General features: G+C 69.8%; 52 protein-coding genes and 1 pseudogene. 32 read left to right on the plus strand and 21 right to left on the minus strand.

Annotated elements, in window-relative coordinates; translation table 11 throughout:
- Nucleotides 1–3 precede the first annotated feature (3 nt).
- Nucleotides 4–1,257, minus strand: a complete 1,254-nt coding sequence (locus H5411_RS29205; RefSeq protein WP_101434859.1) for an MFS transporter — start codon at nt 1,255–1,257, stop codon at nt 4–6.
- 58 nt (nt 1,258–1,315) lie between these two features.
- Here H5411_RS29205 and H5411_RS29210 point away from each other — a divergent pair, with 58 nt between their 5' ends.
- The 3 genes from H5411_RS29210 to H5411_RS29220 are packed head-to-tail and all read left to right on the plus strand — an operon-like array spanning nt 1,316 to nt 4,384.
- Nucleotides 1,316–1,822: an ArsR/SmtB family transcription factor gene (locus H5411_RS29210; protein WP_101434858.1), complete on the plus strand. Its 507-nt coding sequence runs from the start codon at nt 1,316–1,318 to the stop codon at nt 1,820–1,822.
- Nucleotides 1,823–1,865: 43 nt separating this feature from the next.
- Complete coding sequence (hflX, locus tag H5411_RS29215) at nt 1,866–3,323, plus strand: GTPase HflX (protein ID WP_101434857.1); 1,458 nt, start codon at nt 1,866–1,868, stop codon at nt 3,321–3,323.
- Nucleotides 3,324–3,376: 53 nt separating this feature from the next.
- Nucleotides 3,377–4,384 (plus strand): hypothetical protein, encoded by a 1,008-nt coding sequence (locus H5411_RS29220; RefSeq protein WP_312878645.1) that lies wholly within the window; start codon nt 3,377–3,379, stop codon nt 4,382–4,384.
- A gap of 370 nt (nt 4,385–4,754) precedes the next feature.
- Here the strand turns inward: H5411_RS29220 and lexA are convergent, their stop codons facing one another.
- On the minus strand, nt 4,755–5,414 hold the full coding sequence (gene lexA, locus H5411_RS29225) for a transcriptional repressor LexA (protein ID WP_067593639.1): 660 nt from the start codon (nt 5,412–5,414) through the stop codon (nt 4,755–4,757).
- 444 nt (nt 5,415–5,858) lie between these two features.
- Complete coding sequence (locus H5411_RS29230; RefSeq protein ID WP_143271355.1) at nt 5,859–6,287, minus strand: hypothetical protein; 429 nt, start codon at nt 6,285–6,287, stop codon at nt 5,859–5,861.
- 123 nt (nt 6,288–6,410) lie between these two features.
- Here H5411_RS29230 and H5411_RS29235 point away from each other — a divergent pair, with 123 nt between their 5' ends.
- The 3 genes from H5411_RS29235 to H5411_RS29245 all read left to right on the plus strand — a co-directional run bounded on the left by H5411_RS29235 (nt 6,411) and on the right by H5411_RS29245 (nt 10,831).
- A complete protein-coding gene (locus tag H5411_RS29235) occupies nt 6,411–7,178 on the plus strand; it encodes a LysM peptidoglycan-binding domain-containing protein (RefSeq protein WP_244194543.1) in 768 nt (255 codons plus the stop codon).
- Between the two features lie 307 nt (nt 7,179–7,485).
- Nucleotides 7,486–7,977, plus strand: a complete 492-nt coding sequence (gene nrdR, locus H5411_RS29240; RefSeq protein ID WP_101434855.1) for a transcriptional regulator NrdR — start codon at nt 7,486–7,488, stop codon at nt 7,975–7,977.
- 37 nt (nt 7,978–8,014) lie between these two features.
- Nucleotides 8,015–10,831, plus strand: a complete 2,817-nt coding sequence (locus H5411_RS29245; RefSeq protein ID WP_101434854.1) for a vitamin B12-dependent ribonucleotide reductase — start codon at nt 8,015–8,017, stop codon at nt 10,829–10,831.
- A gap of 293 nt (nt 10,832–11,124) precedes the next feature.
- On the opposite strand, the gene H5411_RS29250 is transcribed toward H5411_RS29245, so the two are convergent.
- The 3 genes from H5411_RS29250 to H5411_RS29260 are packed head-to-tail and all read right to left on the minus strand — an operon-like array spanning nt 11,125 to nt 12,604.
- The gene (locus H5411_RS29250; RefSeq protein WP_183125683.1) at nt 11,125–11,508 is read right to left on the minus strand and encodes a tautomerase family protein; all 384 of its coding nucleotides are present in this window, start codon (nt 11,506–11,508) and stop codon (nt 11,125–11,127) included.
- 11 nt (nt 11,509–11,519) lie between these two features.
- Nucleotides 11,520–12,041, minus strand: coding sequence for a DUF4865 family protein (locus tag H5411_RS29255; RefSeq protein WP_183125684.1), 522 nt, complete (start codon nt 12,039–12,041; stop codon nt 11,520–11,522).
- Nucleotides 12,042–12,046: 5 nt separating this feature from the next.
- A complete protein-coding gene (locus H5411_RS29260; RefSeq protein WP_220817639.1) occupies nt 12,047–12,604 on the minus strand; it encodes a TetR/AcrR family transcriptional regulator in 558 nt (185 codons plus the stop codon).
- 97 nt (nt 12,605–12,701) lie between these two features.
- On the opposite strand from H5411_RS29260, the gene H5411_RS29265 reads away from it, so the two are divergent.
- Nucleotides 12,702–13,289: a hypothetical protein gene (locus H5411_RS29265; protein WP_183125686.1), complete on the plus strand. Its 588-nt coding sequence runs from the start codon at nt 12,702–12,704 to the stop codon at nt 13,287–13,289.
- Here H5411_RS29265 and H5411_RS29270 read toward each other — a convergent pair.
- On the minus strand, nt 13,286–15,295 hold the full coding sequence (locus H5411_RS29270; protein ID WP_183125687.1) for a prolyl oligopeptidase family serine peptidase: 2,010 nt from the start codon (nt 15,293–15,295) through the stop codon (nt 13,286–13,288). The genes H5411_RS29265 and H5411_RS29270 overlap by 4 nt on opposite strands.
- Nucleotides 15,296–15,402: 107 nt before the next feature.
- On the opposite strand from H5411_RS29270, the gene H5411_RS29275 reads away from it, so the two are divergent.
- On the plus strand, nt 15,403–16,296 hold the full coding sequence (locus H5411_RS29275; protein ID WP_183125688.1) for a neutral zinc metallopeptidase: 894 nt from the start codon (nt 15,403–15,405) through the stop codon (nt 16,294–16,296).
- Here H5411_RS29275 and H5411_RS29280 read toward each other — a convergent pair.
- On the minus strand, nt 16,289–16,867 hold the full coding sequence (locus H5411_RS29280) for a TIGR03086 family metal-binding protein (RefSeq protein WP_183125689.1): 579 nt from the start codon (nt 16,865–16,867) through the stop codon (nt 16,289–16,291). The genes H5411_RS29275 and H5411_RS29280 overlap by 8 nt on opposite strands.
- Nucleotides 16,868–16,949: 82 nt before the next feature.
- On the opposite strand from H5411_RS29280, the gene pdxR reads away from it, so the two are divergent.
- Nucleotides 16,950–18,368, plus strand: coding sequence for a MocR-like pyridoxine biosynthesis transcription factor PdxR (gene pdxR / locus H5411_RS29285; protein WP_183125690.1), 1,419 nt, complete (start codon nt 16,950–16,952; stop codon nt 18,366–18,368).
- Nucleotides 18,369–18,466: 98 nt separating this feature from the next.
- Complete coding sequence (locus H5411_RS29290; RefSeq protein WP_183125691.1) at nt 18,467–18,898, plus strand: CBS domain-containing protein; 432 nt, start codon at nt 18,467–18,469, stop codon at nt 18,896–18,898.
- A 4-nt stretch (nt 18,899–18,902) separates the two neighbouring features.
- On the opposite strand, the gene H5411_RS29295 is transcribed toward H5411_RS29290, so the two are convergent.
- Complete coding sequence (locus H5411_RS29295; protein WP_183125692.1) at nt 18,903–20,423, minus strand: DUF4139 domain-containing protein; 1,521 nt, start codon at nt 20,421–20,423, stop codon at nt 18,903–18,905.
- Between the two features lie 125 nt (nt 20,424–20,548).
- Here H5411_RS29295 and H5411_RS29300 point away from each other — a divergent pair, with 125 nt between their 5' ends.
- Entirely contained in the window at nt 20,549–22,279 is a 1,731-nt protein-coding gene (locus H5411_RS29300) for a Xaa-Pro dipeptidyl-peptidase (RefSeq protein WP_312878646.1), read from the plus strand.
- On the opposite strand, the gene H5411_RS29305 is transcribed toward H5411_RS29300, so the two are convergent.
- Together H5411_RS29305 and H5411_RS29310 are read right to left on the minus strand one after the other, a co-directional pair.
- Nucleotides 22,255–22,896, minus strand: a complete 642-nt coding sequence (locus H5411_RS29305; RefSeq protein WP_183125707.1) for a response regulator — start codon at nt 22,894–22,896, stop codon at nt 22,255–22,257. The genes H5411_RS29300 and H5411_RS29305 overlap by 25 nt on opposite strands.
- Entirely contained in the window at nt 22,893–24,029 is a 1,137-nt protein-coding gene (locus H5411_RS29310; RefSeq protein WP_183125694.1) for a histidine kinase, read from the minus strand. Before H5411_RS29310 ends, H5411_RS29305 begins: the two co-directional genes overlap by 4 nt.
- A 91-nt stretch (nt 24,030–24,120) precedes the next feature.
- On the opposite strand from H5411_RS29310, the gene H5411_RS29315 reads away from it, so the two are divergent.
- Together H5411_RS29315 and H5411_RS29320 are read left to right on the plus strand one after the other, a co-directional pair.
- The gene (locus H5411_RS29315) at nt 24,121–24,972 is read left to right on the plus strand and encodes a M23 family metallopeptidase (protein WP_183125695.1); all 852 of its coding nucleotides are present in this window, start codon (nt 24,121–24,123) and stop codon (nt 24,970–24,972) included.
- A gap of 202 nt (nt 24,973–25,174) precedes the next feature.
- Nucleotides 25,175–26,281, plus strand: a complete 1,107-nt coding sequence (locus tag H5411_RS29320) for a DUF4192 domain-containing protein (RefSeq protein WP_183125696.1) — start codon at nt 25,175–25,177, stop codon at nt 26,279–26,281.
- 408 nt (nt 26,282–26,689) lie between these two features.
- Here H5411_RS29320 and galE read toward each other — a convergent pair whose 3' ends face one another.
- From galE to H5411_RS29335, 3 genes are all read right to left on the minus strand, one after another.
- Entirely contained in the window at nt 26,690–27,670 is a 981-nt protein-coding gene (gene galE, locus H5411_RS29325) for a UDP-glucose 4-epimerase GalE (RefSeq protein ID WP_183125697.1), read from the minus strand.
- Nucleotides 27,671–27,760: 90 nt separating this feature from the next.
- Nucleotides 27,761–28,945, minus strand: a complete 1,185-nt coding sequence (galK, locus tag H5411_RS29330; RefSeq protein WP_101434840.1) for a galactokinase — start codon at nt 28,943–28,945, stop codon at nt 27,761–27,763.
- A complete protein-coding gene (locus tag H5411_RS29335; protein ID WP_101434839.1) occupies nt 28,942–29,664 on the minus strand; it encodes a metal-dependent transcriptional regulator in 723 nt (240 codons plus the stop codon). The genes galK and H5411_RS29335 overlap by 4 nt, the downstream gene beginning before the upstream one ends.
- A gap of 109 nt (nt 29,665–29,773) precedes the next feature.
- Between H5411_RS29335 and H5411_RS29340 the strand changes: the two genes are divergently transcribed.
- From H5411_RS29340 to H5411_RS29350, 3 genes are all read left to right on the plus strand, one after another.
- On the plus strand, nt 29,774–30,613 hold the full coding sequence (locus tag H5411_RS29340) for a sulfurtransferase (RefSeq protein WP_183125698.1): 840 nt from the start codon (nt 29,774–29,776) through the stop codon (nt 30,611–30,613).
- Between the two features lie 131 nt (nt 30,614–30,744).
- Nucleotides 30,745–31,917, plus strand: a complete 1,173-nt coding sequence (locus tag H5411_RS29345) for an acetoin utilization protein AcuC (protein WP_183125699.1) — start codon at nt 30,745–30,747, stop codon at nt 31,915–31,917.
- Nucleotides 31,918–32,273: 356 nt separating this feature from the next.
- Nucleotides 32,274–35,039, plus strand: coding sequence for a bifunctional acetate--CoA ligase family protein/GNAT family N-acetyltransferase (locus tag H5411_RS29350; RefSeq protein WP_312878647.1), 2,766 nt, complete (start codon nt 32,274–32,276; stop codon nt 35,037–35,039).
- On the opposite strand, the gene H5411_RS29355 is transcribed toward H5411_RS29350, so the two are convergent.
- A complete protein-coding gene (locus tag H5411_RS29355) occupies nt 35,023–36,051 on the minus strand; it encodes an acyl-CoA dehydrogenase family protein (protein WP_183125700.1) in 1,029 nt (342 codons plus the stop codon). The genes H5411_RS29350 and H5411_RS29355 overlap by 17 nt on opposite strands.
- An 11-nt stretch (nt 36,052–36,062) precedes the next feature.
- Nucleotides 36,063–37,226, minus strand: a complete 1,164-nt coding sequence (locus H5411_RS29360; RefSeq protein WP_101434834.1) for an acyl-CoA dehydrogenase family protein — start codon at nt 37,224–37,226, stop codon at nt 36,063–36,065.
- A gap of 103 nt (nt 37,227–37,329) precedes the next feature.
- Here H5411_RS29360 and H5411_RS29365 point away from each other — a divergent pair, with 103 nt between their 5' ends.
- The 13 genes and pseudogenes from H5411_RS29365 (at nt 37,330) to H5411_RS29425 (ending at nt 49,172) form a co-directional block, all read left to right on the plus strand.
- Nucleotides 37,330–37,515 (plus strand): ferredoxin, encoded by a 186-nt coding sequence (locus tag H5411_RS29365; RefSeq protein WP_101434833.1) that lies wholly within the window; start codon nt 37,330–37,332, stop codon nt 37,513–37,515.
- Between the two features lie 124 nt (nt 37,516–37,639).
- Nucleotides 37,640–38,521: a 3-oxoacyl-ACP reductase gene (locus tag H5411_RS29370; protein WP_101434832.1), complete on the plus strand. Its 882-nt coding sequence runs from the start codon at nt 37,640–37,642 to the stop codon at nt 38,519–38,521.
- 13 nt (nt 38,522–38,534) lie between these two features.
- Nucleotides 38,535–39,299: a glucose 1-dehydrogenase gene (locus tag H5411_RS29375; protein WP_101434831.1), complete on the plus strand. Its 765-nt coding sequence runs from the start codon at nt 38,535–38,537 to the stop codon at nt 39,297–39,299.
- A gap of 117 nt (nt 39,300–39,416) precedes the next feature.
- Nucleotides 39,417–40,208 (plus strand): MlaE family ABC transporter permease, encoded by a 792-nt coding sequence (locus H5411_RS29380; RefSeq protein ID WP_101434830.1) that lies wholly within the window; start codon nt 39,417–39,419, stop codon nt 40,206–40,208.
- 1 nt (nt 40,209) lies between these two features.
- Entirely contained in the window at nt 40,210–41,070 is an 861-nt protein-coding gene (locus H5411_RS29385) for an MlaE family ABC transporter permease (RefSeq protein WP_101434829.1), read from the plus strand.
- The gene (locus H5411_RS29390) at nt 41,067–42,422 is read left to right on the plus strand and encodes an MCE family protein (RefSeq protein WP_101434828.1); all 1,356 of its coding nucleotides are present in this window, start codon (nt 41,067–41,069) and stop codon (nt 42,420–42,422) included. The genes H5411_RS29385 and H5411_RS29390 overlap by 4 nt, the downstream gene beginning before the upstream one ends.
- Nucleotides 42,419–43,456, plus strand: a complete 1,038-nt coding sequence (locus H5411_RS29395) for an MCE family protein (RefSeq protein WP_101434827.1) — start codon at nt 42,419–42,421, stop codon at nt 43,454–43,456. Before H5411_RS29390 ends, H5411_RS29395 begins: the two co-directional genes overlap by 4 nt.
- A complete protein-coding gene (locus H5411_RS29400) occupies nt 43,453–44,484 on the plus strand; it encodes an MlaD family protein (protein ID WP_167441850.1) in 1,032 nt (343 codons plus the stop codon). The genes H5411_RS29395 and H5411_RS29400 overlap by 4 nt, the downstream gene beginning before the upstream one ends.
- Before the next feature lie 34 nt (nt 44,485–44,518).
- Complete coding sequence (locus tag H5411_RS29405; protein ID WP_101434825.1) at nt 44,519–45,715, plus strand: MCE family protein; 1,197 nt, start codon at nt 44,519–44,521, stop codon at nt 45,713–45,715.
- A complete protein-coding gene (locus tag H5411_RS29410; RefSeq protein ID WP_101434824.1) occupies nt 45,712–46,908 on the plus strand; it encodes an MCE family protein in 1,197 nt (398 codons plus the stop codon). Before H5411_RS29405 ends, H5411_RS29410 begins: the two co-directional genes overlap by 4 nt.
- On the plus strand, nt 46,908–48,149 hold the full coding sequence (locus H5411_RS29415; protein WP_101434823.1) for an MCE family protein: 1,242 nt from the start codon (nt 46,908–46,910) through the stop codon (nt 48,147–48,149). Before H5411_RS29410 ends, H5411_RS29415 begins: the two co-directional genes overlap by 1 nt.
- Nucleotides 48,149–48,687 (plus strand): annotated as a pseudogene (locus H5411_RS29420) (hypothetical protein). Before H5411_RS29415 ends, H5411_RS29420 begins: the two are co-directional and overlap by 1 nt.
- Entirely contained in the window at nt 48,684–49,172 is a 489-nt protein-coding gene (locus tag H5411_RS29425) for a hypothetical protein (protein WP_244194541.1), read from the plus strand. Before H5411_RS29420 ends, H5411_RS29425 begins: the two are co-directional and overlap by 4 nt.
- Here H5411_RS29425 and H5411_RS29430 read toward each other — a convergent pair.
- The 4 genes from H5411_RS29430 to H5411_RS29445 all read right to left on the minus strand — a co-directional run bounded on the left by H5411_RS29430 (nt 49,150) and on the right by H5411_RS29445 (nt 52,610).
- On the minus strand, nt 49,150–50,091 hold the full coding sequence (locus H5411_RS29430; RefSeq protein ID WP_101434822.1) for a methylenetetrahydrofolate reductase: 942 nt from the start codon (nt 50,089–50,091) through the stop codon (nt 49,150–49,152). The genes H5411_RS29425 and H5411_RS29430 overlap by 23 nt on opposite strands.
- A gap of 25 nt (nt 50,092–50,116) precedes the next feature.
- A complete protein-coding gene (locus H5411_RS49835; RefSeq protein WP_244194540.1) occupies nt 50,117–50,665 on the minus strand; it encodes a MerR family transcriptional regulator in 549 nt (182 codons plus the stop codon).
- 272 nt (nt 50,666–50,937) lie between these two features.
- On the minus strand, nt 50,938–52,083 hold the full coding sequence (locus tag H5411_RS29440; protein ID WP_101434821.1) for a GDSL-type esterase/lipase family protein: 1,146 nt from the start codon (nt 52,081–52,083) through the stop codon (nt 50,938–50,940).
- Between the two features lie 44 nt (nt 52,084–52,127).
- Nucleotides 52,128–52,610 (minus strand): hypothetical protein, encoded by a 483-nt coding sequence (locus H5411_RS29445; protein WP_101434820.1) that lies wholly within the window; start codon nt 52,608–52,610, stop codon nt 52,128–52,130.
- 71 nt (nt 52,611–52,681) lie between these two features.
- Here H5411_RS29445 and H5411_RS29450 point away from each other — a divergent pair, with 71 nt between their 5' ends.
- The 3 genes from H5411_RS29450 (at nt 52,682) to H5411_RS29460 (ending at nt 55,582) form a co-directional block, all read left to right on the plus strand.
- Nucleotides 52,682–53,920, plus strand: a complete 1,239-nt coding sequence (locus H5411_RS29450; RefSeq protein WP_101434819.1) for an aspartate aminotransferase type Ic — start codon at nt 52,682–52,684, stop codon at nt 53,918–53,920.
- 66 nt (nt 53,921–53,986) lie between these two features.
- Nucleotides 53,987–55,081 (plus strand): FAD-dependent monooxygenase, encoded by a 1,095-nt coding sequence (locus H5411_RS29455; RefSeq protein WP_101434818.1) that lies wholly within the window; start codon nt 53,987–53,989, stop codon nt 55,079–55,081.
- A gap of 27 nt (nt 55,082–55,108) precedes the next feature.
- Entirely contained in the window at nt 55,109–55,582 is a 474-nt protein-coding gene (locus H5411_RS29460; RefSeq protein WP_101434817.1) for a YbjQ family protein, read from the plus strand.
- Between the two features lie 201 nt (nt 55,583–55,783).
- Here H5411_RS29460 and H5411_RS29465 read toward each other — a convergent pair whose 3' ends face one another.
- On the minus strand, nt 55,784–57,580 hold the full coding sequence (locus tag H5411_RS29465) for an AMP-dependent synthetase/ligase (protein WP_101434816.1): 1,797 nt from the start codon (nt 57,578–57,580) through the stop codon (nt 55,784–55,786).
- Between the last annotated feature and the right edge of the window lie 91 nt (nt 57,581–57,671).

The following is a 57,671-nucleotide window of genomic DNA, read 5'->3' on the forward strand; positions in this document are numbered from 1 at the left end:
ACTTTACGGGGCGGGTACAGCGATTTCCGCGCCCGTCGGCAGATCCCGCATGCGCCGCAGCGGCGAGCAGATCACCCACAGCGCGCCCGCGACCGGCCCGGCGGTCCCGATGCACAGCGCGGCGGTGAGCCCGAGCCATTCGCCGAGCCCGCCGCCCAGCAGCCCGCCGAGCGGCAGGGCGCCCCAGACGATGAACCGGACACTCGCGTTCATCCGGCCCAGCAGCCGGTCCGGAGTGATCGCCTGCCGGTAGGAGACCTGCGCGATGTTGTAGAGGATCACGCCGAACCCGAACGCGGCCATCCCCAGCCCGGCGAGCGCGATCCGCCAGTCCGGACCGGCGAACAGGACCAGGATCCCGCCCGGCCACAACAGCACCGGGACCAGCCAGATCGACCGGGCCTGCCCGATCTTCCGGATGATCGGCCCGGCGCACAGCGCGGCCGCGATGCCGCCGACACCGCTCGCCGCGAGCAGCCCGCCGACCTCGGCCGGTTTCAGCCCGGCGGTGCGGGTCAGGTACAGCACCTCGACGGCTTGCACCACGCCGCTGAACAGGTTCGACGTGGCCGTGCAGGCGACGATCGCGCGCAGCGGCCGGTCGGCGACGATGAACCGCAGGCCTTCGAGCATCTGCGGCACCAGCCGGTCGCGCTTTGAGCGTTCCGGGAGGGTTTCGACGGTACGGATGCGCCACAGGCACAGCGCGGAGGTGAGGTAGCCAAGGCCGGTGACCAGGACGGTGCTGGCCGCGCCGAGGAACTGCACGAGCACGCCGGCGAGGCTCGGCCCGGCGATCTGCGCCGACGACTGCACGCCCTGCAGCTTCGCGTTGCCCTCCAGCAGCTTCTCGCGGCCGACCAGCGCGGGCAGATACGCCTGGTAGGAGACGTCGAAGAAGACCGTCGCGAAGCCGACGAACAGCACGACCGCGAGCACCTGCGCCATGGTGAGCACGCCGGCCCACCAGGCGAGCGGGATGCTCAGCAGCAGCACCCCGCGGACCACGTCGGCGGCGAGCATGAGCGGCCGTTTGCGCATCCGATCCACCCAGACGCCCGCGGGAAGGCCGAGGACCAGGAAACCGAGCGTCTCGGCCATGGTCAGCAGGCCCATCTCGAACGGAGTGGCGGCCAGCGTGACCGCGGCGAGCAGCGGAATGGCCGTGACCCCCACGAACATCCCCAGCTGGCTCGCCGTGTCCCCGGCCCACAGCCTGCGGAAATCGGCGTGGAAGAACAGTGAGTCGCGACGCACCCGATCGAGTGTTGTCGAGTGATTGGAAAGTGTCAATCACTTTGTCTAGGCTGCGCGGATGCCGTTGCACCGACGTCCCTCCACCGAAGCCGAGGCGGCCGCGCTCGCGTCCGGAATACGGCTGCGCATCATCCGGTTGACGTCTTTCGAGGCGATGACGAACAAGGAGCTGGCGGCGCGGCTCGGCCGCGACCCGGCGACCACGCTGCACCACGTGCGGCGGCTGGTCGACACCGGTTTTCTCGTTCCCCAGGAACCGCGGCGCGGCGCGCGCGGGGCGAAGGAGATCCCGTACCTGTCCACCGGGCTTTCCTGGCAGCTGGAGAACGCGGACGGCAGCGCCGTCGCGATCAACGAGGCCATGCTCGAGGCGTATCTGGCCGAAATGGCCGAGGCGGACCTGGAGACCACGGACACGACGCGACTCGTGGTCCAGGTGGGTCCGGAGGAAGTCGCGGAGTTCAAACGGCGGCTCGAAGGACTGCTCGAAGAGTTCAAGGCCCGGCCCCGCGATCCGGCCGCGGAACGCACGGCCGTGTACGTCTCGGTTTATCCCAGCAGGTAATCCACTCGGCTCCCGCGCGGAAACGTGGGACCATGGAGGCACGATGACAGAACAGACACACACCGACCTGAACAGCACAGAGTTCTACGACGACGACCCCTACGACCCCTCGGTCGGGGAGATGGAGCTCGAGGACCGCGCGTCATTGCGCCGGGTCGCGGGCCTGTCGACCGAGCTCGAGGACATCACCGAGGTCGAGTACCGGCAGCTTCGGCTGGAGCGCGTCGTGCTGGTCGGCGTGTGGACCGAAGGCACCGCCCAGCAGTCCGAGGCGTCGCTGGCCGAACTGGCGCGACTGGCCGAGACGGCGGGCTCGGAGGTGCTCGAAGGCCTCGTCCAGCGGCGGCAGAAGCCCGATCCGGCGACGTACGTCGGGTCCGGCAAGGTACGCGAGCTGCGCGACGTGGTCGTGGCGACCGGCGCTGACACGGTGATCTGCGACGGCGAGCTTTCGCCCGGCCAGCTGCGCCAGCTGGAGGAGAAGGTCAAGGTCAAGGTGATCGACCGGACCGCCCTGATCCTCGACATCTTCGCCCAGCACGCCCGTTCCAAGGAGGGCAAGGCGCAGGTCGAGCTGGCCCAGCTGCAGTACCTCGTCCCGCGGCTGCGCGGATGGGGTTCGGCGCTGTCCCGGCAGGCAGGCGGCCGCGCTGGCGGCGCGAACGGCGGCGTGGGCCTGCGCGGGCCCGGTGAAACGAAGCTGGAGACGGACCGGCGGCGGATCAGCAAGCGCGTGGCGAAGCTGCGCCGGGAGATCGCCGCGATGGACACCATCCGCGAGACCAAGCGCGGCAAGCGCGTGGCCAACGAGGTGCCGAGCGTGGCGATCGTCGGCTACACCAACGCCGGCAAGTCGAGCCTGCTCAACGCCCTGACCGGGGCCGGGGTGCTGGTGGAGGACGCGCTGTTCGCCACCCTCGACCCGACCACGCGACGGGCGCAGACGGCCGACGGGCGCACGTTCACGCTGACCGACACGGTCGGGTTCGTGCGGCACCTGCCGCACCAGCTGGTGGACGCGTTCCGCTCGACGCTGGAGGAGGCGGCCGACGCCGACCTGCTCGTGCACGTCGTGGACGGTTCCGACCCGGCCCCGGAGGACCAGGTCAGCGCGGTGCGCGAGGTGCTCGCCGAGATCACCCGCAGCCGCAAGGAGCCGCTCCCGCCGGAGCTTCTGGTGATCAACAAGGCCGACGCGGCCGACGACGTCACCCTGGCCCGGCTGCGGCACGCGCTGCCCGGTTCGGTGCAGATTTCGGCGCGCACCGGTTCCGGCGTGGCTGACCTGGCCGAGGTGCTGGCCGAACGGCTGCCGCGGGCGGACACGGTGATCGACGTGCTGGTCCCGTACGCGCGGGGCGAGCTCGTGTCGCGAGCGCACGCGGAGGGCGAGGTGCTGGAAGAGGAGCACGTCGCCGACGGCACGCGCCTGCGGGTGCGGGTCCGGCCGGACCTCGCCGCGGCTCTGCGGGCGTTCGAAACCAACGCCTCGGCGCTCTGAACGTCTTCCGTAGTGCACGGCCCGGGCGGGTCGTGCACTACGGAGGTGAACTGGTGCGGGTCGTCCTGGCACTGACGGCTGTTCTGATGCTCGCGGGCGCGGTCCCGGCTGCGGCAGCTCCGCCGCCTGCTCCGGAAGCGCTGTGCCAGGTCACGGACAAGCGCCTCAACGAGCTGTCCGGACTCGTTTCCGACGGCGAGCATTGGTACGCGATCAACGACGGCGGCACCAAGGTGCAAGTCTTCGTCCTGGACCCGAAATGCCAGGTGAAGGACGTCCTGACCGATCCGACGGATCCATACGACGTCGAAGACCTCGCCCGCGGCAAAGACGGCACCCTGTGGCTTTCCGACACTGGTGACAACCGCGCCACACGCGAAACGGTCGCGCTGCTGGAGCTGAAACCGGCCGGCGGCGCGGCAGTCGTGCATCGCTTGACCTATCCGGACGGTCCGCACGACACCGAAGCCCTGGTTCTGGACCAGTCCGGCACGCCGTTCCTCGTGACCAAAGACCTGCTGGGCGTTTCCAAGGTGTACAAACCGTCGGGCCCGCTGGCGGCTCCCGGCCCGACGAAACTGGAGCAGGTCGGCACGCTGCGCGTCCGCAGCACCGACACGCCGGGCGGTCCGGTCGGCTCGTTCGGTTCGGCTTTGATCACCGGAGGCGCGACCAGCGCGGACGGCACGGTCGTCGCGCTGCGGACTTACACGGACGCGTATCTGTACGCGGCCCCGGACGGCGACGTGGCGGCAGCTTTGCAACGCGAGCCGGTGCGGATTCCGCTGGCGAACGAGAAACAGGGCGAAGCTATTGCTTTCGAACCGGACGGCACGCTGTTGTCCGCGAGCGAAGGCGTCGGCGAACCGGTGCGGGCGATCAAAAACGCGACGGCCTTGGTCACGCCGCGCGCGCCCGCGCCGAAGCCTGGTGGCGCCGCTACTCCGCAGCCCGCTGAGCAGGACTCCGGTGGTTTCCCGGTCGCTCCCGCTGCCGCCGTTGCGGCGGTGGTCGTTCTCGGTGCTGGGTTCCTGGTGGCCAGGAAACGCCGCCGCTCCTGACGCGGCACTGTTCGCTGATCGTGCGCTGTTTTCTGACGCGCCGCCCTTTCTGAGTTGTCGCCGCGCCAGATGGGCCGTCGTGCGGGATGCGCCGCCGCACTTGACGCGGCACGGTTCCTGGTCGTGCGCTGCTTTCTGACGCGCCGTCGCGTCTGAGTCATCGCCGCGCCGGATCCGCCGCCGCGCGGATGCGCCGCAATGCCGGACGCGTGCCGGATGGGCTGCCGCGCCGGACGTGGCGCCGCACCTGACGTGGCACCGCGTCGGAGCTGCCGCTGCTGCTGATGTGGCGAACCTCTACGGCCTTCGACCGGAATCCTGAGTGCTCGCTCCCCTCGCCCGGAGCCCTGGGAGGGGAGCGCGCCCATGCTCAGAGTCGGCGCAGCACCGCCACGACCTTGCCCAGAATCGACGCGTCGTCGCCGGGAATCGGCTCGTACGCGTCATTGTGCGGCATCAGCCACACGTGTCCGTCCTTGCGCTTGAAGGTCTTCACCGTGGCCTCGCCGTCGATCATCGCGGCGACGATGTCCCCGTTCTCCGCGGCGGGCTGCTGCCGGACGACGACCCAGTCGCCGTCGGTGATGGCGGCGTCGACCATCGAATCGCCGGTGACGCTCAGCAGGAACAGCTCGCCCTCGCCGACGATTTCGCGCGGCAGCGGGAAAACGTCCTCGACGGCCTGCTCGGCGAGCACCGGACCGCCCGCCGCGATCCGCCCGACCAGCGGCACGTACGCCGCCTTCGGCACGGACGGCTGCTGGTCCATCTCGATGCCCATCGGGTTGTCGTCCGTGGACGCGAGCACGCCCACCGCGCGCGGCCGGTTGGCGTCGCGGCGCAGATAGCCCTTGCGCTGCAGCGCGCGCAACTGGTGCGACACCGACGACGTGGACGTGAGCCCCACCGCCTCGCCGATCTCGCGCACGCTCGGCGGGTAGCCGAAGCGGCTCACCCACGTGCGGATGACGTCGAGCACCTGCTGCTGGCGGACGGTCAGCGTCTCGTCCACGTCGTACACCTCGGGCATGGCGCTTACCTTCCCCGTGCTCTCGTGACCGGATTCGCGCGCGGATTGTGCGGATTGTGCGGACGCCTTGCCTCGCGAGGCCCCCTTGGCCCCTTTCGCCGCGGTGCCCTTCACCGTGTCCTTCTCCAACGCTGCGTCGCCTCCAGCTGTCCCGCGGCCGCCGTGTCGGCGGCCGCGCGTTTCCGCGTGCGCCGGTCCGGAATCCGCGTTTTCCGCGAACGCCCGTCCGGCGGCACCCGCCGGAGCCGGTCCGGCAGATGTCCTGGTCACCGACGTTAGCCACCGCGCGCGACGATTTCAAACATCTGTTCGATCGACACGCCGTGTCCTCTCGATTTTGTCGGTGCGGGGTGGTAGACCTTCGCACGGACGTTCGATAGAACGCCTGTTCGATCTGGACCGCTGCGGCGCAGGTGTACGGCCCGGACCGGACGGATGCGCAGGTCACGAGGAGGTTCCGGCATGTCGATCCTGGCAGATCGCGGGCTCGTCCGCCCGCTTCGGCCCGTCCCCGCCGTCCGCCCCGCCGAGGGCGGCGCCGCGTCGGACGGACCGGTCCCGGCCCGGAGGGAACCCGGGTCCGGCGGTCCGGCACGTCGGTCGCGGCGGCGCGCGGAGCGCGGCGAAGCCACCCGAAAGGATGGTGTTGCGGAGGGCGCTGACGCCGAATCCGCCGCTGACTCGGCAGCGGCGGCCGGTTCCGGCGAGGTGGTGGAGCTTCGCGGCCGGACCAACGCCCGACGCGGCCTCGGCGCGGATCTGCCCGGCGAGGATTCCCTCGGCGCGGCAGGCCGAGGCGACTCGCGGCGGCGTCGCGGTGCGGGCGAGCCCCGGGGTTCGCGCGGCGAGGCCGGGCGTGGGCGCTCCTGGCACGCGGCAGCCGAGGCTGGCCTCCCCGACGGCGAGCGAGCTGAGTCCGCGCGGTCGGTGCCGGGCGATGCAGCCGGGCGGGTCGGCCCCCGGTCGGCGGAGGGCTACACGGCTTCGATCGAACCGATGCCGCTCAACCGAGGCGCGCGGTCGGCGGGGGAATCTGCCGGGTTCGCGGCCGCGCTCGAACGAGGCGCGCGGTCGGCGCGCGAGGTTGCCGACCTGCGCTCCGCCGCTGCTGTTCGGTCCGCTGAGCGCGCAGGGTTCCAGACCTCGGCTCCTTCGGCCGCCGAGCCCGGGGAAGCTGCGGTCCGGAAGTCCCGCGAGATGCGCGGCCGCACCGCCGTCCAGTCCGCGGAGCGTGCCGGGTTCCAGACATCGGCCCCGTCCGCCGTCGAGACCGAAGTAGCTCCTGCGCGCGGCCGCACCGCGGTCCGGTACATCCCCGTCGCCGTTCCGGGCAACCCCGGCCGCACCGCGCGCGAGCGGCGTGGCGAGCCGTTGCGACCGCCGTCGCGGGCGCGGGTCGTCGCCGGGCAGCGCGGCGGCGTGGCCTGCAAGAGCGAGGCCCGCCCGTCGGTGCGGTGGCCGTGGCTGTTCGCGATCGCCTTCGTGGCTTGCCTGATCGTCACCGGGCTCGGCGTTTTCGGCGCGGGAGTGTCCAGCGGCCCGGTGCCGTCGCGGACCGCGTCCGTTTCCGTGCAGCCCGGCGATTCGCTCGGCGCGCTCGCCGCCCGGTTCGCGCCGGACGCGGACCAGAGCGCGGTCGTCGAACGCATCAAGGAGCTCAACAACCTCGACGACACCGCTCTGCTGCCCGGCATGCCGCTCACCGTGCCGGTCGCGTGGCCCGGCAGCGGACAGGGCGGGGAAGCGGGCACCGCGGGGCCATGACTGTCGGAAACCACCCGGTCGCATCTTGCGCAACCGCTCTTTCACCCTCTCGGGTTCCTTGCGCCCGCCCCGGAGGCGATCTAAGGTCTACCCCTATATCTAGTAGTTACACCGCTGTAGTTGGTCCACAGGTAGGGGTAGACTGGCGGCAGTTGTCCACAGCCGGCCGGCAGTTGCCCACCGGATGTCCACAAGTCGATCACCAGGCGCGGGGTCGCGCGCGGTGACCGCGGTCCAGGCCGTAGCGTGGCGGCAGGGGCCGGTGGGGACAGGAATCGACCGGCGCGGAGGGGAAGGTGATCGGCGGATGAGGTGCCCGTTCTGCCGGCATGCGGACTCTCGGGTCGTCGACTCCCGAGAGGTGGACGAGGGACAGGCGATCCGGCGGCGGCGTTCGTGCGCCGAGTGCGGACGGCGTTTCACCACGTCGGAGACGATGGTGCTGGCCGTGGTCAAACGGTCCGGCGCCACCGAGCAGTTCAGCCGGGACAAGGTGGTCAACGGAGTGCGGCGGGCCTGCCAGGGCCGTCCGGTCGACGACGACGCGCTGCAGAAGCTCGCGCAGCGCGTGGAGGAGTCGATCCGGTCCGCCGGGCTGGCCGAGATCCCCAGCCACGAGGTCGGCCTCGCCATCCTCGGCCCGCTGCGCGAACTGGACGGCGTCGCGTATCTCCGGTTCGCCAGCGTCTACCGCTCCTTCTCCTCGGTCGAGGACTTCGAGAAGGAGATCGCCGACCTGCGGAAAGCCATGGCGGGAACTGCGGAGGACCAGGAAAGCGAGCGCGCCGGCGACGACTGAGCCGTCACCGGTCGCGGGGAGCGAGGGACAGGACCGCATGACCGAAACCGTGGGAACCGGCGCGGCGGCCGGACAGAACAAGAAGCCGAACAAGGGCCTCACCGTCCGGCGGGTCTTCACCACCGAGGGGATCCACCCCTACGACGAGGTCGCGTGGGAGACCCGCGACGTCGTCATGACGAACTGGCGCGACGGCAGCGTCAACTTCGAGCAGCGCGGGGTCGAATTCCCCGAGTTCTGGTCGGTCAACGCGACCAACATCGTCACCAGCAAGTACTTCCGCGGCGCGGTCGGCAGCCCGCAGCGCGAGAGCAGCCTCAAGCAGCTCATCGACCGCGTGGTGCGCACCTACGTGAAAGCCGCCGCCGACCACGACTACTTCGCCGGTCCGTCCGACCTCGAGATCTTCGAGCACGAGCTCACCTGGATGCTGCTGCACCAGGTCTTCAGCTTCAACTCCCCGGTGTGGTTCAACGTCGGCACGTCGTCGAAGCAGCAGGTGTCCGCCTGCTTCATCCTCGCCGTCGACGACACCATGGAGTCGATCCTCAACTGGTACCGCGAGGAAGGCCTGATCTTCAAGGGCGGCTCCGGCGCGGGCCTCAACCTCTCGCGCATCCGGTCCTCGAAGGAACTGCTCACCTCCGGCGGCACCGCGTCCGGCCCGGTCTCGTTCATGCGCGGCGCCGACGCCTCCGCGGGCACCATCAAGTCCGGCGGAGCCACCCGGCGCGCGGCGAAGATGGTCGTGCTCGACGTCGACCACCCGGACATCGAGGAGTTCATCCAGACCAAGGCGCGCGAAGAGGAAAAGATCAAGGTCCTCCGCGACGCCGGGTTCGACATGGACCTCTCCGGCTCCGACATTTCCTCGGTGCAGTACCAGAACGCGAACAACTCGGTCCGCGTGTCCGACGAGTTCATGCACGCCGTCGAGAACGGCACGGACTTCGGCCTGCGCGCCCGGCTCACCGGCGAGGTCATCGACCGCACCGACGCGAAGAAGCTGTTCCGCAGCATGGCGCAGGCGGCGTGGGAATGCGCCGACCCGGGCGTCCAGTACGACAGCACGATCAACGACTGGCACACCTGCCCCGAATCGGGCCGGATCACCGCCTCGAACCCGTGCAGCGAGTACATGCACCTCGACAACTCGAGCTGCAACCTCGCGTCGCTCAACCTGCTGAAGTTCGTGTCCGAAGAGGGCACGTTCGACGCGCCGCTGTTCGCGAAGGCCGTCGAGTTCGTCATCACCGCGATGGACATCTCGATCTGCTTCGCCGACTTCCCGACCGAGCCGATCGCCGACACCACGCGCAAGTTCCGCCAGCTCGGCATCGGCTACGCCAACCTCGGCGCGCTGCTGATGGCGCTGGGCCACGCGTACGACTCCGAGGGCGGCCGCGCGCTCGCCGCCGCGATCACGTCCCTGATGACCGGCGTGTCCTACCGGCGTTCGGCCGAGCTGGCCGGCGTCGTCGGACCGTACGAGGGCTACGCCCGCAACGCCGAGGCGCACCAGCGCGTCATGCGCAAGCACGCCGCGGCCAACGAACTGATCCGCACCTACCACAGCAACGACGCCGCGGTCCGCGCGCTGGCGTCGGAGGAGTGGCACAAGGGCATCGAACTGGGCACCCGCAACGGCTGGCGCAACGCGCAGGCCTCGGTGCTCGCGCCCACCGGCACCATCGGCTTCATGATGGACTGCGACACCACGGGCATCGAGCCGGACTTCTCGCTGGTGAAGTTCAAGAAGCTCGTCGGCGGCGGGTCCATGCAGATCGTGAACCAGACCGTGCCGCGCGCCCTGCAGGTGCTGGGCTACCAGCCCGAGCAGGTCGAGGCGATCGTCGAGTACGTCGCGCAGCACGGCCACGTGGTCGACGCGCCGGGCCTGCGCCCCGAGCACTACGAGGTGTTCGACTGCGCGGTCGGCGACCGGTCCATCGCGCCGATGGGCCACGTGCGGATGATGGCCGCGGTCCAGCCGTTCATCTCGGGCGCGATCTCGAAGACGGTCAACATGCCGGAGTCGGCGACCGTCGAGGACGTCGAGGAGATTTACTTCCAGGGCTGGAAACTCGGCCTCAAGGCGCTCGCGATCTACCGCGACAACTGCAAGGTCGGCCAGCCGCTGTCCACGGCGAAGAAGAAGGAAGCCGCGGCGGACACCGAGCCGGAAAAGATCGTCGAATACCGCCCGGTGCGCCGCCGTCTGCCGAAGAAGCGCCCGAGCCAGACGGTGTCGTTCACCGTCGGCGGGGCCGAGGGCTATCTGCACGCGGGTTCGTACCCGGACGACGGCCTCGGCGAGATCTTCGTGAAACTCGGCAAGCAGGGCTCCACGCTGTCCGGCGTGATGGACGCCTTCTCGATGTCCATCTCGGTCGGCCTGCAGCACGGCATCCCGCTCGAGTTCTACGTTTCGAAGTTCTCGAACCTGCGCTTCGAACCGGCAGGCATGACCGACGACCCGGACATCCGGATCGCCACGAGCGTCATGGACTACCTGTTCCGCCGCTTGGCGCTCGACTACCTGCCGTACGAAAAGCGGGCCCAGCTGGGCATTTTCACCGCGGACGAACGCTCGGCCGAAGTCGAGGCGAACTACGGCGGCCAGAACATCGACCTCGACGCGCTGCGCAGCAGTGTGGATTCCTCGCCGGCTCGCACGGAAGAGTCCACAACGGACACTTCGGCGCGCGACGCGCACAGCACGGCCGAACTGATGGAACTCCACCTCGGCAAGGCGGCGGACGCACCGCTCTGCATGACCTGCGGAACGAAGATGCGGCCCGCGGGATCGTGCTACGCCTGCGAAGGCTGCGGGGCCACGTCCGGCTGCAGCTGATCGGCAGCCGTTCAGGCGCATCTAGGTCGAGCGGGGTTCCGGAAATCCTCCGGGGCCCCGCTCGGCTCAGGCACGGGGAATGGCACCGGCGGCTGGGGAGGAACGGTGGGATGCCAGGGCCGGAGGCGCGGTTCGTGCGGCAGGACATCAGCCTCGGCCGCCGGGGCGCATCACCGGTCCGCCGACCGTCCTCTGCCTGTCGTGCCGACGGGCTCAAAATCGGCCTGGTGCACGGAAACCATCAGCGCGAGCGGCATGCCTGACCCTGCGATGAACTTGGCGCGCAAACGACGTCAAGACAGCATCTGCGCGACTCCCTCGCCGAATGACCAGTCCACCTCGTGGTTCTCCGTCACACTGAAGAAGACATTCCGCGGTTCGATCCCCGTCGCCTCGGCGATGAGTTCGGTCGCTCGCCGGTACAGCGCGGCTTTCTGTTCGTTAGTGCGGCCGGCGCGCATCGTGATGGCGATGTAGACGATGTCGTCGTCGCGGTGGACGCCGAGGTAGCCCGGGTCGTACCGCAGACGGTCGGTGGCGTGGCTGTTCAGGATCTGGAACCGGTCGTCCACCGGGACGTTGATGGTTTCGGTCATCGCCTGGTGCACGGCGTCGCCGATGGCGGGCAGACGGTCGGCGTTGGGTTCGGTCAGCACGTCGATGCGGACGAGCGGCATGGGGCGACCTCTCAGTTCAGCTGGTCGATATTCGGACGGGACAGGTGCAGCACGCGGTACTGGACGCCGGTGTCCTCGGCCGGGGCGGTGGTCCAGAGGGTGAAGCGCACGGTTTCCCAGCGCCGCGGGTCGATGGCCAGCGCGGTGGTGTGCACGGCTGGATTGCGGGACAGCCGCGCGAGTTCGGCGAGTTCGCGGTCGATGCCCTCGGAAAACCGGCCTACGCGTTTCGTCGCGAACTCCGGGGCGCTCGCTCGCGCTGGGCCGGGCAGGCAGCTCGCGCCGGTCCAATGCTGCACTGGCGGTCGGCCGAAGTCCTGGACTATGCCGTCGAATCCGCCGCCGCCCCACAGGAACCGGCTCATTCCGGCGGTGTCGGTCCACAGGTAGAACGGCGCGTAGTGGTTGTCTCGCACCAGATATGCCTTGAGTCCCAACCCGGGGAACGCGTCGGTGCGATGGCCGCGGGTCGCGACTCGGTGCTCGATGTCGTAACCGTCGGGCAGGTCGATCTCGTACTGCATGGCGTACATCGCCGTCACCGCCGTTCGAGGAGCGCGAGTGCGCCGCGGATCGCTTGGTCGAACGGCTCGACCGTCCCGGACGACCGGGCGAGGACGTATCCGCCCTGCAGCACTGCGACGAGCGCGGTCGCGGTCGCGGCGGGATCGAGATCGGCCGGCAGCTCGCCGTTCGCGATGCCCTCGGCGAGCACTTCGGCGAGACGGCCGCGCAGCCAGTCGAACGTTTCTTCCAGCGGCGCACGCAATTCCGGGTTCGCGACGATCTCGGGATCCAGCGCCAGCCGTCCGACCGGGCAGCCGCGCAGGACGTCCCGTTCGCGCAACAGGTAGGCGGAAACGCGTTCGACCGCGGTCGTGCCCTGGGCGAACGCGGCCTCGGCGGAGGCGCGCAGATCGGCGGCGTTCTGCCGGATCGCGGCGAGTGCCAGGTCGGCCTTGCCGGCGAAGTGGTGGTACATGCTGCCCTGTCCGGCCCCGGCGCGCTGCTGGATCGCTTTCGGGCTGGTGCCGACGTACCCCCGCTCCCACAGCAGGTCCTGAGTGCTCGCGATGAGGTGATCTCGGGCGGACATGACCTCAGCGTACATACTAGTAGGTACAGAGACAAGGACGGCAGCTCCACCGAACCTCCACAATCTCCCCGCCAGACCGGCACATCGGAGCGGCAGCATGGCCGCCGTGGACTGGAATGCGGTGTTCGAGGCGGAGGCACGGCGACGGAAGGTCCGGCCGCAGCCGACGTGGGGGAGTGGCGTGCCGCTGGATCCGGTGGTCGCGCGCAGCGTCCGCCGGTTCCGGAATCCGCCGGACGAGCTGACCGCCGAAGACCAGCGGCTGGTGGCGCGCCTGCTCGAAACCGCGAGCCAGCCGGGAAAAGGCGACGTGATGAGCCAGCTGATCTCCGACGTGCTCGCGCTCGGCTACTACCACGCGTTGCGGGACGGCACCCGCGACCCGGTTACGACGGAGGTAGCCGCGCGTGTGCTCGCCGGGCTGGAACGACGGCTGGGTTACCACGTGGACCGGTTGCGGCGCTGGGGAATCGCGGCGACCGCCAGGTGGCGAGCCAGAGCGATACTGGAAACCGGCGGCGTCCTGGTCGGCCATGGACGCGCGTTACGACGACTGGGGATGCCCTGGCTGGCGTTCGTCACCGATGCCTGGGCACGGTTCGAGCGAGCGCTCGCGGATGTCCACAGAGGACCGTCGATCCGCCCGGGGCCGCGCGTGCGGGCGCGGCCCCGGGGCCTGGTCTAGGAAAGCTTCGACCAGAGGAACTCGTACGCGACCGCCGAACGGAACGCGAGTTGTTCGTTGTCGGCCGCCGCTCCGTGGCCGCCTTCGATGTTCTCGAAGTACTCCACGTCGTGGCCCTGTTCCCGCATCCGCGCGACCATCTTGCGCGCGTGCCCGGGATGCACGCGGTCGTCGCGGGTAGAGGTGACGAACAGGATCGGCGGGTAATCGCCGTCCGCGGAAACCTTCTGGTACGGCGAGTATTTCGAGATGTACTCCCACTCTTCCGGCACGTCCGGGTCACCCCATTCGGCCATCCAGGACGCCCCGGCCGGCAACAAGTGGTAGCGCTTCATGTCGAGCAACGGCACCTGGCACACGATCGCGCCGAACAGCTCCGGGTAGCTGGTGAGCATCACGCCCATCAGCAGCCCGCCGTTGCTGCCGCCTTGGATGCCGAGCCGTTCCTTCGTCGTGATGCCCCGTGCGACGAGATCGCGCGCGACCGCCGCGAAGTCCTGGAACGCCTTGTACCGGTTCTCCTTCACCGCCTGCATGTGCCATTCCGGGCCGTACTCGCCGCCGCCGCGGATGTTCGCGACCACGTATGTGCCGCCGCGCGACAGCCAGGACCGGCCGACGACCCCGCCGTACGACGGGGTCAGCGAAACCTCGAAACCGCCGTAGCCGTACAGCAGCGTCGGGCCGTTTTCCGCGCCGGGCGGGCGAACCACGAAGTACGGGATCTTCGTGCCGTCGTCCGACGTCGCGAAGTACTGGCTGACCTCGATCCCGGTCGCGTCGAAGAACGCCGGCGCCTGCTTCAGCACCTCGACGTCGCCGCCGACGACGCCGCGGGTGAGCGTGGACGGCTGGATGTAGCTGGAGGAGTCCACCAGGTACTCGTCGTCGACGTCCGGTTCGGTGTCGACGATGTGCGCGCTGCCGAATTCCGGCGCACCGCCCAGTTCCGCCTCGGCCCAGCCGTCCGGACCGGGCGTCAGCACGCGCAGCTCCGACTTGACGTCGTGCAGCGTCGCGAGCAGGAGATGGTTGCGGGTCCACGTGTAGTAGTCCAGCGACGTGTGCGCGTCCGGGGTGAAGAGCGCGGTGAAATCGCGGTCGCCCGACTTGAACGCGTCGTAGCGGATCGCGAGCAGCGTCCCTGCGGGGTGTTCGACGCCGCCGACGGTCCACGCGCTGCGCGGGTGCACGAGCAGCCATTCGCGGTGCGTCGACACCTCGACGTCCTCGGGCAGGTCCAGTTTGGTCAGTCCCGACGGGGTCCGCTCGAAGTGCTCGGTGCGGTAGAAATCGATCGCCCGGCGCACGAAATCGCGTTCGAAACCCTCGGTCGGGTCGTGGTACGCCGTCACCGCGACGTCGTCCGGCTTGCCCTCGGCGACGAGAACCGCTTCTTCGAGCGGAGTGCCGCGCCGCCATTCCTTCACCAGGCGCGGATATCCGGACGTGGTGAGCGAGCCCGGGCCGAAGTCCGTTCCGAGGTACACCCGGTCGGCGTCGATCCACCCGATCCGGTGCTTCGCCTCGGGGAGGGTGAACCCGTCCTCCACGAACTCGTGCGCGTCGAGGTCGAACTCGCGGACCACGGTCGCGTCCGCGCCGCCGCGCGACAGCTGGACCAAGCCGAGCCGGTGCCCGGGACGCAGCACCGCGGCGCCCTTCCAGACCCAGCTCTCGTCCTCGGCCGCGGCGAGCGCGTCGACGTCGAGCAGGATCTCCCAGTCCGGTTCGGCGGTGCGGTACTGCTCCAGCGTGGTGCGCCGCCACAGCCCGCGCGGGTGCTCGGCGTCCTGCCAGAAGTTGTAGTAGTGCGTCCCCCGGCGCACGACGTACGGGATCCGCCCGCCCGCGTCGAGCACCTCGCGGATCGAGTCCCGCAGCTGCCCGAACCTCTCGCTCGCGGTGAGCACGTCCAGCGTCTCCGCGTTGCGCGAACGGACCCATTCGAGCGCCTCGTCGCCCGTCACGTCTTCCAGCCACAGGTACGGATCTTCGACAGTCATAGCGTCCAGTCTCGCTGTCCGTCGCGGATCCGGCCAGGAGCCCGGCGTTCCCGTTTCGTGATCCAGGGCGGCTCGCGGTCTCCGTATGCTGGCCGGGAGGGGGAGGAATGACGTATCACGCCGGAGGCTCGTGGCCGCCGCAGGCTCCGCCGCGCCGGAAGGCGGGCAAAGCGCTGGGCGCCGTCGCGGCGGTGGCGATCGTCGCTGTCACGCTCGCGCTCATGGCTGCGGTCCCGCACGAGGTGTCCGGGCACGCGATGGCAGCCCCGAACGCCGACTCGATGCCGGACCGCCAGGACGCCAAACCGGTGCGCAAGCTCCGCGGCAACCCGCTGCTCGCCGGCGGGATCGCGCTCGGTCCCGTGTCGTGCGACCTGCCGGAGCTGAGCCGGGACGCGGAGCAGCTCAAGGCGTTCTACACCGCGCTCGTGGGCTGTCTGAAGCAGGCGTGGCAGCCCGCGCTGGACAAAGCGGACGAGCCGAACCTGCCGGTCAAGGTGTCGGTCACGCTGCCGAAGACCAGCGCCTGCGGCAGCGCGCCGTCGCGGGACGAAGCGGTCGCGTATTACTGCGGCGGCGACGCCACGATCTACGCGCCCACCGACTGGATGCTGTCGGATGCGGGCTTGAGCCGTCCTCGCCACCTGGCGACGCTTGCCCACGAGTACGGCCATCACGTCCAGCGGGAGAGCGGCATCCTCGACGCGGCGAGCGCGGAGATGGGTTCGCCGGAACCGACCAGCGAAGCGGACAAGGCGGTCGTGCGCCGGATCGAACTCCAGGCCAACTGTTTCGGCGCGCTGTTCCTCAACGCCGCGGCGGACCGCGGTTCGATCAGCCGGGCCACCGCGAACGCCGCCGTCGCCGACTACGGCCGCGCCGACGACAGCGGCGACCACGGCACCCGCGCGAACCAGCTGGCCTGGGCGAAGGCCGGCTACACCGGATCCGGCCCGGCTGCCTGCGACACCTGGTCGGCCCCGGCGGACAAGGTCAGCTGACGCGCCACTGCGGGTCGCGGCCCAGCAGGCCGAGGAACTGGTCCAGCTCGCTTTCGTCCGGGCCGACGGGCACCACCGGCGCGAAGGTCCCTCGTTCGACGCGTTCTTTCGGGTCGGTCGGGATCATGAGCGCGAACTGCAGTGCGGCGTGGACTGCTTCCGGTACCGGGTCGTAGGCGACGTCGAGGGTCTTGGCCAGGTCCCAGCCGTGCGCGACGGTGTCGACGAGGTGCATCGCGACCACCACTGTGCCCGGGAAGGTGCCGAAGGTGCTGATGGTGATCTGGCGTTCCGCGACGTCGGCTTCGCCATACGCATCGAGGTAGTCGGTCACCGAAGCTGCGTACGCGGCGTACGCGTCTTCACCGAGCTGACCGCTGTGCCAGTCCTTCGCGGAGCCGTTGCGCGCGGCTTCGGCGAAGCCGCGGTTTTCGCTGACTTGGTGGCGGAGCAGGTCGGCGAGCGTCCAGCCGGTGCACGGCGTGGGCCGGTCGAGGTCCGCGGCGGTGATCTTCGAGACGATGGGATCGAGGACGAGCAGAGACTGCCGGTCGAGATCGAACGTGGTCATGCGCTTCACGCTAACCGCCGGATCGGTCCAGGAAGAGAGCCAAAATAGACCCAACTGCGGTGGACCAATCTAGGCTGAACGCGTGGACCTGCACCTCGACCTTTCCGGCACCCGCGGCCATCGCGACGAGATCTACCGCCAGATCCGCGAGGCGGTGCTCGACGGGCGGCTCCGCGACGGCGACGTGCTGCCGCCGACCCGGGAACTGGCGCACCAGCTGGCCGTTTCGCGCACCACCGTCACCGCCGCGTACGAACGCCTCACCGCGGAAGGATTCCTCACCGGCCGGGTCGGTGCCGGTACTTACGTGCGCGCCGGTGCCGCGCCACGGCCCGCTGAACCGACGGGGCTCGCCGACGGCGTCCAGCCGCGTCCAGAGTGGACAGATGTGCCCGCGCCGCCGAAGGCGTTCACCGACCCGCCGGAGTTCGATTTCCGCGCCGGGGCACCGGATGTGCGGCTGTTTCCGTTCGAGACCTGGCGTCGGCTGACGACCCAGGCATTGCGCAGTTCCCGCGCGGAACTGATGACTTACGGCGAACCCCAGGGCGATCCCCGGCTGCGCACCGAACTCGCGCGGCACCTCGCGGTGTCCCGGAACGTGCGCGTGCGCCCCGAACACCTCGTGATCACTTCAGGCGCGCAACAGACGATCGACCTCGTCGCGCGGGTCTTGCTGCGGCCCGGCGACCTGGCCGCGGTCGAGGATCCCGGTTACCCGCCGCCGCGCCTGCTGCTGGGCACGCTCGGAGTGCGCGTCGCGCCGGTTCCGGTGGACGACGAGGGCATCGTGGTCGACGCGATTCCGCCGGGCACTCGCCTGGTGCACGTGACGCCTTCGCACCAGTACCCGCTCGGTGTCGCGATGTCGCCGTCTCGTCGGCGAGCGCTGCTGGATTGGGCGGAGGACAACGGGGCAGTCGTGGTCGAGGACGATTACGACACCGAATTCCGCTACTCCGGGCGTCCGCTGGAACCGTTGCACAGCTTGGATTCTCACGGCCGGGTGGTCTACGTCGGCTCGTTCTCGAAAGTTCTGTCGCCCGCGCTGCGGCTGGGTTTCCTCGCCGCGCCGCCCGCGTTGGCGGAAGCGATCGTGAAGGCCAAATACCTCGCCGACTGGCATTCCCCGGGCATCGAACAAGCGGTGGTCGCGGCGTTCGTCGCCGAAGGCGGATTCGCCCGGCACGTCCGCCGGATGCGCGGCATCTACCGCGCCCGCCACGACCTCCTCGTGGACGGTCTCCGCGCCGAATTCGGCGACGTGCTGGAGCCGGTCCCGGCGTCGGCGGGGCTGCACCTGAGCGCGTCGGCGGACCGGGATCTGCGCGGCTTCGCGCGGAAGGCGTCCGGCGCGGGCGTCCGGCTGTTTTCGCTCGGCGATTTCTCCGTGGCGGCGCGGCGGCACGGGCTGCTGTTCGGCTACGGCGCGATCGCGGCGGAGGAGATCGGGCCCGGTCTCGCCCGGTTGCGGAGGGTGTTCGACAGCGGTCCCGAATGATCGCGTTACCACGAACGGACGCGTCCCGCTGGACTTTCGCACTCGGCACCGGGGCCCTAACCTGATGTGACCCGACTCACCGAGGAGAGGGCATCGCCATGCGGATTGCGGATTTGCTTCAGCGCAAGGGCGCGACGGTCGCCACTGTGTCGCCGGGGACGACCGTCTCCGAGCTGCTGGCGGGCCTGGCCCGGCACAACGTGGGCGCGATGGTCGTGGTGGACGCCGAAGGCGGGATCGCCGGGATCGTGTCCGAACGCGACGTCGTGCGCCAGCTCAACGACCACGGGCCCTCGATCCTCGACGGGCCGGTCGCGGACATCATGACCACCATGGTCGCCAGCTGCACGCCGGACGATCCGGTGGACCAGCTCAGCGTCGTGATGACCGAACGGCGGATCCGGCACGTGCCGGTGCTCGACGGCGGGCGCCTGGCCGGCATCGTGAGCATCGGCGACGTGGTGAAGATCCGGATGGAGCAGCTGGAACAGAGCCAGGAGCAGCTGGAGGCCTACATCTCCCAGGGCTGACGCGTCACTCGCGCCAGCCGCTGAGCTCGACGCCCTTCGCGACATCCACCCGGTAGCCGAGCGAGACCGTCTCGGAGGCTCCGGGTGCGATCGCGAGCCGCCAGGTGAACTGGCCCAGTTCGGTGCGCTCGACCGGCTCCGGGCTGACCCGCAGGTCCCGCACGGTGATCGCGTCGTCCCGGGAGACCGGGACTTGGTCGAGCACGGACACCACGGCTTCGCGCGGGCTGTGGTTGGTGACCGTCGTCTGGTAATCGGCTTCGCGACGGCGTTGCGCGGAGAACGTCGCCTTGCTGGCACTGCGCTTGACCAGCTCGCGTTCGACGCGGATCCGGTCGTCGACGCCCAGCGCGAGTTCGCGTTCCTCTCCGGGTGCCCACAGTTCCAGCAGCGTGCTGCCGACGAATTCGGCTTCGTGGAACACCGCGGCGCGACCGGCGCGAAGCGTGTGCTCCCCGGTGTTGACCACCTTCGCGCGCAGGTAGGCCTCTTCGGCCTGCGTCGGCGCGGTCACGTAGTCCAGTTCCGCGGTGAAGTCCAGCTGCGCGAGCGTCGTGCGGTGGCCTTGCGCGCCGGACGGGATCGCGACCGGGCGTGCGGGGCGGAAGGTGACCGCGGTGGTGCCCTGCTCGACTTCGGCGACGTGCGCGGCGAAGCCGTCTCGACCGGCGGGTGCGGCGCCGTATGCCATCGCGGCCGCGGGAGCAGGCGGCACCATCGACCGGCGCTCCGGTTGCTGCCGGTCCAGATACCAGGGCTGGAGTTCCGGGATCACGACGGTGCTCGCCGGGCGGGCGGTGGACAGCGTCAGTTCGCACTCCGGCCAGTCCTCGCCGGTGTGCTGACTGACCAATCCGTACGAGGTGACGGTGACGTCGGTGCCGCGTACGCGGACGTCGTATCCGGATTCCCAGCGCGCGCCGGGGACCACATAGGACAGTTCAATTTCGGCGGTGGCGGGGGATTCCAGCTCCACCACGATGGTGGAACTGTCCTGTTCGGACTGTGCGCTGCGGGTTTCGATCTGACGGTCGAGTGCGGCGAGGTCTTCGTGCAGCCGTTCCAGCCTCGTGGCGAGCGCGCGACGTTCCTTGAGCGCCACGGCTAACTGCGTGCTGAGCGCTTCGCTCACTTCCTGGACACGCCCCGGTTCCGCGTCGCCGCCAGCCAACGCCTTCGCGAAGCTCGCTCCGCTGCGTCGCGCGACGCCGGTCAACAGGTCGACGCGCGCCGCAGCTGCGCTCTCGTCGTCCGCTACTTCGTCGACAGTCGCTTGGTCCGCGCGACGCTGCTCCACGAGCGCGCGCAGCGTTGGGTCCGCAGGCTCGGCGTGTTGCACGTACGCGACGTCGACGCCCGTAACCAACGCGTCGCCCGCTCCGCTGACGCGCACCGAAGCAGCGTCGAGCGACAAGGGGAGTCCCGTGATTTCTACGCGGGACCCGTCCGCCGGAGTGACTTGACAGCGGCGGGTGACGCGCGCGTGCTGCGGATAGACCGTAACCGTGACTATCGGTGCGTCCATGGCTCCGACGTTAGTCGGTTGACGCAACTTGCGGTTGACGGAAGTCTCGAAGCTGCTCGCCTGCTTCGTCCGGCTTGGGGGTTCTGGTGGGAGTTGCCGCTCGCGTCGCTGCCGTATTCGTCGCAGTGGCCACGTTGTCCGTGCCCGCGGTCGCTGAAGCTGCTTCGCCGCCCGTGCCCGTCTTCACCGACGGTCAAGCGCAGCCGGTCTTCGATCCGGCTGACGTCATCCGCGAGGACCTGTGGGTCACTGCGCCCGTCGACAGCGACCACGACGGCAAGCCTGACCTCGTACACGCGCAGGTGGTGCGTCCGCGCGCCACGGAGCAGGGCATGAAGGTGCCTGTCGTGTACGAAGCGAGCCCGTACTTCGCGGGCGGCAACGACGTGCCGAACCACAACGTCGACACCGAGCTGTACGTGCCGGGCCCGCACGCCGCGCCGCCGATCGGGTGGAGCTACCAGAACTACTTCACCGCGCGCGGATTCGCTGTGGTGTACGGCGAATCCCTCGGCACCGGGCTGTCGACCGGCTGCCCGACGACCGGCGACGTGAACGAGACGATCGGCGCGCGCTCGGTGGTCGACTGGCTGAACGGCCGCGCTTCCGCGCACGACCAGGCCGGAGCGTCCGTCACGGCGAGGTGGAGCACGGGGAAGACCGGCATGATGGGCGTGTCGTACAACGGCACGCTGCCCAACGCGGTGGCGAGCACCGGCGTCGAAGGGCTCGAGACGATCGTGCCGATCGCCGCCATTTCGAGCTGGTACGGCTACTACCGCAACGCCGGCGCGGTCGTGGCTCCCGGCGGATACCAGGGCGAGGACACGGACGTGCTGGCCGGTTACGTCTACTCGCGTGCGGACCGGCAGATCTGCCGTCCGGTGCTCGACGGCCTCACCGCCGCGCAGGACCGCTTGACCGGGGACTACAGCCAGTTCTGGGACGTGCGGAACTACCGGAACGACGTCGGCAAGGTGCACGCGTCGGTGCTCGCGGTGCACGGGCTGAACGACTGGAACGTCAAGACCGAGCAGGTCGCCACCTGGTACGAAGCGCTGAAGAAGCACGGCGTCGAGCACAAGATCTGGCTGCACCAGTCGGGCCACGCGGACCCGATTTCGCTGCGCCGCGACGTCTGGCTCACGACGTTGAACAAGTGGATGTCGCACTATCTCTACGGCGTCGACAACGGGATCGAGCGCGAGCCGAAGGCGACCATTCAACGCGAGGACAAGTCGTGGGTCGACGAGGCCGAATGGCCCGCGCCGGGCACCTCGGACGTCGAGCTGCACCCATGGCCGGGCGGACGTTCGACCGGGGCACTCGACCGGCAGCCGGTGCCCGGCCGTCCGACCGTCGAAACACTGGCCGACGACGCGAGCAAGAAGATCGAACAGCTCGCCGATGCGACGTCGTCCGGGAACCGCTTGCGCTACCGCACTTCCGCGGCCACGGCACCGGTGCGGTTGTCCGGCACGGCGAAAGCCGAGCTGCGGCTGTCGTTCGACCGCCCGGCCGCGAACGTCACCGCGGTGCTGCTGGACCGCGCGCCGGACGGCAGTTCCCACGTGATCAGCCGCGGCTGGACGGACCCGCAGAACCGGATCAGCCCGTCGGTCACGTCGCCGATCACCCCCGGACAGCGGTACCGCATCGAGGTCTCGCTGATGCCGAAGGACTACATCGTGGCTGCCGGACATCGCCTGGAGTTCGTGCTGGCCTCCAGCGACCACGACTTCACGCTGCGGCCGCGGCCCGGTGCGGGACTGTCGCTGGACCTGACCGGGACGACGGTCACGTTGCCGATCGCCGGCGGGAAGAAGGCGTTCTACTCGGCGATCCCGGCGCGGTAGGCGAAGGCGACGGCCTGGGCCCGGTCGCGCAGACCGGCCTTGGAGAACAGGTGATTGACGTGCGTCTTCACCGTCGCTTCGCTGACGACGAGGGTGCGCGCGATCTCCGTGTTCGACAGCCCGGCCGCGATCAGCCGCAACACTTCGACTTCGCGTGCGGTGAGGCCTTCCAGTTCCTTGGTGCGCACCGGGGCGCGGCTCGTCGCGGCGGCAACCAGCCGTTGCTGGAGCGCGCCGTCCACAGTGGACTGACCGGCGGCCGCTGAGCGGAGGGCGCGGACGATCGCGTCGGCGTCGGCGTCCTTGGTGAGGAAGCCTCGCGCACCGGCTTTGAGCGCGGCGAGGAGGGAATCGTCGTCGGCGTACGTGGTGAGGACGACGACTTCGGTCTTCGGATGCTGCGCGCGGACCAGTTCGGTCGTCTCGACGCCGTCGCGCTTCGGCATGCGCAGGTCGACGAGCAGTACGTCCGGCTGGTGCTCCGAGACAAGTTCGAGAGCCTGTACGCCGTCTGCCGCCGCGCCCACCACCTCGACGCCGGGCAGCAGCCCGAGCAGCGTGACGAGACCTTCGCGCACTACTGCCTGGTCGTCGGCCAAGACCACGCGCAGCGTCACGCCGGCACCGTCAGGTGAATCCGCCATCCGTCCTCCCCAGGGCCGCATTCGAGCTTCCCGTTCACCAGCGCGACCCGTTCGCCCATGCCTCGCAAACCGTATCCCGGCGACGGCGGCTCCGGCGGACGGCGGCCCTGGTGGTCGATGATCGTTAAGTCGACTTCGTCGTTGTTGAAAGCCACCGTGACGTCTAGGGCGGGACCGCCAGCGTGTTTGCGAGAGTTCGCGAGGGCTTCCTGTACGGCGCGTACGAGCGTTGTGCCGACAGCGGCGTCTAGCTCGCGCGGTTCGCCTTCGATCACCAGGTCGGCGCGAGAGCCGGTGTCGAGCCTGTACGCGGCGAGAAGGTCCGACACCGAGCGCTCGACGGGTACGGCGTCTTCGCGCAGCGCGGCGACAGCCTTGCGCGCTTCGGCGAGACCGTCCGTCGCCAGCTTCTGCGCGCGTTCGATCTGCGCGAGGGACTCTTCGCTCGCACCGTCGCGGACCAGCAGCAGGCGCGCGCCCTGGAGGTTGAGTGCAAGACCGGCGAGGGAATGCGCGAGGACGTCGTGCAGCTCCCGGGCGATGCGCGCGCGTTCGGCGAGCGCTGCTGCGCGCGCGTGTTCCTCGCTGGCGGTCTGGGCGCGGGCGAGCGCGAGTTCGGTCTGTTCCAGCCGTTCCGCGCGGCTCCGCCGGTTGGCGGCGAGCAGCACCATCACGACGAGGACCGCGAAGAAGGCGACCGCGTTCAGCCAATCGAGGTCGTAGACGATCGACCAGGCAAGGATCGTCGCCGAGGCCACGGCGAGCGAGATCGCCGCCCCGACCCGGCCGGACACGCGAAGGGTGTAGAAGGTCGCGCCGAACATCGTCGTCGCGGTCCAGCTGCCCGGCTGCAGGATCCACAGGGCGCCCGCCGCCGCGACGACGGCGATCATGGTCGCGGGCATCAGCCAGCGCGGCCGCGACTCCCGGGTGAGCCAGAGCGCCGGGACGGACAGCACGAGAACCAGCGCGATCAGCGGCCACGTCCAGGGGCGAGCGCTCGGCATCGCGAACAGGGCCGGCACGGCGAGCACGCCCCAGCGCACCCAGTCGGCGCCCTCGAACCGCCGCCGCGCCTTGGCGAGGGAGGCCGCTGGTGTGCCCATGGGCCCTCCCCGGTCGTCTTGTACGGAAAATGTACTGGCTCCGGCTTGGCTGGAGGGCGTCGGACATTTCCCCCATCAGGAGGTACGCCCCATGTCCAGATTGAGACGGTTCGCGGCGGTCGCGGCTGCGGTGGCCTTGCCCGCGTGCGGCCTGACGCTCGCCGCCCAGTCGACGGCGTCCGCGGCCCCCAACTTCCAGGTGCCATTCAAGTGCGGCGTGACGGTCACCGCGGCGACCTTCAGCGGCCACAACCCGCCCAACTCGGTCGACTTCCAGAAGTCCGGCATCACCGGCATGCCGGTGCTCGCCTCCGCGCCCGGAACGGTCACGCGCGTCGCGAACGAGGGCAGCACCAGCTACGGCCGCTGGATCGAACTGGACCACGGCGGCGGCTGGCGGACCCGGTACGCGCACCTTTCCGAGCAGGAAGTCTCGGTGGGTCAGAGCGTCGGGCAGGGCAAGGAGATCGGCAAGGCGGGCGCGACCGGCGGGGTGACCGGGCCGCATCTGCATTTCGAAGAAAATTTGAACGGCGTGACGCAAAAGGCCGTGCTGAACGGCGTCGCGGTGCCGTATTACGGCAAGAAGGACTTCACGAGCAAGAACGGCTGCGGAGGCAACCCGTACTCGGCGACGGAGGTGTGCGGGTCGGGCTTTTCGGTGATCGACCAGCAGGCGCTGGGGACGGCGGGCACCGCGTATCTGCTGTACAACTCGTCCTCCAAAGAGAACTGCGTGACGACCCTGAAGGCGGTTTCCCTCGGGACGGTCAGCCCAGTTTCGGCGTTCCTGGAGGTTCAGGGGTCGACCAGGGCGACGGATTCGGGGAACTTCACCTACTACGCCGGGCCGGTGAAGAAGAACGCCGGGTCCACGTGCGTCAAGTGGGGTGGTTCGGTCGGCTCAGCCTCGTACACGAGCCCGTTCGAACACTGCGGCTGAGCGGTTTCTGACGATGCTGCCGGAGCCGTGCTGGCTCCGGCAGCATTCTGTCTATTGTGGACGCATCGTGTTGATGCACACGCCACCGACAATTTCCGCCGGTGCTCCCCGCTCGTGACGCGGTTGTCCACAACTGCCTGCCGTCGTCCACAGATTTGCCGTGCTGGCCCCGATTCGCGGGTTCGCGGCGCACAGTGGAGGCGTGACCATCTCGACGCCGCCCGGCATCTCCCGGGCCACCCTCAGCAAGCCGGCCGACCTCATCGCCTCGCTCCCGTACCTGCTCGGTTTCCGTCCCGACGATTCCCTCGTGCTGCTGGGCCATCGGGTACCCGGCACGACGATAGGCCTGATGCTGCGCGCCGACCTTCCGCCGCGAGAACTCCAAGCACAGCAAGCAGATGCGCTGATCCCGCGCTTCGCCGACCACGAGCACAACGGCGTCACCGCCGTCCTCGTCGGCGGTTCAGCGGACGAAAACGGTCCACCCTACCGGGAATTCGCAGCCGAGCTGGAGCGTGGCCTGGCGCGGCACAACCTCCGCCTGTTCCATGCTTTGTGGACCGCCGAGATCGAACCCGGTGCACCATGGTCGTGCTACCGGGATCCGGACTGCCGCGGTGTTCTGCCCGATCCGCAGGAAACCGTCATCGCCGCCGCGACCACGGAGGCGGGCTTCGTGGTCTTCCGCAGCCGCGAAGAGCTGGCTGCCGTCCTTGAACCCCGGTCGCCGGAAGCGACCGCCCGCCGGGCTGACTTGCTGGCGTCCTGTCCGGAACCGTTGTGCAGCCCTGGCATGTCGCACAGCGACGTCCTGGACGCGGCGGTTGGCGAACTCCGCGACGCATTCCTTCGCCAGCGCCGAGGTGCGGGCCCGCCCGACGACGACCAAGCTGTGCGCCTCGCCCACGCGTTGACGTTCAACCCCGTCCGCGACGCCTGCCTGGCTCTCGCGGTCCCGCCGCACACGTCGCTGACCCGCGAGGCGGAGGAGGTGTGGCTGACGCTGGTCCGCGAACTACCGCCACCGCACCGTGCCGAGGCCGCGCTGCATCTCGGCTACACCGCCTTGATGCGTGGGGAAGGCGCGCTCGCCGGGATGGCCTTGGCGAACGCCGTGGAAGCCGACCCCGCTCATGTGGTGGCGCAGTTGCTGCAGGCCGCGTGGAACATCGGCACGGACCCGGCGAAACTGACCGGTCTCGCCGACTTGAGCACCGCGGTGGATCTGGGCTTGTCTCCGCCGCCGGAGCCGGGGAACGGTGGGGAGGCGGGTCCGGGGCGAAGATCTGGGCCGCCGCGGGGATGAGATGACCGTTGCCGACGAGACTTCCGGGCCGGAGTGGCGTGGGTGAGGCCGGGTTTCCTGGCCGCGAGGCGGGGCGTGGGCCTGAGCCGAGGTTGCCCCCGGTTCATCGCGACGGTGATGGGACGAGGTTGCCCGGGCAGGGCCGCAGGGTTTTTCCTGGATACCGGCTGGTGTTCCGGCGCAGGGGAGTGGCCGGGTGCGAGCCGCGCCGTCCCGTTGCTGACGTGCCCGAGTCGAATCCTGCGCTGCTGAGTCCTCAGTGGACTTTCGGTGTCCTGCTGCGGGCGCGTCTGAACGATGCGCTCGCAGCAACGACGCGGAGGGCGGGGATCCACCCGAATCCCCGCCCTCCGCACCGGAATGCTGTGCGCGAACCTGACCCGGGCGGTGCCCGGTCCGGAACTGCCGTCAGGAACGACGCGACTGGGTGAACTGCCAGGCGTCCGACACGATCCCGTCGAGGTCGGTCAGCTTGGGGGTCCAGCCGAGTTCGCCGTTGGCCTTGTCGCTCGACGCGACCAGCACCGACGGGTCGCCGGCGCGGCGCGGGGCCACCACGGCGGGAATCGGATGCCCGGTGACCCGGCGGCAGGATTCGACGACCTCGAGCACCGAGAACCCGGTGCCGCTGCCGAGGTTGTAGATGCGGTGCTCGCCCGCGGCGGCGTGGCGCAGGGCGAGGAGGTGGGCGTCGGCGAGGTCGACCACGTGGATGTAGTCGCGGACGGCCGTTTTGTCCGGCGTCGGGTAGTCGTCGCCGTAGATGGAGATGTGTTCGCGGTCGCCGGTCGCGACCTGGAGGACGAGGGGGATGAGATGGGTTTCGGTGGTGTGCCGTTCGCCGAACGCGCCGTAGGCTCCGGCCACGTTGAAGTACCGCAGGCTGACCGCGGCGAGGCCGTGGGCGCGGGCGAAGCTGGTGATCGCGTGGTCGATGGCGAGCTTCGACGCGCCGTAGGTGTTGGTCGGCTGCGTCGGGGCCGTTTCCGGGATCGGCGACACCTCGGGCTCGCCGTAGGTCGCCGCGGTGGAGGAGAACACCAGGCGCGGCGTGCCGTGCTTCTTCATCGCCTCCAGCAGCCGCAGCGAGGTCACCACGTTGCCTTCCCAGTACTTCGCCGGGTCGGTCATCGACTCGCCCACCAGCGACTTAGCGGCGAAGTGCAGCACGCCGTCGAAACCTTCGCCGAGCAGGTCCGCGGCGACCTCGGCCGCGTCGCCCTCGACGAAGCGCGCCTGCGGGTGCACCGCGTCCGCGTGCCCGGTCGACAGGTCGTCCACCACGGTGACCTGGTGACCGGCTTCGATGAGGCGGGCCGCGCACACGCTGCCCACGTACCCCGCGCCGCCCGTCACGATGAGTTTCAGGGGGCTCTGCTGGTCCGTCACGTCAAGGCCTTTCTGCTGAGGGGTGGCGACTGTGCGGCACAGTCTCCCCTTGGTGCGACGCGACAGACCCTCCGGGGGTTGCTCCGGAAATCAGGCCTCGTCGCGGCCCGCGCCGCGCGACGGCACCGCCGTGAACATCCGCGGACGGCGGAACCCGGCCTGCTCACAGGCGGTTTCGACCGCGGTGCGAACTCCGTCCAGATCCTCGTCGCGGACCAGTGCGATGGCCGAGCCGCCGAACCCGCCGCCGGTCATCCGCGCGCCCAGCGCGCCGGCCGAGCGGGCCGAGTCGACCGCGAGGTCCAGCTCGGGCGTCGAGATGCGGTAGTCGTCGCGCATGCTCACGTGCGACGCGTCGAGGTGCGGCCCGATTTCGGCGAGCTTCTTCTCGCGCAGCAACGCGACCACGTCGAGCACCCGCTGGTTCTCGGTGACCACGTGGCGCACCAGCGGTACCAGATCTTCGGGCAGCTGCGCCAGGGCGTCGTCGAGGCCGTCGAGCGTGACGTCGCGCAGCGCCTTCACGCCGAGCAGTTCCGCCGCGCGCTCGGTGCCGCGCCGCCGCGCGCCGTAGCCGCCGTCGGTGTGGGAATGCTTGGTGCGGGTGTCCATGATGAGCACCCGGAGCCCGGCCTCGGCGAGCGGGAACGGCACCTGCTCCATCTCGCCCGAGCGGACGTCGAGGAACAGCACCCGCGAGTCCTCGCAGCACAGCGACGCCGTCTGGTCGAGCAGCCCGGTAGGCGCGCCGACGTAGTCGTTTTCCGACCGCTGCACCCAGCGCGCGATCTCCGGACGAGTGGGAGTCGTCGCTCCGCCGTCTTCGAGTTCGACCCCGGCCACGCCCAGCAAAGCCAGCGAAACCGCGCATTCCAGCGCGTGAGAGGAAGAAAGCCCCGCCCCGGACGGCACGTCGCCCGCGACGACCACGTCGGCGCCGCCCGCGTAGCCCTGGTCGCGCAGCACCCACGCCACCCCGGCGGGATACGCGGCCCATCCGTCGACCGAACCCGGTTCGAGCGCGGCGATGTCGTGCGGCCCGGAGTGCTGCAGCTGCCCGTCGTCGCCGAGAGTGGCGACCTGGAGCTTGCCGTCCTCGCGCGGGGACGCGGCCGCGGCCAGCCGGTGCGGAAGCGCGAAGGGCAGCACGAACCCGTCGTTGTAGTCGGTGTGCTCGCCGATCAGGTTCACCCGGCCCGGCGCGGACCACACGCCTGCCGGGGCCCGCCCGTGGACTTCGCGGAACGCGCGCGCCGCGTCGGTCGCCGGGCTCACTTGGCGAGCGCCAGCACAGCGTGCAGCGCCGCGGTGGACACCTGCGCCGTGGTTTCGGTGCCCTTGACCTCGACGGTGGCGCTGCCGCCCGCCGCCTTGCCGACCGTGACGAACCCGCCGGGCACGATCCCGACCGTCCGCAGTTCGGTGAGCAGCGACTCGTCGAGCTGCACGTGTTCGGCGATGCGGCGGATCTCCACCTCGCCGCCGCCGGTGCGGGCGAACTCGTCGAGGCGCACCAGGCCGTCCTCGGCGCGCGGCGCGGGGTCGCCGTCGCCGAGCTTGTCGAGCCCGGGGATCGGGTTGCCGTACGGCGACGTGGTCGGGTGGTCGAGCAGCTTCACCAGCTTGCGCTCGACGGCCTCGCTCATCACGTGCTCCCAGCGGCACGCCTCGTTGTGCACGTGCTCCCACTCGAGGCCGATGACGTCGACGAGGAGGCGCTCGGCGAGCCGGTGCTTGCGCATGACCGCGACGGCGAGGTCGTGGCCGTGGTCGGTGAGCTGCAGATGCCGGTCGTCGGCGACGACGACCAGCCCGTCGCGCTCCATCCTGGCCACGGTCTGGCTCACGGTGGGCCCGCTCTGCTGCAGGCGCTCGGCGATCCGGGCCCGCAGCGGAACGACCCCTTCCTCTTCGAGCTCGTAGATGGTACGCAGGTACATCTCGGTGGTGTCGATGAGATCGTTCACGCTGTCCCCTTCGTCCGCGTAGCTCATCGTAGTCGCCGGCCCCGACAGCGACGGCTCGCCTCGGCGTAACGGCCCGGCCGCGCCGAAAAGTCCTGCCCTGGTGCGCGAACCGCGTCCGGACCTGCAGGATGGGACCATGCGACCGTTGATCTCGCCCGCTGAGCTCGCCGCGCTGACCGGCCGCGAGCGTCCCGTCGTGCTGGACGTCCGCTGGCGGCTCGGCGGACCGCCGGGAGCGGAGTCCTACCAGGAGGGACACCTGCCCGGCGCGGTGTTCGTCGACCTCGACACGGCGCTGGCCGCGCCGCCCGGGGAGGGCGGCCGCCACCCGCTGCCCGACCCGGCGGTGCTGCAGCGCGAACTGCGAAAAGCCGGGGTCCGGGCCGGGCGTCCGGTGGTCGTGTACGACGACGCCGACGGTTCGGTCGCCGCGCGTGCCTGGTGGCTGTTGCGCTGGGCCGGGCATCCGGAGGTCGCGGTGCTCGACGGCGGTTACGCAGCGTGGCTGGCCGAGGGTCGGGAAGTGACGGCCGAGACGCCGTCGCCGGAGCCGGGCGACATCGACGTCCGGCCGGGAGCCATGCCGGTCCTGTCGGCCGACGACGCGGCGGCGCTCGCGCGCGAGGGTGTGCTGTTCGACGCGCGGGCGCACGTCCGCTACACCGGCGAGACCGAGCCGGTCGACCCGCGGGCCGGGCACATCCCGGGTGCGGTCAGCGCGCCGTCGTCCGAGCACGCGGGAGCGGACGGGCGCTGGAAGTCGCCGTCCGAGCTCGCCGAGCGGTTCGCGTCGCTGGGCTTGACGGACGGGGTTCCGGTCGGCGCCTACTGCGGTTCGGGCGTCACGGCGTCCTCGGTGGTGCTCGCGCTGGAGGTCGCCGGGCATCCGGAACCCGCCGCGCTGTACGCGGGGTCGTGGTCGCACTGGTCGCGCGATCCGGAACGCCCCGCGGCCACCGGTCCCGAACGCGGCTGACTTCCGTCGGAGCTTTCGGCGCTGTGCACCGACTTCTCGTCCGGAGGTTTCCGGGTGAGAGGCGGCGCGGCTGAGTTCCACCCCGCCGCGGAACCCGGCTGGGGACGCTGCGGGGAAGTACAGTGCGATGCATGTCGTCGCCTGCAGTTGTCTGGGATCCGTCGCTGCTGAAGTACGACCTGGGCGGGCAGCATCCGTTCAACCCCGTCCGGCTCGACCTCACCGTGCGGCTCGCCACCGAGCTGGGCGTGCTCGACGGCGTCGATCTGCTCGTGCCCACCGCGGCAGGCGACGAGGAACTGCTGCGCGTCCACGTGCCGGAGTACCTGGCCGCCGTGCGGGAAGCGCCGAACGTCGGATGGGACGTCGGGCACGGGCTCGGCACCGACGACAACCCCGTGTTCCCCGATATGCATCACGCGACCGCACTGGTCGTCGGCTCGACGCTGCTCGCCGCGCGCAAGATCGCCGACGGCGAGGTGCGCCGGGCAGTCAACATCGCGGGCGGGCTGCACCACGCGATGCGCGATCACGCGTCCGGGTTCTGCATCTACAACGACTGTGCGATCGCTATCTCGTGGCTGCTCGACCACGGCTTCGACCGCATCGCGTACGTCGACACCGACGTGCACCACGGCGACGGCGTCCAAGCCGCGTTCTACGACGACCCGCGCGTCCTCACCGTCTCGATGCACCAGCATCCGTTCACGCTCTGGCCCGGCACCGGCTACTCCGCCGAGATCGGCAAGGGGAAAGCGGCCGGTTCCGCGGTGAACATCCCGCTGCCGCCGCACACACGAGACCCCGGGTGGCTGCGGGCGTTCGACGCGGTGGTTCCGGCTGTGCTGCAAGAGTTCCAGCCGCAGCTGCTCGTCACCCAGTGCGGGGTCGACTCGCACGAGGAAGACCCGATGGCCGACATGTCCCTGTCGGTCGACGGACACCGCACCATCTACTCCACGCTGCGCGACCTGGCCGAACGCTATGCGAACGGCCGCTGGCTCGCCGTCGGCGGCGGGGGATACCAGCTGATCCGCGTCGTGCCGCGCTCGTGGACGCACCTGATGGCGACCGTGCTGGACCGCGACGTCCCGCCGGAAACACCGCTGCCGCCCGGCTGGGTCTCGACGGTCCAAGGCGCGGCCCCGGCCGCAGACCTCCCCGCCGCGATGACCGACGGCAAGGACACCGCCTTCAAACGGTGGGGCGACGACGCGGACGACCCGGTGGACATCGCGATCCGCGACACCCGCCGCGCGATCTTCCCGCTGCACGGCCTCGACCCGGACGATCCGAGGGACTGACCATGCCCGACCAGCCACGCCGTCCCGGCACCGGCGACCCCGGCCCGGACGACCCCGCTCCCGACACCCGCCCGACCGGCGGTTCCAGTGGACCTGCCGCGCCCGACGCGGGCGGTGTTTCCGCTCGTGACGCTCGGGCGATGGGCGGTTCTGGCGGGGCCAACGCGTCCGACCCTGGCCCGGGCAACCCCGCTTCTGACAACCGCACGACCCGTGGGTCTGGCGGATCTGGAGCGCAGAATCCTGCCCGCCACGCTGAGGGAGGACCTGGTGCGGCAGGAACACCGGCGACCGGCAGTGCTGCCGCCGGGTCGCCGGGTTCGGCTGCCGAGAGCGGCTCGCGGGGCGAAACTGCGGTGAGCGGAAAGCCTGGTGCGTCCGGCCAGTCTGCTGAAGCCGCGAACCCCGCCGCGAAAGGCAAGAACCCCGAATACCGTGCCGCGGACGGGAAGCGCGATCCCTACGACTACCCGCGCGATTGGGAAGCCGACGTCGTCCTCTCCGACGGCGGCACTGTCCACTTGCGACCCGTCGTCCCCAGCGACGCCGACGGGCTCGTAGCCCTGCACAGCAGGCTTTCCGACCGCACCCGGTACTTCCGCTACTTCGGCGCCTACCCGCGCATCCCGCCGCGGGATCTGGAGCGGTTTTCCACTGTGGACCACCACGATCGGGTCGCGTTCGTGGCCTTGCTGGGAGACGACGTGGTCGCGGTGGGGCGCTACGAGAGGCTCGATCACGGGCCCTCGGCGGAGGTCGCGTTCGTCGTCGACGACAAGCATCAGGGGCGCGGGCTCGGGTCGATCCTGCTGGAGCACCTCGCCGCGGCCGCGTCGGAGTGCGGGTTGCGGCGGTTCGTGGCCGAGGTGCTGAGCGAGAACGCGACGATGGTGCGCGTGTTCCGCGACGCCGGTTACCAGGTCAGCCGCGCGATCGAGGAAGGCGTGCTGCATCTCGAGTTCGACATCGACCCCACCGAGGAGTCCCTTGCGGTCGCGCGGTCTCGGGAACAAGCCGCGGAAGCGCGGAGTGTGCACAATCTGCTCCACCCCGACACGGTGGCGGTGATCGGGGCCAGCGCGGATCCCACCAAGGTCGGGCATGTCGCGTTCGCGAACCTGCTCGCCGCCGATTTCGCGGGGGCGGTGTATCCGGTCAATCCGGAGCATCGGTCGGTGCGCGGGGTGCGGGCGTATCCGTCCGTGCTGGATATTCCGGATCCGGTCGATCTGGCGTTGGTGGCGGTTCCGGCGGAGGCCGTCGAATCGGTGCTGGACGCGTGTTTGGCCAAGGGCGTCAAAACACTCGTGATCGTCTCCGGTGGGTTCGCGGAGTCGGGGCCGCTCGGGTTGCACGCGGAGTTGCGGCTGGTCGGCGAGGCGCGGGCGCACGGGATGCGCGTGGTCGGGCCGAATGCGTTGGGGGTGCTGAACACCGCCAAGGACGTCCGGCTCAACGCGACGCTCGCGCCGCGGTTGCCGAAGCGCGGGCGGACCGGGTTCTTCTGCCAGTCGGGGGCGCTCGGAACGGCGATCCTGGCGGACGCGGGGTCGCGCGGGCTGGGTTTGTCGACGTTCGTGTCGGCGGGCAACCGGGCGGATGTGTCCGGCAACGACTTGCTGCAGTATTGGGAAACCGACCCGGACACCGACCTGGTGCTGCTGTATCTGGAGTCGTTCGGCAACCCGCGCAAGTTCGCGCGGCTGGCGCGCAGGCTGGCGCGGTCGAAGCCGATCGTGGCGGTGAAGTCGGGGCGGCACGCGGTGCGGCCGCAGCTCGCGGCGACGTCGGCGGAGGTCGACGAGGCCAGTGTGCAGGCACTGTTCGAGCAGGCCGGGGTCGTCCGGGTCGAGTCTCTGGCGCAGTTGTTCGACACCGCGCTCGTGTTCGCGCACCAGCCGCTGCCGGCGGGGCCGCGCATCGGGATCGTCGGGAACTCCAGTGCGATCGGGCTGCTGGCGGCCGATACGGCCCGCTCGGAGGGGTTGCGGCTGGCGTTCGATCCGGTCGACATCGGGCCGCAGGCCGGGCCGGACGAGTTCGCGACGGCGGTGCGGGAGGCGTTGGATTCGCCGGACACTGACGCGTTGATAGCGGTTTTCGCGCCGCCGGTGGCGATTCCTGGCACCGCGTACGCGCGAGCGTTGCGCGAAGCGGTGTCGGAGATGAAGCAGTCGAAGCCGATCGTCTCGACGTTCCTCGCTGCGGAAGGCGTGCCGGACGAGCTGGCGGTGCTTTCCGACGACGGGGTGCCGACGCGCGGGTCGATTCCGTCGTACTCGAGCCCGGAGCGCGCGGTGAACGCGTTGGCGCGCGTGGTGCGGTACGCCGCGTGGCGGCAGCGGCCGCAGGGGACGTTGGTGCGGCCCAGCGGTCTCCACGTCGAACAGGCGCAGGAGATCGTGCGCGAGTTGCTGCCGGAGGACGGCAGTTCGACGCTGCTGTCCGACGACGATGTGGTGCGGTTGCTCAGCTGTTACGGCGTGGACGTAGTGCCATTCCGGGTGGCTTCCAGCGAAGACGCGGCCGTCGGTGCGGCGGCTGAGCTTGGCTACCCCGTCACGCTCAAAGCGGTGGACGAGCGGTTGCGCGGACGGCCGGATCTCGCGGGCGTACGGCTTGACCTGACGTCTGAAGACTCCGTACGCGTCGCGTACCGGGATCTGTGTGCGGTATCCGGTGACGAAGACGTGTACGTGCAGCAGATGGCGCCAAAGGGGCTGTCGTGCGTGATCGGGCTGCAGGACGACCCGTCGTTCGGCACGCTCGTGTCGTTCGGGCTGTCCGGGTTGGTCAGCACGCTGCTCGGCGACCGCGCGTACCGGGCGGTGCCGTTGACAGACGTCGACGCGGCGACGCTGATCCGAGAGCCGCGTACGTCGCCGTTGCTGACGGGGTATCGCGGTGACGAGCCTGCGGACCTCGCGGCGTTGCAGGACATGGTGCTGCGCGTCGCGGCGCTCGCGGAGGACAACCCCGAGGTGCGGTCGTTGGCGTTGGATCCGATACTCGCGTCGCCGGACGGCGCATTCGTCGCCAACGCACGGTTGGTGGTGGGCGCACCGCCGACGCGGCCGGATACTGGACCGCGTCGGCTGCGGCACATCACGCCGTTGGACTGACCACCAGCTCGCCGAGGCCCAACAGTTGCTCCGTCGCGCCGCCGCTCATGAATTCCAGGCGTTTCGCGGCGGCGAAGTAGCGGTGCACGGGGTGTTCGACATCGATGCCGACTCCGCCGTGCAGGTGCACCGCGGTGTGCGCGACACGGTGTCCGGCTTCGGCGGCCCAGAACTTCGCGGTGGCGACATCTGCGGCGGCGTTGAGGCCTTCGGCGAGCTTCCAGGCTGCCTGCCACAGCGTCAGCCGTACGGCTTCGACGTCGATGTACGCGTCGGCGAGGCGGTGTCGCACGGCTTGGAAGCTGCCCAGCACCTTGTCGAACTGCTTGCGCTCGCGCGTGTACGCAGCCGTCAGCTCAAGCGCGCGTTCCAAGACGCCCAACTGTTGTGCGCAAGCGCCGAGCGTGCCGCGAAGGCGCAGCTGCTCGCCGACATCGCCGAGAGCGACTCCTGGAGTGTTGGACAGCGTGACGAGCCCGGCGTCCGCGTGATCGGTGGTGGACTGCGCTTCGATAGAGACCCCTACAGCGTCCTTCTCGACGATGTACACGCCGTCGTTGGCTTCGACGAGCAAGGCATCCGCGAAAGCCGCGAAGGGGACTGTGGTCTGCGTACCGGTAAGGCGTCCGTCTGAAGCGACGAAAGACCCTCCCAACGCGACAGCGAGCACGGCTTTACCGCGCGAAACCGGCAACAGCCATCGCTCAGCCAGCAATGGGTCCGTGAGCACCGAGCCAGCCTGGACGACCGACGACAGATAGGGGACCGGCGCGACCGCGCGGCCGATCTCGATCAGGACAGAACACTGTTCCAGCAAACCGAAACCGCCGCCGCCGACCGTCGCGGGCAGGGCTGCGTCGAGGACGCCGGAGCGGGCCAAAACAGTCCACAGTGGAGCGTCGAAGCCGCCGGATCCGTGCGGGCCCAGCGATTCCGCGGTGACCTGGTCGGCGAGGATGCGCCGGGCCAGGGCGGAGAGGTCGTTTTGTGCTTCGGTGAGGGAGAAGTCCACCGGGAGAACTCCTAACGCGTCACGGGCTGGCCGAGGGCGGTGGCGGCGACGATGTCGCGCTGCACCTCGTTGGTGCCGCCGCCGAAAGTGAGGATCAACGCCGAACGGTGCAGCCGTTCCAGCCGTCCCGCGAGCACCGCGCCGGGGGAGCCGTCGCGCACGACCGCGGCCGCGCCGACCACTTCCATCAGCAGCCGGTACGCCTCGATCGCCATCTCGGTGCCGTACACCTTGGTCGCCGACGCCTCCGCCGGACCGAGTTCGCTGGCCGCCGCGGCCCAGGCGATCTTCCAGTTGCGCAGCTTCAAGTACTCCGCGCAGGCGTGCACGCGCGCGAGGTGCGTCCGGACCCATTCGCGGTCGGTCAGCGACTCCGCGCGGGCCCATTCCACGACGTCGGCCAGGGCTTTCCGCACGGGCGCGGCCGAGGTCAGCGCGACGCGTTCGTGGTTGAGCTGGTTGGTGATCAGCGGCCAGCCCGCATTCTCCTCGGCGACCCGCGACGCGACCGGCACGCGGACGTCGTCGTAGTAGGTCGCGCTGGTCCCGGGGCCGGCGACGGTGTGCACCTTCGTCCAGGAGAAGCCCGGCGCGGAGGTCGGCACGATCAGGATCGACAGGCCCTTGTGCTTGCGCGCCTCCGGATCGGTGCGCGCGGCGAGCCACACGTAATCGGCGTACTCGATCAGGCTGGTCCACATTTTCTGCCCGTTGACCACGTACTCGTCGCCGTCGCGGGTCGCCCGCGTGCGCAGCGAGGCGAGGTCCGTGCCCGCGCCCGGCTCGGAGTAGCCGATCGAGAAATGCAGCTCGCCCGCGGCGATCTTCGGCAGGTAGAACGCCTTCTGCTCCGGGGTGCCGAACCGCATGATCGTCGGCCCGATCGTGTTCACCGTCAGAAACGGCACCGGCACCCCGGCGACCGCCGCCTCGTCGGTGAAGATCAGCTGGTCGAGCATGCTCCGGTCCTGGCCGCCGTACTCGCGCGGCCAGCCGAGCGCGAGCCAGCCGTCCTTGCCGAGCTGCCGCACGATTTCCTTGTACGCCAAGCCGTCACCGTACTCGCCGCCGGGCGCGGCGAGGCTTTCCCGCCGCGCGGGCGTCATCAGCTCGGCGAAGTACTCCCGCAGCTCGGCGGCCAGCGCCCGCTGCCGCGGCGTGTAGTCGATCCGCACCCGTCACCTCCACCCCGCCGGTCTCGTTGTGGTGTCGTACCGGGCCCCGGCGGTAAGCTAGAACCTGTTCTAGTTGTACCAGGAGTGGCGGACGGGAGGAAGCATGGAGGTCAGTGTCGACCGGTCGCTGTGCGAGGCGAACGCGGTCTGCGTGGGGTTCGCGCCGGAGGTCTTCGATCTCGACGACGACGAGAACCTGGTCATCGGACCGGTTCCGGACAGTGAAGTAGAACGTGTTTCGCAAGCGGTCCAGAGCTGCCCGAAGAACGCCCTGTTCACGACCGGTTAATCGGGGCTTGCTCAATACGAGAACAGATTCTAGTCTGTGCTGCGTCAGGCAGGCTTCGACGAGGAGGCTCGCGGGTGGAACCGTCGACGCGGAACACGAACGACGACCGGGCAGGTGCGGTTCGATGACGCTCGAGGGCAAGGTCGCTGTCGTCACCGGGGCAGGAGCGGGGCTCGGCCGGGCCGAGGCGCTCGCGCTGGCCCGCGAAGGCGCGTCCGTCGTGGTCAACGACATCGGCGAGGCGAAGGACGTCGTCGCCGAGATCGAAAAGCACGGCGGCAAAGCGCTCGCCGTCGCCGGCGACGTCTCGGCGGCCGAAACCGCGAAGGAACTGCTGTCCGCCGCGGTGGACCACTTCGGCAGCCTCGACATCGTCGTGAACAACGCGGGAGTGCTCCGCGACCGGATGCTGTTCTCGATGTCCGACGAGGACTGGGACAAGGTCATCGCGGTGCACCTGCGCGGGCATTTCCTGCTGTCCCGCAACGCCGCCGCGTACTGGCGCGATCGCTCCAAAATGGAGGGACGGCCGGTGTACGGCAGGCTGGTGAACACCGCTTCCGAGGCGTTCCTGGTCGGTTCTCCCGGTCAGCCCAACTACTCGGCGGCCAAGGCGGGGATCGCGGCGCTCACCGTGTCCGCGGCGCGCGGGCTGGCGAAATACGGCGTGCGCGCCAACACGATCTGCCCGCGTGCCCGCACCGCGATGACCGCGGATGTCTTCGGCGAAGCACCCAAGGACGGGCTCGATCCGTTGTCAGTCGAACACGTTGCTCCGTTTGTCGCATTCCTCGCTTCGCCGGACGCGGACGCCGTCAACGGCCAGGTTTTCGTCGTGCACGGCGGCATGGTCGCCTTGCTGAAGCCGCCGTCGGTGGAGGAGCGGTTCGACGCCGCGAACGGCGCCTGGACCACCGGCGAACTCGCCGCGACCGTCGGCGCGCACTTCGCCGGTCGGGACCCGGAGCGGATGTTCGCCGCGACCGATCTGCTTTCGCTGCCCTGAACCCGGAGGACGCATGACTGAGCACCGGCTTTCCGGCAAGGTCGCCCTCATCACCGGCGCTGCCCGAGGACAGGGCGCGGCCGCCGCGCGGGCGTTCGTCGCCCAAGGCGCGAAAGTGGTGATCGCCGACGTTCTGGACGAGGAGGGCAAAGAGCTCGCCGCCGAACTCGGCGCGTCGGCGGTGTTCTGCCATCTCGACGTGAGCGACGAGGACGGCTGGACCGCGGCGGTCGAGCGCACGGTGACCGAATTCGGGCCGCCGACGGTGCTGGTCAACAACGCCGGGGTGCTGTACTTTTCGGAGCTCGCGAAGACGCCGCTGGCCGAATACGAACGCGTCGTGCGGATCAACCAGATCGGGGCGTTTCTCGGCATGCGCTCGGTCGTTGAACCCATGGCCGGGGCCGGCGGCGGCTCCATCGTCAACGTGTCCTCTGTGGAGGGTCTGGCCGGGATGCCGTTCCTCGTCGCCTACACGGCGACCAAATTCGCGATCCGCGGGATGACCAAGGTCGCCGCGCTGGAACTGGGCGCGCGCGGGATCCGGGTCAACTCGGTGCACCCGGGCATGATCGACACGAAGATGGTGTCCGACGCGGCGGGCGCGGACGTGGACGTGTCCTGGGTGGGCAAGAAGGTCGCGCTCGGCCGGGTCGGCCGCGCCGACGAGATCGCGCCGCTGCTCGTGTTCCTCGGCAGCGACGAGAGTTCGTACTGCACGGGCGGCGAGTTCGTCGCCGACGGCGGGGCTACCGCGACCCACGCGTTGAAACTGTGAACGGTGCTGGTGCGCCTAAGGTGACGACTGGGGGCCGAAGGGACGGGAGTGAACACCGCTAACCGAAATCGGCGGGCGGGGATGGGCAAGACTCGGGGGTGACTACTGGGAGGTGCGGTGGGCGGAAGCGGCTCGGTCACTCTCCCGGGCACCGCGGCGCTGACCCAGGTCGGCCGGCTCGCCACGCTGTCCTGGGAGGTCCTGCGGGCGATCTTCAAACGCCCGTTCCAATTCCGCGAATGGATCCAGCAGTGCTGGTTCTTCGCGAGCGTGACCATCCTGCCGACGGCCTTGGTCGCGATCCCGTTCGGCGCCGTCATCGCGCTGCAGCTCGGATCGCTGACCACGCAGATCGGCGCGCAGTCGTTCACCGGCGCGGCCAGCGCGCTCGCGATCGTGCAGCAGGCGAGCCCGCTGATCACCGCGCTGCTGGTGGCCGGGGCCGGAGGAAGCGCGGTCTGCGCCGATATCGGCGCGCGCAAGATCCGCGAGGAAATCGACGCGATGGAAGTGCTCGGCGTCAACCCGGTGCAGCGCATCGTGGTGCCGAGGGTGCTCGCCGCGATCGTGGTGGCGGTGCTGCTCAACGGCCTGGTCAGCGTGGTCGGCGTGCTCGGCGGCTACTTCTTCAACGTCGTCCTGCAAGGCGGGACGCCCGGCGCGTACCTGGCCAGCTTCAACGCGCTCGCGCAGGTGCCGGACCTCTGGATCAGCGAGATCAAGGCGTTCCTGTACGGCTTCGTCGCGGGCGTGGTCGCCGCGTTCCGCGGGCTGAACCCGGCGGGCGGCCCGAAGGGCGTCGGCGACGCGGTGAACCAGGCGGTGGTGATCACCTTCCTGCTGCTGTTCCTCATCAACGTCGTGCTGACCGCCGTGTACCTCAAAGTCGTGCCCCCGAAGGCGTTGTGACATGACGGCCGAACCGATCGAGCAGACCCGCGCGTCCGACCGGACGCTCGAAATCATCGCGCGCCCCGGCGCGAGTCTCGAAGGACTCGGGAAGCAGCTGTCGTTCTACGGCCGGGCGCTCGCCTGGTCGCCGCGCACCGTCCGCCGCTACGGCCGGGAAACCACGCGGCTGCTCACCGAAGTCTGCTTCGGCACCGGCGGGCTCGCGGTGATCGGCGGAACGCTCGGCGTGATGATCGGCATGACGCTCTTCACCGGCCTCATCGTGGGCCTGCAGGGGTATTCGGCGCTGAATCAGCTCGGCACCGCCGCGCTCACCGGGTTCATTTCGGCCTACTTCAACACCCGCGAGGTCGCTCCGCTGTCGGCCGGGCTCGCGCTGTCGGCCACCGTCGGCTGCGGGTTCACCGCCCAGCTCGGCGCGATGCGGATCTCCGAGGAGATCGACGCGCTCGAAGTGATGGCCGTGCCGAGCATGCCGTACCTGGTCACCACCCGCGTGCTCGCCGGGGTCACCGCGGTGATCCCGCTGTACGCGGTGGGCCTGCTGTCCTCGTATCTCGCGTCGCGGCAGATCACCATCTGGCTCTACGGCCAGTCCGCGGGCACCTACGACCATTACTTCACGCTGTTCCTCCCCCCGGAGGACGTGCTGTGGTCGTTCGCGAAGGTGATCGTGTTCAGCGTGCTGGTGATCCTTTCCCATTGCTACTACGGCTATACCGCGTCCGGCGGGCCGGCCGGGGTGGGCATCGCGGTGGGCCGCGCGGTGCGGACGTCGATCGTGCTGATCTCGGTGCTGGACTTCTTCCTGAGCCTCGCGATCTGGGGCGCGAACACGACAGTGCGGATATCCGGATGAGTACCCGTCGAGAGTTGCGCAAACGGCTCCAGTACCAGCTGCTGGGGCTGATCTTCCTGGTCGTGGCGGCGCTGTTCTTCACGACGACGATCGCCGCGTACCGCAAGGTGTTCACGCCGGTGACGCTGGTGAAGCTGGAGACCGACCACGTCGGCAGCCAGCTGCGCGTCGGCGGCGACGTGAAGGTGCGCGGCATGCTCGTCGGCGAGATCCGCGACGTGCGGGCGGTCGGCGACCACGCGGAGCTCGAACTGGCGCTGCAGCCGGACAAGACCGACGTGATCCCGGCGAACGTTTCGGCGCGGCTGCTGCCGAAAACGCTGTTCGGCGAACGGTACGTCGCGCTCCAGCTGCCCGAACAGCCGCAGCGGCCGATCAAGGCGGGCGACGTCATCCCGCAGGACCGCAGCAGCACCGCGATCGAGCTGGAGCAGGTGCTCAACCACGTCATGCCGCTGTTGCGGGCGGTGCAGCCGGAGAAGCTTTCGAGCACGCTCAACGCCGTGTCCGCCGCGCTCGACGGACGCGGCAAGAAGCTCGGCGAAACGCTGACTCAGCTGTCGGACTACCTCGGCCAGCTCAACCCGTCGCTGCCCGACCTCAAGGCGGACATCACCGGGCTGGCCAACGTTTCCGGCATTTACGACAAGGCCGCCCCGGACGCGCTGCAGGCGCTGTCGGACCTCACCACGACGACGCAGACGATTGTGGAGAAACAGCGCGGCCTGACCGATCTGTACTCCTCGGTCAGCGGCACCGCGACCGACCTGACGCGCTTCCTGGAAGTCAACAAGGACAACATCATCCGTCTCACCACCGCCGTGCAGCCCACGCTCGACGTGCTCGCGAAGTACGCGCCGGAATACCCGTGCCTGCTCAAGCAGCTCGCCGGGTCGGTGCCGACCGCCGAGCTGGCGTTCGGCAAGGGCACCGCGCATCCGGAGGTCAGCCGCGTGACGATCGAGTTCTCGGCGAGCCGCGGCAAGTACCTGCCCGGCGTCGACGAGCCGAAGTACGACGACAAACGCGGCCCGCGCTGCTACCCGCAGGTGCCGAAACCCGGGCGCTGGCCGCAGTATCCGCCGGACGGCCCGGTGAAGGACGGGGCGACCAAACCCGCCCCGCCGCACGATCCGGACGGCACGCTGCCGAGCGACTTCACCAACGGCCCGCTGCCCGGCGGGTCGGGATCGACCGGCGGCGCGCCGAGCATCGTCGGGTCGGCCGACGAGCAGAAGCTGCTCGACCTGCTCGCCTCGCCGACGCTGAACACCAGCCCGGAGAACGTGCCGGGCTGGTCGGCGCTGCTGGTCGGGCCGCTGTACCGCGGGGCGGAGGTGGAGCTGAAATGAGGTCGTTCGTTCCGGCGCTGGTCAAGATCGGCATTTTCGCCGTGGTCACCGTGCTGCTCACCGGGATCCTCGCCACCACGATCGCGAACACGAACTTCGGCGGCACCGCGTCCTACATCGCGAAGTTCACCGACGCGTCCGGCCTGCAAGCGGGCGACGACGTGCGGATCTCCGGCGTGAAGGTCGGCCAGGTCGAGACCATCGGGGTCGATCAGGGCGAGCAGAACTACGCCGAGGTCCGGTTCCTCGTCGAATCGGCGTACAAGCTGCCCTCGCTCGCCACCGCGACCATCAAGTACCGCAACCTCGTCGGCCAGCGCTACCTCTCGCTCGGCACCGACGTCAATGGCGGCGGCACGCTGTCCCCCGGCGACACCATCCCGCCGGAGCGGACGAAACCGGCGCTGAACCTGACGGTGCTGTTCAACGGGTTCAAACCGCTGTTCAAGGCGCTGAACCCGAAGGAGGTCAACCAGCTTTCCGCCGAGATCGTGCAGGTGTTCCAGGGCGAGGGCGGCACGATCACCAGCCTGCTGTCGCACACCGCGTCGATCACGACGGCGATCGCGGGCAAGGACAAGGTGATCGGGCAGGTCATCGACAACCTCAACCAGGTGCTCAGCACGGTCAACGCGCGCGGCACGCAACTCGGCGACCTCGTCGACCAGACACAGCGGCTGGTGAGCGGGCTGGCCGAGCAGCGCAAGCCGATCGGCGACGCAGTGGGCGCGCTCGGCGACCTGACCAACGCGACCGCCGGGCTGCTCGCCGACGCCCGTCCCGCGGTGCAGGAGGACGTGACCCAGCTCGGGAAGCTGTCGAACAACCTCAACGATTCGCAGCCGCTCATCGAGCATCTGCTGCAGGTGCTGCCGGGCAACCTGGAGAAGTTCACCCGGACCCTGAGCTACGGCAGCTGGTTCAACTACTACCTGTGCGGGATCGAAGGCACCATCGGCGTTTCCTCGCTCGACGTGACGCTGCCGATCGTGCCGATTCCCGGCACCGAACGCGCGCCGAGGTGTGGGCCGTGAAACGACTGAAGGACCGGAACCAGGCCAGCGTCGGCGCGGTGACGCTGGTGCTCATCGTGCTGATCACCGCGGTGACGTACTTTTCCGACAGCATCCCGATGTTCGGCAACGGCACCACCTACACCGCGGCGTTCGCCGAGTCCGCCGGGCTCGCGCCGGACAACGAGGTGCAGGTCGCCGGCGTCAAGGTCGGGCAGGTGACCTCGGTGGAGCTGGGGCACAAACAGGTGCTCGTGAAGTTCCGGGTGAAGGGCGTGCGGGTCGGCGACGCGTCGACGGCCTCGATCGAGATCAAGACGCTGCTGGGGGAGAAGTACCTCGCTTTGGACACGAAGGGCGGCGGCACCCAGTCACCCGGCGACACCATCCCGGTGCAGCGGACGCGGACGCCGTTCCAGTTGCAGGACGCGTTCAACCAGCTGTCCACGACGGTCGGCGACATCGATACGAAACAGCTGGCGCAGAGCTTCACCGCGCTGTCGGATTCCCTTAAGGACAGTCCGCAGTACTTGAAGGACACGCTGTCCGGGCTGTCGGCGTTGTCGAAGACGGTGTCCTCGCGCGACGCCGATCTGCACGCGCTGCTGTCCAACACGAGCAAGATCTCGAAGACGCTGTCCGACCGGAACGCCCAGTTGCAGCAGGTGATCAGCGACGGCAATCTGCTGCTGACCGAGCTGCAGCAGCGCCGCGAGCAGATCAGCACGCTGCTCAAGGGCACGCAGCAGATTTCGCAGCAGCTGTCCGGGCTGGTCGCGGACAACCGCACGCAGATCGGGCCGACGCTCGCCGCGCTCGGGAAGGTCACCGACGTGTTGCAGCGCAACCAGGGCAACCTCGACCGGAGCCTGCAGCTGATGGCCCCGTTCGCCCGGGTCGGCGCGAACGCGACCGGCAACGGGCGCTGGTTCGAGGGGTACCTGTGCGGCCTGCTGCCGCCGACGATCACGGCGGGCGGGCTGTCGATCAACCCGGAGGGCTGCACGCCGCCGATCTCCGCGCCTGATCAGGGGGTGGGTGGCCGATGACTACCGCCGACGTTCGTGTTCCCGCGGAGGCGTCATGACTGTTGAGACTCGCGCCGGACGAAGTCTGGTCACCTGGCTTGGGTTCGCTTGTGTGGCAGCGCTTCTGCTCACCGCGGGCATCTACCTCGTGCTGCGCGACACCGGCGGAACCAAAATCTCGGCGTACTTCGGGAAAACCGTCGGCCTTTACGCCGGTTCGTCCGTGCGAGTGCTGGGCGTCGCGGTCGGCGAGGTCACCGCGGTGACTCCGGCGGGCCAAGCGGTGCGCGTGGACATGAAGGTGAACGACGACGTCCCCATCCCGAAGGACGTCGGCGCGGTCGTCGTCTCGCCGAGCCTGGTGAGCGACCGGTACGTCCAGCTGACCCCGGCCTACGACAGCGGTCCGACGCTCGCGAGCGGAACCGTGCTGGCGCGCGACAAAACCGCGACGCCGGTCGAACTGGACGACCTCTACGCGAGCCTCGACAAGCTGTCCACCGCGCTCGGACCCAACGGGGCCAACAAAAACGGCGCGTTCTCCGATCTGCTCGACACCGCCGCGGCCAACCTCAAGGGCAACGGCAAGGACCTGAACTCGACCGTCAGCAGGCTGGCCGAACTGGCCGGCACGCTCGACGATTCGAAGGACGACCTGTTCTCCACGGTGAAGAACCTGAACTCCTTCACCTCCGCGCTGTCCCAGAGCGACAGTCAGCTCAACGAGTTCTACCAGCGGCTCGCGGACGTCAGCGGATTCCTCGCCGACGATTCGCACGACGTCGGGGCCGCACTCGATTCGCTGGCCACGTCGCTGCAGGACGTGAAGCAGTTCGTGGCGGACAACAAGAACGGGCTTTCGTCCAATGTGGCCAAACTGGCGTCGCTCACCAAGGTGCTGGTGGACCAGCGGGCCGCGCTCGCCGAGGTGCTCGACATCGCGCCGACCGGCGCGACGAACTTCATCAACACCTACGACGCGGCGTCCGGCACGATCGCGGTGCGCGACAACCTGAACGAGATCACCAACCCGCCGATCCTCACCGTGTGCCGGCTGATCAGCGCGGGCACGCCGAAGCCGATTCCGGACACGCTCGGCAGCATCTGCAAGAAGCTCGCGCCGGTGCTCGACGGCACGCTGAAGCTGCCGTCCATCCCGCAGGCGATCAACTCGCTGGAGAACGGCCAGCTGCCGCCGTTGCCGCTGCCGCTGTCGGACGTGCTGACGCAGAAACCCGGAGGCGCCAAGTGAACCGCCTCCGCAAACGACTGGCGGGCGTGCTCGCCGGAGTCCTGGTGCTCGCCGGATGCAGCGACGGCGGGTTCAACGGGCTGTACTCGACGCCGTTGCCCGGCGGCCCGGACGTCGGCGACCACCCGTACCACGTCACCGCGCTGTTCACCGACGTGCTGGACCTGGTGCCGCAGGCGAACGTGAAGGTGAACGACGTCGCGGTCGGACGGATCGACCGGATCGCGCTCACCCCGGACACGCGCGCCGCGCTCGTGTCGATGACGGTGAACGGCGACGTCCAGCTGCCCGCCAACGCACGCGCCGAACTGCGCCAGTCCAGCTTGCTCGGCGAGAAGTTCGTGCAGCTGAGCGCGCCGACGGCGGAGAAGCCGTCCGGCAAGCTCGCCGACGGGGCGCAGATCCCGCTCGGCCGCACGAACCGCAACCCGGAGATCGAAGAGGTGCTGGGCGCGTTGTCGCTGCTGCTCAACGGCGGCGGCGTCGACCAGTTGCAGAACATCAGCCACGAACTCAACGACGCGCTGTCCGGCAACGAACCGCAGATGCGCGCGCTGCTGTCCCGAGTGGACGACCTGGCCACCCAGCTGGACGGGCACAAGGGCGAGATCCTGCGCGCGATCGACGGACTGGACAAGCTGTCGACCACGCTCGCCGGGCAGAAGCAGAACCTCGCCACCGCGCTGGACAAACTCGCGCCCGGGCTGAAGATCGTCGCGGACCAGCGCGACCAGCTGGTGGGGATGCTGAACGCGCTGAACAAGCTGTCCGGCGTCGCGGTGGACACGGTGAACCGCAGCCGCGACCAGCTCGTCGCGAACCTCAAGGCGCTGGAGCCGACGCTGCGCCAGCTCAGCGCGGCGGGCCAGGATCTGCCGCACGCGCTGCAGATCCTGCTCACCTACCCGTTCCCGGACTACGCGGGCAACGTGATCAAGGGCGACTACGCGAACGTCGACGCGCGGGTCAACCTCGATCTCGACAAGCTGGTGCAGAACTTCACGAACTCGTCGCAGCCGCCGTTCCAGTTGCCGACGACGCCCGCGACCGGCGGCGCTCCTCCCGTTGCCGGGCAAGGGACGCCGCAGCTTCCGTTGCCGTTGCCCGCCACCCCGCCGCCCGCGGGCGGCACGAAGCCGGGGTACGGCGGGGTGCTGGGCGGGTTGCTCGGCGGTCTGGGGGGAGGCGGCTGATGACCACGCGCAAAATCCGGATCCAGCTGCTGGTGTTCTTCGTGATCGCCGTCGTGTCGGTCACGTACGCGGGCGGGCATTACGCCGGTCTCGACCGGATCTTCGGCAACCGCGGCTACCACGTGACGCTCCAGCTGCCCGACTCCGGCGGGATTTTCGTCAACTCCGAGGTCGCCTACCGCGGTGTCACGGTCGGCCGGGTCGGCGACATGACGCTCACCCCGCACGGCATCGACGTCCGGCTCGACATCGACTCGGGCGGCCCGGACATCCCGTCCGCGCTGCACGCCCAGGTCGCGAACCGGTCGGCGGTGGGGGAGCAGTTCGTGGACCTGCTGCCCGACCGCGAGTCCGGGCCTTACCTGGAGGACGGAGCGGTGATCACGCAGGACCGCACGTCGCTCCCCGCGACGCCGGATTCCGTCCTGTCGCATCTCGACGGCCTGGTCGCGAGCGTCCATCCGGAGTCGCTGAAGACCGTGGTGGACGAGACATACGACGCGTTCGCCGGTTCCGGGCCGCAGCTGCAGAAACTGTTGGACAGCACCAGTTCGCTCACCGCGACGGCCGCGCAATACGTGCCGGACACGCAAGGGCTGCTGGCGAATTCCCGCACGGTGTTCGCGACGCAGGAGAGGCAGGCGCAGAACATCACGGCGTTCGCGTCCGGGCTGAAGACGATCGCCGGGCAGCTGAAGTCGTCGGATCCGGCCATCCGCAAGGTGATCGACGAAGCACCGCAGCTGAGCCGGCAGATCAGCGACGTGCTCGCGACTTCCGGGACCGATCTCGGCGTGCTGTTCGCGAACTCGCTCACCACCGCGCAGGTCACCTCGATGCGGAAGGACGCGATCGAGGAACTGCTGGTGGCGTATCCGGTGATCTCGGCGTTCTCGCCGTCGACTTCGCCGGACGGCACCGGGCATCTGGGCGTGGTGTTCAACTTCTTCGATCCGCATTCGTGCACGAAGGGCTACGAGGGCACGAAACAGCGCCCGGCCAACGACACGAGCGAAGCGCCGGTCAACATGAACGCTTACTGCGCGGAGCCGCCGGGCAGCCCGGTCGAGGTTCGGGGCGCGCAGAACGCGCCGTACGCGGGGAAGCCGCCCGCGATTCCGGCTGCGCCCCAGGCTTCCGCGCCTTCGGACCAGGGTTCGCAGCAGCAGTTGCCGGGTCTGCTGGGGCAGCTGAGCGCGCCGCCGAAGGGCGGGCTCGGCGCGTTGCTGGGCGGTTCGTGATGGCTGTGGATACCGCGGAGAAGGACGAGGTCGTCCCGGCGCAGTCCTTGCGGAACGGACGGGTGCTGACCGTGCTGGCCGTCGTCGCGGTGCTGGCCGCCGCGTGGTTCGGCTGGTCGTGGTGGAGCGCGGCGCATGACGACGGCCTCGCCCGCGGCCGCGCCCGGGACGCGGTGCTGGCCGCCGCGAGCACCGAGCTGGTCACGCTCAACACGATCGACTACCGCACCAGCGCGGTCGACGTGGACGCTGGATCGCCGCGACGACCGGGCAGTACGGCAAAGACCTCTCCGGCGACCGGCAACTGCAGATCGACCGCGCGAAACGCACCAGAACCGTGTCGACGGCTTCCCTGGTGCAGGCCGCGGTCACCGACCTGAACCCCGCCGCGGGCACGGCGCGGCTGATCGCGGTCCTGAACGTCCGCGTGAGCACCGGCGATGGCGCTCCTTCGGCGAAGCAGGCGCGCTTGGCCGTGGACTTCGCGCGAGACGGCGAGACGTGGAAGATCGGCGGCGTCCAGGCGGTGGGCTCGTGAACCGGCGGACGATCGCTGCCGGCGTGCTCGGGGTCGCGCTGACGTGCGCGGTGTGGTTCGGGGTGCAGGCGTCGCTGCTGCACCCGGAGGACGACGAGGCGATGGTCGACACCGCAGCCACTTCGCAGGTCGCCGACCAGGTCAGCGCTGCGGTCAAGGCAGTTTTTTCGTACGACTACGCGAACCTGGACCGCACGGCTCGCGCCGCGGCCGACGTGCTGACCGGCTCGGCGGTGGGGCAGTACCAAAGCCAATTCGCCGCGGCACGCCAACGCGCGACGAACGAAAAGCTCGTCCGGACAACGACAGTGCGCGCGATCGGGGTCCGCTCCCTGCACGGCGACGACGCGAGCCTGCTGCTTTTCCTTGACCAGCAAACGATCCTGCCCGGTGGTGGCGCGCCTCAGTCGTCGGTGGGACAGCTGTCGGTGACCGCGCATCGCACCGACGGGCAGTGGAAGATCACCGCGCTGGATCCGCTGTAACCGTCCGGTCGAGCAGTGCGCCGACGTCTTTCGCGAGAGACACCGACGCCTCGATCTCGACCTTGCGGATCGAGACGCTCTCCACGAGGAAGCCGAACGGCATCCCGAGCTTGCGGCAGAAGGCAGCCAGCTCGCGGGCGTTCGCCAGGCACTGCTCGTACGACTCGGCCAGCGTGTCGTCCGCGTGGCGCAGGGAATTCTCCAGCCAGCGGGGGACGTGGACGCCGAGCCACTTGAGGAACGCCAGCGTTTTCGCCGAACCGCAGACGGAGAGGGTGAAGAGGACCGGTTTGGGTTCGAGCTGCTGCTCGCGGCAGGCGTAGAAGTAGTCGGAGACCATGCTCTTGGCCGCGTCGGTGCTGTAGATCACCTGCGAGATGAAGTACGCGCAGCCTGCCTGCTGTTTGGCGATCAGCCGCAGGTGCTCGTCGGGCCGTTCGGTGATGGCGACGCCGCCGAGCAGCAGGTCCGGCCGGACGTTCCGGCGGAGCGCCTGCGCTTCGGGCAGGCTCGTGTGCACCTCTTTGTGCTGGGAAGACGCCCCGACGAAGACGGACAGCACGCGGTCGGTGTCGGCGGCCCGCAGCCACTCCCGCAGCTCGGCCTCGGGGTATTTGCCGACGCACCGGTAGATGACCGCCGGACGGTCCCACTCGCTGAGATAGTCCGCGTGGTAGACGGCCGGGTCGAGGGTCGGCAGGTAGGGGAACGGCCGCTCGTCCGGGTTGCGGTCGCTCTCGTCGTCGATGTCGTAGAGGGCGAGCCCGTCGACGTCGAGGGAACCGAGCCGCGCCAGCGTGGCGGCGGTGATCTCCTGGATCCGCTCCGGGGAGGTGCTGAGGCGGGGCGGGGTGATGCCGAACAGGAGGACGCCGCGGTCGGGGCTGGTCAGCAGCTGCTGGAGAGTGTGGTCCGCCATGGGCGGAAGTTAGCAGCCGGGACCGTCAGGTCGCGGCCCGGCGCTGGATCACTGTGTCCAGCGCCGCGCGGGACGACTGGAGCCGGGCCAGCGGCGCGTCGATGCGGTCGCGTTCGCCGCGCAGCTTTTCGAGCACCCCGTCGCAGGCGGGCGTGAGCGGCTCGTCCCGCACGCACGAGCCGATCTCGGCGATGGTCGCGGTCGGCAGGCCCGCGGCGAGCAGTTCCCGGATGCGCCGCACCGCTCCGGCGTCGGCCTCCGCGTAGTCGCGGTAGCCGTTCGGGGCGCAGGCCCTGTTTTTCGTAGTACCGCAGGAGTTGCTCGTCGACGCCGGTCCGCTGGGACAGCTGCGAGCCTGCTGCGCCGCGGCGCGCAGGTGCGTGCGCTGGTCCGGCCTGGGAGCGCGGGGGCCGAAGCGGCGCGGACGCTGAAGGAACGGGGAGCGGAAATCGTGCCGGGCACGCTCGAACGCCCCGACCGCGCGCTGGACGGCGTGGACGTGGTCGTCTCGGCGGTGCAGGCGTTCGCGGGCGCCGGGGTTCAGGTGACGTCCGTCCTCAGCGGAGCGTTTCACGAGGTGATGACCGCGCCGTTCCTGGAAATCGTGGACTGGGAGAAGGGAACGTTCAGCTATTGGGGCGACGGCGACCAGCCCTGCGATTTCACGACCGTCGCGGACACCGCCGCCTGCACCGCCGCGGTGACGCTGGACGCGGACGTCTCCGGACCGGTCCGGGCGAGGCGGTCCGTGAAGGGCTCCTTGCGGGAATCAGATTCCCGCAAGGAGCCCTTCACGGACCTTCGGCGGACGCTGGCGAGGATCGCGACAGCAAGAGGCCACCGGGCTCACTCCGCGAACGGACCGCCGTCCCCGAAGACCTGCTTCGCGAACCGTTCTCCCACCAACCGGTGCGTAGCCGCGTCCGGGTGCAGCGCGTCCGGCAGCGGATGTGCGGCGAAATCCTCTTCTCCGTACAGCGAAAGCCCGTCCACGTAATGCAACGCCGGATCTTCCCGAGCGCGAACGGCCCGTTCCAGTTCTTCCCGGATCACCTTCAACGTCAGCTTCCCCTCCGCCACGGAGGCCGGGTCGCCGGTCGCGCGAAACTTGAGCGTTCCGCTGCTGAAGTCCGGCGCGCCCGGACCCGGCGTGTCCTCGTGGATCGGGCACAGCAGCGCCGAAATCACCACCAGCGGAACGTCCGGATGCCCCTCCCGGATCGTGTCCAGGAACCCGTGCACGGCCGGGCCGAAAGCGCGCAGCCGCATCAGGTCCGCGTTCACCACGTTGATCCCGAGCTTCACGCTCACCAGGTCCGCGGGCGTGTCCCGCATCGCCCGCGCGGTGAACGGGTCCAGCAAAGCGCTCCCGCTGAAGCCCAGGTTGATCAGGTCCACCCCGGCAGCGGCGGCGGCCAGCGCGGGCCACGTCTGCGACGGGCCCGCCGCACCAGTGCCGTGGCTGATCGAGCTGCCGTGGTGCAGCCAGACGCGTCGCGCGGGCGGCAGCGGAGTGACCGGCGCGGTGGTGCGCAGTTCCAGCAGCCGAGTGGTTTCGTTGTACGGCAACCAGATCTCGACGTCCTTGACGCCGGAAGGCAGGTCGGAGAAGCGGACCGTGCCGGACGGGCCGGGGCGGGTTTCGCCGGCGCCGGTCATCATGTCGAGGATCAGTTCGTCGCCGCCGGAGACGGTCGCGGACCCTGCCGGGCGCCCGTTCAGCACCAGCTCGTACACGCCGTCCGGCAGCGGCGGCACGCCGACATAGCCGACCTTCGTGCGGTGGGTGTCCAGTTCGATCGCGCTCGACTCGGTCCGGAACGCCAAGCGCACGCCGGACGGCTGGGTCTCGGCCATCGCGAGCCTGCTGTCGGTGTTCTGCGCCCGCGCGCGTGCGGTCAGCCGGTGCGGCAGCAAGCCCTGCGGCGTGCGTTCCAGCTCGAGTGCACCGCGCACGAACTCTTCGCCGATCTCGGTGGTGATCCACTGCATGCCGCCGAGTCTGCCGTCCGCGGCGGCGCGCCGCCAACGGGATATCAGCCGTCCCAGACCCCGGCGCCCTGGCGCACCACGGCGACCGGGGCGGCCTCGGCGGACGGCCACAGGTCCAGCACGTACCGGAAATGCTCGCCGAACTCGTGGTCGTGCCATTCCGCGTCCGGCGGCCCGCTCTCCACATAGGACACTCGGACCCGGTACCGGCCGGGCGGGACCGCGATCCGGTGCTCCCGGCCGGCGTAATCGGCGGGACCGGCCAGCGTCGCCTCGCCGCCGGGGACGTCGAGATCGGCTTCCACCACGTGGGACGCGTCCGGCAGCACTGGCGGCGCGGACGTGGCGACCGACACGTCGACCTCGACCCAGTCGGACCGCGCGGTCGCCACGGAGAGCGACGACGGCTCTACCGCGACGCGGTGCTCCGACACCGCCTCGTCGGTCCACCCGCCGTCGCCGGGACGCCAGGCGTCCTTGTCCCGCAAGGAAAACTGCCGTTGCTCGGCATGCACCAGGTACCGCACGCGCCCCACGCTAGCCCACCGGAGCCGGGGGTCACCCGAACTGGGTTGCGCGAGCGGTTTAGCGTGGTGATATGACCACAGCTCCTGTCGATGTCGACACTGCCCGTCGCGACTACGCCGCGCTGGTCGAGCGCGGCCTGTCCCTGGACATCACCCGCGGCAAGCCGTCGCCCCGGCAGCTCGACCTCTCCGCGGATCTCCTGACGCTGCCGAACGGCCAGTACAAGGCCGAGGACGGCACCGACACCCGCAACTACGGCGGGCTCAAGGGGCTGCCGGAGCTGCGCCGCGTCTTCGCCGGCGCCCTGCAGGTGCCGGTGGACCAGCTGTTCGCGGCCGGCAACTCCAGCCTGGAGCTGATGCACGACACCATCGCGCAGGCGATGCTGAGCACCCTGCCGGGCGCGCCGCGCCGCTGGGCCGACGAGCCCCGCATCGCGATGCTGTGCCCGGTGCCCGGCTACGACCGGCACTTCGCGCTCGCCGAGCGGTTCGGCATCGAGCTGATCCCGGTGCCGATGACCGAGACCGGCCCGGACATGGACGTCGTCGAGCGGCTCGTCGCCGAGGACGCCGCGGTCAAGGGCATCTGGTGCGTGCCGAAGTACTCCAACCCGACCGGCGTCACCTTCAGCGCCGAGGTCGCCGGACGGCTCGCCGCGATGCCGGCCGCCGCGCCGGACTTCCGGATCATCTGGGACAACGCCTACGCGGTGCACCACCTCACCGACGACGAGCCGGAGCTGGCCGACATCCTCGCCCTCTGCGCCGAGGCCGGGAACCCGGACCGCGCGTTCGTGTTCGGCTCCACCTCGAAGATCACCTTCGCCGGGGCGGGCGTCGGGTTCTTCGGCGCGTCCGAGGCCAACCTCGCCTGGTGGCAGAGCGTGCTCAGCAAGCGCACCATCGGCCCGGACAAGGTCAACCAGCTGCGCCACGCGCTGTTCCTCAAGGACGCCGACGGCGTCCGCGCGCTGATGCGCAAGCACGCGGAGCTGATCGCGCCCAAGTTCGCCGCCGTCGACCGCATCCTCACCGAGGAGCTGAGCGACCTGGCGTCCTGGACCAAGCCGACCGGCGGCTACTTCATCTCGCTGACCGTGCCCGAGGGCACCGCGAAGGAGGTCGTGCGGCTGGCCAAGGAGGCGGGCGTCGCGCTGACCCCGGCCGGGGCCACCCACCCGTACGGCAACGACCCGGCCGACGCGGTCATCCGCATCGCGCCGACCTTCCCCGAGCTGGCCGAGGTGGAGGAGGCCGTCCGCGCCCTCGCCGTCTGCGTGCGGCTCGCGGTCGCCCAGCGCGCCTGATCGACCGGTCTGTGCCGCCGCCACCCGCTACGGTGGCGGCGGCACAGTCGTATCCAGGGGGGCACGATGCGGGTTTTGATCGCCGGCGGCGGAGTCGCGGGCACGGTCACGGCGATGGCGCTGCGGCTCGCCGGGCATGAGCCGGTCGTGTACGAGGCGCATCCCAGCGGGGGAGCGGACGCGGGCGCGTTTCTCGTCGTGATGCACAACGGCATGAACGCGTTGCGGGCAATCGACGCCGACACCCCGGTGATCGAGGCGTCCTTCGCTTCCACCGGCATGGAGCTCGTCGGCCCGGACGGAACCACGCTCGGCGCGCACGAGTTCGACCCGGAACTCGACGGCCCGCGCACTCTCACGCGCGCGGCGCTTTACCGTGCGCTGCAACAAGAAGCGGAACGGCGGGGCATCGAGATCGTCCACGGCAAACGCTTGGTCTCCGCCGCCGACGGCGTCACCGCCACTTTCCAGGACGGCACCACCGCGTCCGGCGATCTGCTCGTCGGCGCGGACGGTCTGCATTCCGTCGTCCGCACGCTCATCGACCCCGACGCCGAGCCGCCGCGCTTCACCGGCTTGACCGTCGTTTACGGCTACACCCGCGCCGAAGGTCTTCCCGCCGCGCCCGGCATCTACCGCATGTTCCGCGGCAGCCGCGCCGCGTTCGGCTACACCACCGACCCGGACGGCGCGACGTACTGGTTCGCGCGCGTCCCCGACCGCGAACGCTCGCGCGCCGAGATCGCCGCCGTCACCCCGGAAGGCTGGCGCGAGTTCACCCATGCCGCCTTCGCGGACGACCCGCTGCCGTGCGCCGCGATCGTGGCCGCGACCGGCGACGACGTGCACGGCGGCCACTCCTACGACCTGCCGACCACCCGCGTGTGGTCGACGTCGTCGATGGTCCTGGCCGGAGACGCCGCGCACGCAGCCTCCCCGGCGGCCGGGCAAGGCGCCTCGATGGCGCTGGAAGACGCGGTGGTGCTCGGCCAGTGCCTGCGCGATCTGCCGGACGCGCCCGCCGCGTTCGCCGCTTACGACCGGCTGCGGCGCGCCCGGGTCGAGAAGCTCGTGGCGGCCAGCGCGGGCCAGGACGTCGGCGGCGAGCGAGGCTGGGCATACCGGCATCATCTGGACTGGACCGCGCGAATCACAGCGTGAGCGGCCCGCCGACGATACGATCCGCGCATGACTCAAGCCGCGCCACCTCAGCAGTTCCCGATCCTGCTGTCGACCATGAACGATCTGCCCGGGTACCGCGTAGTCCGCGTGTTCGGCGAGGTTTTCGGGCTCACCGTCCGCAGCCGCAACATGTTCTCCAACATCGGCTCCGGGTTCAAGGCGATGGGAGGCGGCGAGCTCAAGGGGCTCACGAAGCTGCTGTCCGACTCGCGCCACGAAGCCCTCTTCCGGCTGTGCCAGGAAGGCATGCAGCACGGGGCCAACGCGGTGCTGGCGTTGCGCTTCGACTGCAACGAGATCGCCGGCACGGCCAGCGAAATCGCCGCGTACGGCACCGCGGTGTACGTGGTCCCGGAGGGCGCTCCGCAGCAGCAGCAACAGCAGGCGCCCCAGCAGCAGGCTCCGCACCAGCAGCAGGCCCCGCAGCAGTACGCGCAGGCGCCGCAGCAGCAATACCAGGCTCAGCCGCCGCAGGCCTGAGCGCCACGGCAGGCTTGCCCGTGCGTCCGGCCGTCCGGTGGATGCACTGGCGCTAGCGGGCGAGGCCGGAAAACGTCTTCTCCGCCCCGGACAGCGGCCCCGGTGCGCAACCCGTTGATCGCGGAGACGAAGGACTCGGCCAAGGCGTGACGGACGAAAAAGGCCCGCACCGGGAATGGTGCGGGCCTTCTTTCGTCCGGGTCACTTCCGGTACAGCGCCTCGATGTCGGAGGCGTAGTTCTTGTTCACCACGTTCCGCTTCAGCTTCAGGCTCGGCGTGATCTCGCCGCCCGCCTCGGTGAAGTCGTTCGCCAGCACGGTGAACTTCTTGATCGCCTCCGCGTGCGACACCTGCTTGTTCGCCTCGTCGACCGCCGCCTGGATCTCCGCGCGCAGGTCCGCGTCGTCGGCCAGTTCGGAGACCGTCGCCGCTTCCGGCTTGCCGTGCTGGGCTTTCCAGGCCGGGAAGTACTCCTCGTCGATCGTCACCAGCGCGGCGATGAACGGCCGCTGGTCGCCGACCACCATCACCTGGCTCACCAGCGGCGCGGCCTTGATGGTGTCCTCGAGCCCGGACGGGGCGACGTTCTTGCCGCCCGCCGTCACGATGATCTCCTTCTTGCGGCCGGTGATCTTGAGGAAGCCTTCCTCGTCCAGCTCGCCGAGATCGCCGGTGTGGAACCAGCCGTCGGTGAGAGCTTCCGCGGTCGCCTCCGGGTTGTTGTAGTACCGGCCGAACACGACGTCGCCCTTGAGCAGGACCTCGCCGTCCTCGGCGATGCGCACCGAGGTGCCCGCGACCGGACGCCCGACGGTGCCGACGCGGAACGCCGCGCTGGTGTTCACGTTCGCCGCGGCGGACGTTTCGGTGAGGCCGTAGCCCTCGAACACCGGCACGCCGATGCCGCGGAAGAAGTGTGCCAGCCGTGCGCCGAGCGGGGCTCCGCCGGACACCGCGGCGATGCAGCGGCCGCCCAGCGCGGCGCGGAGCTTGCCGTACACCAGCTTGTCGAACATCAGGTGCTTCGCGCGCAGGCCGAGCCCGGCGCCGCCCTTTTCCTGCGCCTCGCTGTACGCGACCGCGGTGGCCTCGGCGGCGTCGAAGATCTTGCCCTTGCCGTCGGCGTGCGCCTTCTGCTTGGCGGTGTTGTAGACCTTCTCGAACACGCGCGGCACGGCGACCACGAACGTCGGCCGGAAGGTGCCGAGGTCCGGGACCAGATTCTTCACGTCCGGCGTGTGGCCGAGAGTGACGCGGGCGGTGAGCGCGGTGATCGCGATCGCGCGGGCGAGGATGTGCGCCAGCGGCAGGAAGCACAGCAGCGAGTTGCCCTGCTCCATCAGCTCCGGGAAGGCCTCGATGTCCGCGCGGATCTCGGCGAGCAGGTTCCGGTGGGTCAGCTCGACGCCCTTGGGCCGCCCGGTGGTGCCCGAGGTGTAGACGATGGTGGCCGTCTCGTTCGCGGTCACGCCGCGGCGGCGGGTGTGCAGGTCCTCGTCGGAGACCTCGGCGCCCAGCGCGGTCAGCTCGTCGACCGCGGGGGAGCCGCCCTCGATCTGCCAGGTGTGCTCCAGTGTGCTGAGCCGCCCGCTGACCTCCTCGACCGCTTTCCGGTGCGCGGAGGTCTCCACGACGACGGCCTTGGCCGCCGAATCGGAAAGGATCCAGTACACCTGTTCGGGCGAAGACGTTTCGTAGATCGGCACGGTGATCGCGCCGGCGGCCCAGATCGCGAAGTCGACCAGCGTCCACTCGTAGCGGGTCTTCGACATCAGCGCGACCCGGTCGCCGTGCCCGACGCCCGCCGCGATCAGGCCCTTGGCCACGGCCGCGACCTGGTCGGCGAAGTCCTTCGCGGTCACGTCGAGCCAGGTGCCCTCGACCTGCCTGCGGAAGCTGACCACGTCGGAGAACCGCTCCGCGTTCGCCCAGACGACATCGGCCAGGTTCTCGTCGTCGGTCACCGGTTTCCCGGCGGGGGCGCTGTATTCGCGCACGTGGACCTCCGTGTTCGACGCGTGCGGTTACCCGCCAGTCAACTTAGCGTGCCGTAGACCTTAAGACCATGCTGGCACGGGGCGCGCGGCG

The organism is Amycolatopsis echigonensis (assembly GCF_014174495.1).
In the GTDB taxonomy this organism is placed as follows: Bacteria; Actinomycetota; Actinomycetes; order Mycobacteriales; family Pseudonocardiaceae; genus Amycolatopsis; species Amycolatopsis echigonensis.

Coding starts and splice junctions, on each gene's coding strand:
- H5411_RS29210 (WP_101434858.1), top strand. CDS start 1,316: ATGCCGTTGCACCGACGTCCCTCCACCGAAGCCGAGGCGGCCGCGCTC.
- hflX (WP_101434857.1), top strand. CDS start 1,866: ATGACAGAACAGACACACACCGACCTGAACAGCACAGAGTTCTACGAC.
- lexA (WP_067593639.1), bottom strand. CDS start 5,414: ATGCCCGAGGTGTACGACGTGGACGAGACGCTGACCGTCCGCCAGCAG.
- H5411_RS29235 (WP_244194543.1), top strand. CDS start 6,411: ATGCCGCTCAACCGAGGCGCGCGGTCGGCGGGGGAATCTGCCGGGTTC.
- nrdR (WP_101434855.1), top strand. CDS start 7,486: ATGAGGTGCCCGTTCTGCCGGCATGCGGACTCTCGGGTCGTCGACTCC.
- H5411_RS29245 (WP_101434854.1), top strand. CDS start 8,015: ATGACCGAAACCGTGGGAACCGGCGCGGCGGCCGGACAGAACAAGAAG.
- H5411_RS29250 (WP_183125683.1), bottom strand. CDS start 11,508: ATGCCGCTCGTCCGCATCGACGTGCTGACCGAACCCAACGCCGACCGT.
- H5411_RS29255 (WP_183125684.1), bottom strand. CDS start 12,041: ATGTACGCCATGCAGTACGAGATCGACCTGCCCGACGGTTACGACATC.
- H5411_RS29260 (WP_220817639.1), bottom strand. CDS start 12,604: ATGTCCGCCCGAGATCACCTCATCGCGAGCACTCAGGACCTGCTGTGG.
- H5411_RS29265 (WP_183125686.1), top strand. CDS start 12,702: ATGGCCGCCGTGGACTGGAATGCGGTGTTCGAGGCGGAGGCACGGCGA.
- H5411_RS29270 (WP_183125687.1), bottom strand. CDS start 15,295: ATGACTGTCGAAGATCCGTACCTGTGGCTGGAAGACGTGACGGGCGAC.
- H5411_RS29275 (WP_183125688.1), top strand. CDS start 15,403: ATGACGTATCACGCCGGAGGCTCGTGGCCGCCGCAGGCTCCGCCGCGC.
- H5411_RS29280 (WP_183125689.1), bottom strand. CDS start 16,867: ATGACCACGTTCGATCTCGACCGGCAGTCTCTGCTCGTCCTCGATCCC.
- H5411_RS29290 (WP_183125691.1), top strand. CDS start 18,467: ATGCGGATTGCGGATTTGCTTCAGCGCAAGGGCGCGACGGTCGCCACT.
- H5411_RS29295 (WP_183125692.1), bottom strand. CDS start 20,423: ATGGACGCACCGATAGTCACGGTTACGGTCTATCCGCAGCACGCGCGC.
- H5411_RS29310 (WP_183125694.1), bottom strand. CDS start 24,029: ATGGGCACACCAGCGGCCTCCCTCGCCAAGGCGCGGCGGCGGTTCGAG.
- H5411_RS29315 (WP_183125695.1), top strand. CDS start 24,121: ATGTCCAGATTGAGACGGTTCGCGGCGGTCGCGGCTGCGGTGGCCTTG.
- H5411_RS29335 (WP_101434839.1), bottom strand. CDS start 29,664: ATGAGCTACGCGGACGAAGGGGACAGCGTGAACGATCTCATCGACACC.
- H5411_RS29340 (WP_183125698.1), top strand. CDS start 29,774: ATGCGACCGTTGATCTCGCCCGCTGAGCTCGCCGCGCTGACCGGCCGC.
- H5411_RS29345 (WP_183125699.1), top strand. CDS start 30,745: ATGTCGTCGCCTGCAGTTGTCTGGGATCCGTCGCTGCTGAAGTACGAC.
- H5411_RS29365 (WP_101434833.1), top strand. CDS start 37,330: ATGGAGGTCAGTGTCGACCGGTCGCTGTGCGAGGCGAACGCGGTCTGC.
- H5411_RS29370 (WP_101434832.1), top strand. CDS start 37,640: ATGACGCTCGAGGGCAAGGTCGCTGTCGTCACCGGGGCAGGAGCGGGG.
- H5411_RS29375 (WP_101434831.1), top strand. CDS start 38,535: ATGACTGAGCACCGGCTTTCCGGCAAGGTCGCCCTCATCACCGGCGCT.
- H5411_RS29385 (WP_101434829.1), top strand. CDS start 40,210: ATGACGGCCGAACCGATCGAGCAGACCCGCGCGTCCGACCGGACGCTC.
- H5411_RS29390 (WP_101434828.1), top strand. CDS start 41,067: ATGAGTACCCGTCGAGAGTTGCGCAAACGGCTCCAGTACCAGCTGCTG.
- H5411_RS29395 (WP_101434827.1), top strand. CDS start 42,419: ATGAGGTCGTTCGTTCCGGCGCTGGTCAAGATCGGCATTTTCGCCGTG.
- H5411_RS29405 (WP_101434825.1), top strand. CDS start 44,519: ATGACTGTTGAGACTCGCGCCGGACGAAGTCTGGTCACCTGGCTTGGG.
- H5411_RS29415 (WP_101434823.1), top strand. CDS start 46,908: ATGACCACGCGCAAAATCCGGATCCAGCTGCTGGTGTTCTTCGTGATC.
- H5411_RS29430 (WP_101434822.1), bottom strand. CDS start 50,091: ATGGCGGACCACACTCTCCAGCAGCTGCTGACCAGCCCCGACCGCGGC.
- H5411_RS29440 (WP_101434821.1), bottom strand. CDS start 52,083: ATGCAGTGGATCACCACCGAGATCGGCGAAGAGTTCGTGCGCGGTGCA.
- H5411_RS29450 (WP_101434819.1), top strand. CDS start 52,682: ATGACCACAGCTCCTGTCGATGTCGACACTGCCCGTCGCGACTACGCC.
- H5411_RS29455 (WP_101434818.1), top strand. CDS start 53,987: ATGCGGGTTTTGATCGCCGGCGGCGGAGTCGCGGGCACGGTCACGGCG.
- H5411_RS29460 (WP_101434817.1), top strand. CDS start 55,109: ATGACTCAAGCCGCGCCACCTCAGCAGTTCCCGATCCTGCTGTCGACC.